Annotated in this window: 39 protein-coding genes; 20 read left to right on the forward strand and 19 right to left on the reverse strand. The window is 73.2% G+C overall.

The features are described 5' to 3' along the window. The 4 genes from sucB to lipB all read left to right on the forward strand — a co-directional run. Positions 1-1,014: 2-oxoglutarate dehydrogenase, E2 component, dihydrolipoamide succinyltransferase (sucB, locus tag E1266_RS10825; protein ID WP_132046187.1), on the forward strand; the 1,014-nt coding region annotated here is incomplete at its 5' end. 127 nt (positions 1,015-1,141) lie between these two features. Next, positions 1,142-2,050 (forward strand): TIGR01777 family oxidoreductase, encoded by a 909-nt coding sequence (locus E1266_RS10830; RefSeq protein ID WP_132046188.1) that lies wholly within the window; start codon positions 1,142-1,144, stop codon positions 2,048-2,050. Positions 2,051-2,184: 134 nt separating this feature from the next. Then, positions 2,185-2,922, forward strand: coding sequence for a peptidase E (locus tag E1266_RS10835; RefSeq protein ID WP_132046189.1), 738 nt, complete (start codon positions 2,185-2,187; stop codon positions 2,920-2,922). A gap of 33 nt (positions 2,923-2,955) precedes the next feature. Next, positions 2,956-3,648: a lipoyl(octanoyl) transferase LipB gene (lipB, locus tag E1266_RS10840; protein WP_243718356.1), complete on the forward strand. Its 693-nt coding sequence runs from the start codon at positions 2,956-2,958 to the stop codon at positions 3,646-3,648. Positions 3,649-3,661: 13 nt separating this feature from the next. Here lipB and E1266_RS10845 read toward each other — a convergent pair whose 3' ends face one another. After that, a complete protein-coding gene (locus E1266_RS10845) occupies positions 3,662-4,171 on the reverse strand; it encodes a YfbM family protein (protein ID WP_132046190.1) in 510 nt (169 codons plus the stop codon). Between the two features lie 195 nt (positions 4,172-4,366). On the opposite strand from E1266_RS10845, the gene lipA reads away from it, so the two are divergent. Both lipA and E1266_RS10855 read left to right on the forward strand, forming a co-directional pair. After that, entirely contained in the window at positions 4,367-5,296 is a 930-nt protein-coding gene (gene lipA / locus E1266_RS10850; protein ID WP_132046191.1) for a lipoyl synthase, read from the forward strand. A gap of 36 nt (positions 5,297-5,332) precedes the next feature. Beyond that, on the forward strand, positions 5,333-6,028 hold the full coding sequence (locus tag E1266_RS10855; protein WP_132046192.1) for a DUF4191 domain-containing protein: 696 nt from the start codon (positions 5,333-5,335) through the stop codon (positions 6,026-6,028). A gap of 72 nt (positions 6,029-6,100) precedes the next feature. Here the strand turns inward: E1266_RS10855 and E1266_RS10860 are convergent, their stop codons facing one another. Beyond that, the gene (locus tag E1266_RS10860; protein WP_132046193.1) at positions 6,101-6,583 is read right to left on the reverse strand and encodes an RDD family protein; all 483 of its coding nucleotides are present in this window, start codon (positions 6,581-6,583) and stop codon (positions 6,101-6,103) included. 151 nt (positions 6,584-6,734) lie between these two features. On the opposite strand from E1266_RS10860, the gene glnA reads away from it, so the two are divergent. Continuing rightward, positions 6,735-8,159, forward strand: a complete 1,425-nt coding sequence (glnA, locus tag E1266_RS10865; protein WP_132046194.1) for a type I glutamate--ammonia ligase — start codon at positions 6,735-6,737, stop codon at positions 8,157-8,159. Positions 8,160-8,231: 72 nt separating this feature from the next. On the opposite strand, the gene E1266_RS10870 is transcribed toward glnA, so the two are convergent. Further along, positions 8,232-9,260 carry a saccharopine dehydrogenase NADP-binding domain-containing protein gene (locus tag E1266_RS10870; protein WP_132046195.1) on the reverse strand — a complete coding sequence of 343 codons (1,029 nt, stop codon included), beginning with the start codon at positions 9,258-9,260 and terminating at the stop codon, positions 8,232-8,234. 102 nt (positions 9,261-9,362) lie between these two features. Here E1266_RS10870 and E1266_RS10875 point away from each other — a divergent pair, with 102 nt between their 5' ends. The 3 genes from E1266_RS10875 to E1266_RS10885 are packed head-to-tail and all read left to right on the forward strand — an operon-like array spanning position 9,363 to position 14,466. Further along, positions 9,363-10,343, forward strand: coding sequence for a helix-turn-helix domain-containing protein (locus tag E1266_RS10875; protein ID WP_132046196.1), 981 nt, complete (start codon positions 9,363-9,365; stop codon positions 10,341-10,343). A 38-nt stretch (positions 10,344-10,381) separates the two neighbouring features. Beyond that, positions 10,382-12,334, forward strand: a complete 1,953-nt coding sequence (locus E1266_RS10880) for a DEAD/DEAH box helicase (RefSeq protein ID WP_132046197.1) — start codon at positions 10,382-10,384, stop codon at positions 12,332-12,334. Continuing rightward, the gene (locus E1266_RS10885) at positions 12,331-14,466 is read left to right on the forward strand and encodes an SNF2-related protein (RefSeq protein ID WP_132046198.1); all 2,136 of its coding nucleotides are present in this window, start codon (positions 12,331-12,333) and stop codon (positions 14,464-14,466) included. Before E1266_RS10880 ends, E1266_RS10885 begins: the two co-directional genes overlap by 4 nt. Before the next feature lie 51 nt (positions 14,467-14,517). On the opposite strand, the gene E1266_RS10890 is transcribed toward E1266_RS10885, so the two are convergent. Both E1266_RS10890 and E1266_RS10895 read right to left on the reverse strand, forming a co-directional pair. Beyond that, positions 14,518-15,345: an alpha/beta hydrolase gene (locus tag E1266_RS10890; RefSeq protein ID WP_132046199.1), complete on the reverse strand. Its 828-nt coding sequence runs from the start codon at positions 15,343-15,345 to the stop codon at positions 14,518-14,520. Positions 15,346-15,463: 118 nt separating this feature from the next. Further along, positions 15,464-16,789 (reverse strand): alpha/beta hydrolase, encoded by a 1,326-nt coding sequence (locus tag E1266_RS10895; RefSeq protein WP_207945555.1) that lies wholly within the window; start codon positions 16,787-16,789, stop codon positions 15,464-15,466. Positions 16,790-16,856: 67 nt separating this feature from the next. Here E1266_RS10895 and E1266_RS38760 point away from each other — a divergent pair, with 67 nt between their 5' ends. Further along, complete coding sequence (locus tag E1266_RS38760; protein WP_207945557.1) at positions 16,857-17,057, forward strand: hypothetical protein; 201 nt, start codon at positions 16,857-16,859, stop codon at positions 17,055-17,057. A 241-nt stretch (positions 17,058-17,298) separates the two neighbouring features. Next, the gene (locus tag E1266_RS10900) at positions 17,299-18,198 is read left to right on the forward strand and encodes a phosphatase PAP2 family protein (RefSeq protein ID WP_243718357.1); all 900 of its coding nucleotides are present in this window, start codon (positions 17,299-17,301) and stop codon (positions 18,196-18,198) included. 67 nt (positions 18,199-18,265) lie between these two features. Here E1266_RS10900 and E1266_RS10905 read toward each other — a convergent pair whose 3' ends face one another. The 5 genes from E1266_RS10905 to E1266_RS10925 form a co-directional block, all read right to left on the reverse strand. Then, positions 18,266-21,301 carry a bifunctional [glutamine synthetase] adenylyltransferase/[glutamine synthetase]-adenylyl-L-tyrosine phosphorylase gene (locus E1266_RS10905; RefSeq protein WP_165966025.1) on the reverse strand — a complete coding sequence of 1,012 codons (3,036 nt, stop codon included), beginning with the start codon at positions 21,299-21,301 and terminating at the stop codon, positions 18,266-18,268. Positions 21,302-21,329: 28 nt separating this feature from the next. Continuing rightward, positions 21,330-22,691: a glutamine synthetase family protein gene (locus tag E1266_RS10910; RefSeq protein WP_132046202.1), complete on the reverse strand. Its 1,362-nt coding sequence runs from the start codon at positions 22,689-22,691 to the stop codon at positions 21,330-21,332. A gap of 123 nt (positions 22,692-22,814) precedes the next feature. Further along, entirely contained in the window at positions 22,815-23,657 is an 843-nt protein-coding gene (locus E1266_RS10915; RefSeq protein WP_132046203.1) for an amino acid ABC transporter ATP-binding protein, read from the reverse strand. After that, positions 23,654-24,508, reverse strand: a complete 855-nt coding sequence (locus E1266_RS10920; RefSeq protein WP_207945559.1) for an amino acid ABC transporter permease — start codon at positions 24,506-24,508, stop codon at positions 23,654-23,656. Before E1266_RS10920 ends, E1266_RS10915 begins: the two co-directional genes overlap by 4 nt. Then, positions 24,505-25,326, reverse strand: coding sequence for a transporter substrate-binding domain-containing protein (locus E1266_RS10925; protein WP_243718358.1), 822 nt, complete (start codon positions 25,324-25,326; stop codon positions 24,505-24,507). Before E1266_RS10925 ends, E1266_RS10920 begins: the two co-directional genes overlap by 4 nt. A gap of 194 nt (positions 25,327-25,520) precedes the next feature. Here E1266_RS10925 and E1266_RS10930 point away from each other — a divergent pair, with 194 nt between their 5' ends. Both E1266_RS10930 and E1266_RS10935 read left to right on the forward strand, forming a co-directional pair. Then, complete coding sequence (locus E1266_RS10930; protein ID WP_132046206.1) at positions 25,521-26,540, forward strand: terpene synthase family protein; 1,020 nt, start codon at positions 25,521-25,523, stop codon at positions 26,538-26,540. Positions 26,541-26,619: 79 nt separating this feature from the next. After that, on the forward strand, positions 26,620-28,401 hold the full coding sequence (locus tag E1266_RS10935; RefSeq protein WP_132046207.1) for an NAD+ synthase: 1,782 nt from the start codon (positions 26,620-26,622) through the stop codon (positions 28,399-28,401). A 350-nt stretch (positions 28,402-28,751) separates the two neighbouring features. Here the strand turns inward: E1266_RS10935 and E1266_RS10940 are convergent, their stop codons facing one another. From E1266_RS10940 to E1266_RS10950, 3 genes are all read right to left on the reverse strand, one after another. After that, positions 28,752-30,869, reverse strand: a complete 2,118-nt coding sequence (locus tag E1266_RS10940) for a SpoIIE family protein phosphatase (protein ID WP_132046208.1) — start codon at positions 30,867-30,869, stop codon at positions 28,752-28,754. Positions 30,870-31,003: 134 nt separating this feature from the next. Continuing rightward, positions 31,004-31,597, reverse strand: coding sequence for a TetR/AcrR family transcriptional regulator (locus E1266_RS10945; protein WP_132046209.1), 594 nt, complete (start codon positions 31,595-31,597; stop codon positions 31,004-31,006). A gap of 4 nt (positions 31,598-31,601) precedes the next feature. Further along, complete coding sequence (locus E1266_RS10950) at positions 31,602-33,176, reverse strand: MFS transporter (protein WP_132046210.1); 1,575 nt, start codon at positions 33,174-33,176, stop codon at positions 31,602-31,604. 141 nt (positions 33,177-33,317) lie between these two features. Here E1266_RS10950 and panB point away from each other — a divergent pair, with 141 nt between their 5' ends. Further along, positions 33,318-34,169 carry a 3-methyl-2-oxobutanoate hydroxymethyltransferase gene (gene panB / locus E1266_RS10955; RefSeq protein ID WP_132046211.1) on the forward strand — a complete coding sequence of 284 codons (852 nt, stop codon included), beginning with the start codon at positions 33,318-33,320 and terminating at the stop codon, positions 34,167-34,169. 67 nt (positions 34,170-34,236) lie between these two features. On the opposite strand, the gene E1266_RS10960 is transcribed toward panB, so the two are convergent. Together E1266_RS10960 and npdG are read right to left on the reverse strand one after the other, a co-directional pair. Beyond that, positions 34,237-35,292: a potassium channel family protein gene (locus E1266_RS10960; protein WP_207945560.1), complete on the reverse strand. Its 1,056-nt coding sequence runs from the start codon at positions 35,290-35,292 to the stop codon at positions 34,237-34,239. A 37-nt stretch (positions 35,293-35,329) separates the two neighbouring features. Beyond that, positions 35,330-36,022, reverse strand: coding sequence for an NADPH-dependent F420 reductase (gene npdG, locus E1266_RS10965; RefSeq protein ID WP_132046213.1), 693 nt, complete (start codon positions 36,020-36,022; stop codon positions 35,330-35,332). A 101-nt stretch (positions 36,023-36,123) separates the two neighbouring features. Here npdG and E1266_RS10970 point away from each other — a divergent pair, with 101 nt between their 5' ends. Continuing rightward, positions 36,124-36,711: a hypothetical protein gene (locus tag E1266_RS10970; protein WP_243718359.1), complete on the forward strand. Its 588-nt coding sequence runs from the start codon at positions 36,124-36,126 to the stop codon at positions 36,709-36,711. Between the two features lie 26 nt (positions 36,712-36,737). On the opposite strand, the gene E1266_RS10975 is transcribed toward E1266_RS10970, so the two are convergent. After that, positions 36,738-36,917: a hypothetical protein gene (locus tag E1266_RS10975; RefSeq protein WP_132046215.1), complete on the reverse strand. Its 180-nt coding sequence runs from the start codon at positions 36,915-36,917 to the stop codon at positions 36,738-36,740. Between the two features lie 71 nt (positions 36,918-36,988). On the opposite strand from E1266_RS10975, the gene map reads away from it, so the two are divergent. The 4 genes from map to E1266_RS10995 all read left to right on the forward strand — a co-directional run bounded on the left by map (position 36,989) and on the right by E1266_RS10995 (position 40,515). Next, complete coding sequence (gene map / locus E1266_RS10980) at positions 36,989-37,840, forward strand: type I methionyl aminopeptidase (RefSeq protein WP_132046216.1); 852 nt, start codon at positions 36,989-36,991, stop codon at positions 37,838-37,840. A 58-nt stretch (positions 37,841-37,898) separates the two neighbouring features. Then, positions 37,899-38,588: a helix-hairpin-helix domain-containing protein gene (locus E1266_RS10985; protein WP_132046217.1), complete on the forward strand. Its 690-nt coding sequence runs from the start codon at positions 37,899-37,901 to the stop codon at positions 38,586-38,588. Positions 38,589-38,607: 19 nt separating this feature from the next. Then, on the forward strand, positions 38,608-39,624 hold the full coding sequence (locus E1266_RS10990; RefSeq protein ID WP_132046218.1) for a DNA polymerase ligase N-terminal domain-containing protein: 1,017 nt from the start codon (positions 38,608-38,610) through the stop codon (positions 39,622-39,624). A 174-nt stretch (positions 39,625-39,798) separates the two neighbouring features. Continuing rightward, the gene (locus E1266_RS10995; RefSeq protein ID WP_207945562.1) at positions 39,799-40,515 is read left to right on the forward strand and encodes a metal-dependent hydrolase; all 717 of its coding nucleotides are present in this window, start codon (positions 39,799-39,801) and stop codon (positions 40,513-40,515) included. Between the two features lie 6 nt (positions 40,516-40,521). Here the strand turns inward: E1266_RS10995 and E1266_RS11000 are convergent, their stop codons facing one another. From E1266_RS11000 to E1266_RS11010, 3 genes are read right to left on the reverse strand one after another with little or no spacing between them, the layout of a single operon-like run. Continuing rightward, positions 40,522-41,085 (reverse strand): GerMN domain-containing protein, encoded by a 564-nt coding sequence (locus E1266_RS11000; RefSeq protein WP_132046219.1) that lies wholly within the window; start codon positions 41,083-41,085, stop codon positions 40,522-40,524. Continuing rightward, a complete protein-coding gene (locus tag E1266_RS11005) occupies positions 41,082-42,527 on the reverse strand; it encodes a HAMP domain-containing sensor histidine kinase (RefSeq protein WP_243718360.1) in 1,446 nt (481 codons plus the stop codon). Before E1266_RS11005 ends, E1266_RS11000 begins: the two co-directional genes overlap by 4 nt. Continuing rightward, a complete protein-coding gene (locus E1266_RS11010) occupies positions 42,524-43,213 on the reverse strand; it encodes a response regulator transcription factor (RefSeq protein ID WP_132046220.1) in 690 nt (229 codons plus the stop codon). Before E1266_RS11010 ends, E1266_RS11005 begins: the two co-directional genes overlap by 4 nt. Positions 43,214-43,363: the final 150 nt, after the last annotated feature.

The raw sequence follows: 43,363 nt of genomic DNA on the forward strand, positions 1-43,363 counted from the left end.
CAGCAGCCCGCCCCCGAGGCGCCGTCCGGCGACGGGCCCTACGTCACGCCGCTGGTGCGCAAGCTCGCCACCGAGCACAACGTCGACCTGTCCACGGTCAAGGGCACCGGCGTCGGCGGCCGCATCCGCAAGCAGGACGTCCTGGAGGCGGCCCGCGCCGCCCAGGAGGCCGCCCGGCAGCCGGCCGCGCCCGCCGCCCCCGCACCGGCTCCGGCGCCCGCCGCGGCACCCGCCGCGGGGCGGCGGCCGGCCCCGGCGCCCGCCGGCGCCCCCGCCGAGCAGCTCGCGCTGCGCGGCCGGACCGAGAAGATGTCGCGGATGCGGCAGACGATCGCCCGCCGCATGGTCGAGTCGCTGCAGGTCGCCGCGCAGCTCACCACGGTCGTCGAGGTGGACATCACCAAGATCGCGCGGCTCCGGGAGCAGGCCAAGGCCGACTTCCAGGCCCGCGAGGGCGTCAAGCTGTCGTTCCTGCCGTTCTTCGCCATGGCGACCGTCGAGGCGCTCAAGGCGCACCCGAAGCTGAACGCGGTCATCAACGGCGAGACCAACGAGGTCACCTACCACGACGTCGAGAACCTCAGCATCGCGGTGGACGTGCCGGAGCGGGGCCTCATGGTCCCGGTCGTGCACAACGCGGGCCAGCTCAACCTGGGCGGCCTCGCGCAGCGGATCGCCGACCTCGCCGAGCGCACCCGCGCCGGCAAGGTGAGCCCGGACGAGCTGGCGGGGGGCACGTTCACGCTGACCAACACCGGCAGCCGCGGCGCGCTGTTCGACACCCCGATCCTCAACCAGCCGCAGGTCGGCATGCTCGGCACCGGCGCGGTCGTCAAGCGCCCCGCCGTGATCGACGACCCCGACCTGGGCGAGGTCATCGCGGTGCGCTCGATGGTCTACCTGGCGCTGACCTACGACCACCGGCTGATCGACGGCGCGGACGCCGCCCGCTTCCTCGCCACGATCAAGCACCGCCTGGAGGAGGGCAACTTCGAGGCCGACCTCGGCCTCTGAGCCCTCGACGGCTCGCGACCCGGGCCCCCGCCGCAGGCCGGCGGGGGCCCGCGGTCCATTCCGGGGAAACCCGGGAGCCGCTGAGAATTTCAGCAGCCCGTGGCGCGGTCCACCTAGGGTGGGTTCCATGAGGGTCACCGTCACGGGCTCGTCGGGCCTCATCGGCTCGGCGCTGGTGAAGTCGCTGCGGGAGGACGGCCACGAGGTCGTCCGGCTGATACGGCGCGAACCGTCCGCACCCGACGAGGCGCGGTGGTCCCCCGCCGACGGCTGCGTCGAGGCCGCCGCCCTGGACGGCACGGACGCCGTGGTGCACCTGGCGGGCGCCGGGATCGGCGACCGGCCGTGGACGAAGGCGTACAAGCGCAAGGTCAGGGACAGCCGCGTCGTCGGCACCCGCACGATCGCGGAGGCGATCGCGGCGGCCGGGCGGCGCCCGGCCGTGCTGGTGTGCGGTTCGGCGATCGGCTACTACGGCGACACCGGCGGGCGCGAGGTCGACGAGGACGCCCCGGCCGGCGAGGGCTTCCTGGCGGACCTCGTCCGCGACTGGGAGGCCGCCGCCACGCCCGCGGCGGAGGCGGGCGTCCGGGTCGTCCACCCGCGCACCGGCGTCATCCTGACCCGGGAAGGCGGGATGCTGGGCCGGACGCTGCCGCTGTTCCGGCTCGGGCTGGGCGGCAGGCTCGGCGACGGCCGGCAGTGGATCAGCTGGATCTCGCTGGCCGACCAGGTCGCGGCGCTGCGGTTCCTCATCGACCGGGAGATCGCCGGGCCGGTCAACCTGACCGCGCCGAACCCGGTGACCAACGAGGCGTACACGCGGGCGCTCGGCGGCGTGCTGCACCGGCCGACGCGGCTGGCCGTCCCCGCGTTCGCGCTCCGCGCCGCGCTGCGCGAGTTCGCCGCGGAAGGGCCGCTGATCAGCCAGCGGGTCCTGCCGCGGCGGCTGGAGAAGGCCGGCTTCCGGTTCGCCCACGAGGACGTGGCGGACGCCCTCGCCGCCGCCCTGTCGGTCCCGAGCCCCGCACTGTGAGCCCGCGCGTGAGGCGCGCGCCGGCGAGTCCCGTCCCGGTGAGTCCTGTCAGTCCCAAGAATCGTCAAAGTCCCGGCCGCTCCCGTTCGGTAGCCATACGGTGACATTGAGAGAGCTTGGTCAGAGGAGGGTGAATGAGCACCGACGGACAGCCGCACATTCTCGCGATCGGCGGGGGCACGTTCGTGCCGGACGGCAGGGAGGGGCTCGCACCCAGCCCGCTGCTGCGCTACGCGTTCGACCTGACCGGCCAGGACCGGCCGAGGGTCTGCTTCCTCACCACGGCGGTCGGCGACGGCGCCGAGTACGTCGCGCGCTTCTACGCCGCGTTCTCGTCGATGGACGCCGAGGTCAGCCATCTGACCCTGTTCCCGATGCCGAACGTGCCCGACGTCCGGGCGCACCTGCTCACCCAGGACCTGGTGTACGTGTCGGGCGGCAGCGTGGCGAACCTGCTGGCGCTGTGGCGGCTGCACGGCCTGGACGAGATCATGCGCGAGGCGTGGCAGGAGGGCGTCGTCCTGTCCGGGCAGAGCGCGGGCGCGCTGTGCTGGCACGTCGGCGGCAACACCGACTCCTTCGGGCCGCAGCTCCGCCCGCTGACCGACGGCCTGGGCTTCCTGCCGTTCTCCTGCGGGGTGCACTACGACAGCGACCCGCAGCGGCGCCCGCTGCTGCAGCAGCTCGTGGGCGAGGGGTCGCTGCCGGGCGGGTACGCGGCCGACGAGGCCGTCGGGCTGCACTACGTCGGCACCGAATTCGTGCAGGCGGTCTCCTACCGGCGCGAGGCCGGCGCCTACCGCGTCGAGCCGGACGGGCCGGGGACGGCGAAGGAGCACCGGCTGCAGCCCCGCCTCCTCGCCGAACTCTGAAGCGGCGCGCCATTAGGGCATAAGCTGGCACCCGTGAGCGATGTGGACGTACGCGAGCTGGTGGTGGTGCACGCCGGGTTCGGCACGGCGGCCGTTCCCTACACGGACGGATGGGAACTGCAGAAGCGCACCCACGCGCTGCGGGTCGACGACGTGATCCCCGACACCGTCCTGCTGATGGAGCACGAGCCGGTCTACACGGCGGGCAAGCGCACCGGAGCCCTCGACCGCCCGCTCGGCGACCCCGGCGCCCCCGTCGTGGACGTGGACCGCGGCGGCAAGATCACCTGGCACGGCCCGGGGCAGCTCACCGGCTACCCGATCGTCCGGCTGGACGACCCGAAGGACGTGGTCGGCTACGTGCGGCTGCTCGAGCGGATGATGATGGACGTCTGCGCCGAGCTCGGCCTGGAGACCGTCACCGTGGAGGGGCACAGCGGCCTGTGGGTGCCCGGCACCCCGAACCGCAAGATCGGCTCCATCGGCATCCGGGTGGCGCGGGGCGTGGCGATGCACGGGTTCATGCTCAACTGCGACAACGACCTGGGCTGGTTCGACAAGATCGTCCCCTGCGGGATCCGCGACGTGGGCTCCACCAGCCTCAGCGCCGAACTGGGCCGCGACGTGCCGGTCGCCGAGGTCGTCCCGATGGTCGAGCGGCACCTGGCCGCCGCGTTCGGCGCGGTGGCCACACTCCACCGCACCAAGGCGCAACTGGGCGCCTGAGCGCCCGCCGGGCTCAGCCCTCGGGGAACATCACCTTGTACACGGCCTGCCCCTCGGCGGCGGCCGCCCCGAAGAACTTCGCCAGCCCGTCGTAGGCGGGCTTGAGCACCTTGTCGCGGGCGGCGCCGTCCAGCCTGCCCGCGTCCTGGACGCCCGCCCGGCCCATCGCCGCCGGGTCGTACCGCTCGGCGAGCTTCGCGAACGGCGTCGCGGCCAGGTGGTCGGCGGCCGGCTTGACCCGGTCCGGCGCCAGGTAGATGACGTCCATGCCCAGCTCGTCGGCGCCGTCCTCGGTGAGCAGCCGGCCCCCGCACACCAGGTCGGCCTCGGGCTGCCGCCCGTCCCACGGGTCGCCGGTGACGAGGTAGTGCACCGCCTGCCACGCCCAGCCGAGATCGAACAGTTCCGCCGCGCCGCGCCGGCGCCAGTCGGCGGTGCCGAAGACGTGGCGGGCGATCCGGCCGGGATCGGGCTCCCCCTCCAGTACCGGCGGCACCCTGAGGTACGACATTGCCAGACCCACGGCGGTCCTCCTGCTAACGCTGTTGCGTGACGACAGGGAGTCACCCTAGAGAGATCGGCTGTTGGACATGGCGGAAACACGCGAATCAGCGAGGTGAAGAGGGTACTGTCATGCGTTCGAGATCGCTCCGATACGCCTTTGAGCCCCGCGGCGGCCGATGTGCCGGACCGGAGATCCCGACGTACGCTGGGTGCCGTGACGACGGTGACACCTGAGGGACGCAAGCTCCTGCGCGTCGAGGCGCGCAACAGCCAGACCCCGATCGAGCGCAAGCCCGAGTGGATCAAGACCCGGCTGAAGATGGGCCCGCAGTACCGCGAGCTCAGCGGCCTGGTGAAGTCCGAGGGCCTGCACACCGTGTGCCAGGAGGCCGGCTGCCCCAACATCTACGAATGCTGGGAGGACCGGGAGGCCACGTTCCTGATCGGCGGCGACCAGTGCACCCGGCGCTGCGACTTCTGCCAGATCGACACGGGGAAGCCGGCGGAACTCGACCGGGACGAGCCGCGCCGCGTCGCCGAGTCCGTCGCCACGATGGGACTGAAGTACGCCACCGTCACCGGCGTCGCCCGCGACGACCTCGACGACGGCGGGGCCTGGCTGTACGCGGAGACCGTCCGGCAGATCCACGCGGCGATCCCCGGCTGCGGCGTCGAGCTGCTGATCCCCGACTTCAACGCGGTGCCCGAGCAGCTCGCCGAGGTGTTCTCCTCCCGGCCGGAGGTGCTCGCGCACAACGTTGAGACCGTCCCGCGGATCTTCAAGCGGATCCGGCCCGGTTTCCGCTACGAGCGCTCCCTCGACGTCCTCACGATGGCGCGCGCGGACGGCCTGGTCACCAAGTCCAACCTGATCCTCGGCATGGGCGAGACCCGCGAGGAGGTCTCGCAGGCCCTGCGCGACCTGCACGCGGCCGGCTGCGAACTCGTCACGATCACCCAGTACCTGCGGCCGAGCCCCCGCCACCACCCGGTCGAGCGGTGGGTGAAGCCCGAGGAGTTCGTGGAGCTGGCCGCCGAGGCCGAGGAGATCGGCTTCGCGGGCGTCATGTCGGGGCCGCTCGTCCGGTCCAGCTACCGCGCCGGCCGCCTGTACAAGCAGGCGATCGAGGCGCGGGAGGGCTGAGCGCGCGAACGCCGCGACACGACTATCCTTGGATTTATGTCGAAGAAGCCCACGGACGGGGCCCAGGAGCGTCCGGGCCGCCTCAAGCAGATCCGCATGGTCGCCCAGCTGCTCCGGCAGGCCGACCCGAAGGCCCTGCCGATCGTGTTCGCCTCGGCGATCGGCGCCCTGGTCGTCGTCATCCTCATCGGCCTGGTCTTCGGCCAGCTCTGGTTCTTCATCCCGATGGGGGTGCTGACCGCGCTGGCGGTCGGCATGATCGTGTTCGGCCAGCTGGCGCAGCGCGCGCAGTACAAGGCGATCGCCGGGCAGCCGGGCGCCGCCGTCGCGATCCTGAAGAACATGCGCGGCGACTGGACGGTCACCGAGGCCGTCAGCGGCAACCGCAACCTCGACATGGTGCACCGCGCGGTGGGCCGCCCCGGCGTGGTGCTGGTGTCGGAGGGCCCGCGCAGCCGCGTCGGCCCGCTGCTCGGCGCCGAGAAGAAGCGCCTGTCCCGCGCCGCGCAGCAGGTGCCGATCTACGACGTGCAGGTCGGGACCGACGAGGGCCAGATCCCGGTGGACAAGCTGCAGCGCCACCTGATGAAGCTGCCCCGCAACCTCAAGAAGCCGCAGGTCGCCGAGCTGAACGACCGGCTGCAGGCGCTCCCCCGGTCGATGCAGATGCCGAAGGGCCCGATCCCGAAGGGCGTCAAGATGCCCAAGGGCCCCAAGCCCAAGATGCGCTGAGTTGATCGCATGCCGGGGTCTCTTCGGAGAGATGCCCAACGGGCATCTCTTGAGTTCCTGTAGTGAGCGCGGTCAGATGTTGACGACGACCGTGTTGGCGGCGCGGTCGTGGAGGCCGCGGTAGTCCCGGTCCCAGATGAGCGCGGGGACGACCAGCACGAGCAGCAGCGTCCGGACCAGCGACCAGCCGAGGCCGACGGGCTTCCCGTCCAGCCGGGCGACGTGGATGCCGCACAGCCGCTTGCCGATCGTCGTGCCGAGCAGGGCGGTCAGCAGCCATGCCTGGATCGCGAAGACGACCAGCGTCCACATGCTGCGCTGCGACGGGTCCCAGCCGAGCGAGCGCGCCAGCAGGCTCGCGACCAGCAGGGACAGCCCCCAGTCGACGAAGAGCCCGACGAGCCGCCGGCCGTAGGACGCGACGGCGCCGCTGCCACTGGCCGGGAGGCCGAGCCGCTCGCCCGGGTCACCGAGGTCGGCGCCGGCCGAGCGCGCCCCGGTCAGCCACGTCTGCGTCCACCGCGGCCCGCCGGCCTTCGCCTTGCCACTGCTCATGCCCCTACGCTATCCGGTCTCCTCCGGGGCCCGGATCCGGGCTTCCGCAGCGGGCGCACAACCCGTAACACAGCGGAAACATATGAGACACGGCCGGGAAACGGCATCGCCATAGCCTGCGGGAAGCCAAGAAGCGCCCCAAGGAGGCTGGATGTTCAGCAGCGCCGAAGAGGTCCTGAGCTACATCAGGAACGAAGGTGTGCGATTCGTCGACTGCCGGTTCGTGGACCTGCCGGGCAAGATGCAGCACTTCACGTTCCCCGTCGAGAGCTTCGGCGAGAGCGTCTTCACCGAGGGGCTGATGTTCGACGGCTCGTCGGTCCGCGGTTTCCAGGAGATCCACGAGTCGGACATGCTCCTGCTCCCGGACCCGTCGACCGCCGTCATCGACCCGTTCCGCCAGCACAAGACCCTGAACCTGAACTTCTTCGTGCACGACCCGCTGACGGGCGAGCCGTACAGCCGCGACCCGCGCAACGTGGCGAAGAAGGCGCAGGACTACCTGCGCGGCACCGGCATCGCCGACACGTGCTACTTCGGCCCCGAGGCCGAGTTCTACATTTTCGACGACGTCCGGTTCGAGACCAAGGCGAACGCCGGCTACTACTACCTCGACTCGGTCGAGGGCGCGTGGAACACCGGCCGGGAGGAGCCCGGGGGCAACCTCGGCGCCAAGCCCCCCTACAAGGGCGGCTACTTCCCCGTCCCGCCGATGGACCACTACACGGACCTGCGCTCGGAGATGGTCACCCAGCTCCTCAAGGCCGGCATCCAGGTCGAGATGCAGCACCACGAGGTGGGCACCGCGGGCCAGGCCGAGATCGACTTCCGGTTCGACACCCTGCTGAACTCGGCCGACCAGCTCCTGCTCTACAAGTACATCGTCAAGAACGTCGCGCGCGCCGCCGGCAAGACCGTCACGTTCATGCCGAAGCCGATCTTCGGTGACAACGGCTCCGGCATGCACTGCCACCAGTCCCTGTGGAAGGACGGCGCGCCGCTGTTCTACGACGAGGTCGGCTACGCGGGCCTGTCCGACAACGCCCGCTACTACATCGGCGGGCTGCTCAAGCACGCGCCGTCCCTGCTGGCCTTCACCAACCCGACGGTGAACAGCTACCACCGGCTCGTCCCCGGGTACGAGGCGCCGGTCAACCTGGTCTACTCCCAGCGCAACCGCTCGGCGTGCATCCGCATCCCGATCACCGGCTCGAACCCGAAGGCCAAGCGCGTCGAGTTCCGCGTGCCGGACCCGTCCTGCAACCCCTACCTCGCCTTCTCGGCGATGCTGATGGCGGGCCTGGACGGCATCAAGAACAAGATCGAGCCCGCGGAGCCGATCGACAAGGACCTCTACGAGCTGCCGCCCGAGGAGGCCCGCGCCATCCCGCAGGTGCCCGGCTCCCTGCCGGAGGTCCTCGCGGCGCTGGAGAGCGACCACGACTACCTGCTGGAGGGCGGCGTCTTCACCCAGGACCTCATCGAGACCTGGATCACGATGAAGACCGAGTTCGAGATCGACCCGATCCGCCTCCGCCCGCACCCGCACGAGTTCGAGATGTACTACGACATTTGAGTTCGGAGGCCGAGGGGCCCGGCGGCCGTGCGCCGCCGGGCCCCTCGGCGTTCCGGCCCGCCCGGGTGCGCGCTACGGGCGGGGGTCCAGGGAGATGTGCGGGGACAGCGCGCGGAGGAAGTCCGGCGCGTCGAAGATCTCGCCGGCCGAGGCGACGCCGGCCGTCCTGGTCCGCCCGGTGAGGATGCGGTCGACGGCCTCCACCACGAGCGGCGCGGTGACCGCGTAGATGTCGCGTCCCGTCGCCGTGGCGCGCCGCTCGGCGCCGCCGCGGCGCACGACGACGTCCACGACGAACGTCTGGTCCGAGCGGCCCAGTTCGTCGGCCGGGGCCGGCTCCGGGGTATCCGGGGACGACAGGTCCCTGGCCGCCTCGACGGTCATGTAGGTGCGCACTTCGGGGATGTCGAGGTGGCTGGGGAGGGTGACGACGTCGGCCATCGTGAACTCCCCGATGACGGCCCGGCGGCCCATCGGGTCGGGGAAGGGCCACTCCAGCGTCGGCGGGTCGTCGTCGCGGTACTCCAGGCGGCCGCCGGTGTGGCGGACGCGGCGGCCGTCCCGCCGCTGCCGGGAGACCGCGCCCGCGGCGCGCGTCCCGGCGGTGGGGTGCCAGCCGCTCAGCCCGTAGGCGACGTGCGCCTCGTCGGCCGCCGTCCAGTCGCCCATCGCGGCGGTCGCCAGCAGGTCCCCGAGGCCGCCGTAGAAGGCCATCGCGGGGACGACCACCGCTCCGGCGGCACGGGCCCGGTCCGCGAAGTGCGCGAACGTGTCGGCGTTGGCCTCGATCTCGGCGGCGACGTCCACGTACGGGATGCCGGCGCGCAGGGCCGCCTCGATCACGGGGGCGGCGGTCACCGCGAAGGGGCCGGCGGCGTTGACGACGGCCGCCGCGCCGGCCAGTGCCGCGTCGAGCGAGGCCGGGTCGCCGACCGACGCGGGACGGACCTCCTCCCCCGATCCGGCCGCCAGGGCCTTCAGCTTCTCGGCGTCGCGCCCGGACAGGACCGGCACGAAGCCGCGCTCCCGCAGCCGTGCCACCACGAAGCGCCCGGTGTGCCCGTACGCGCCGTAGACCGCCACCATCCGCCCTGATCCCACGGGTTCTCCTTCTGCTCGAACGACCTCTGCCGGGACCATCCTGGCGAGCGCCCGTCGCATCCGGCGAGTGGCTGGAACGCCATGATCCGTACAATTCCGGACATGAGCACTGTCGCGCTGGCCGTCACCGACGGGATGCTGCAGTTCGAGCTGTCCCTGGCGTACGAGGTCTTCGGGTCCGGCCCCCCGCCCGGGACGGCCGGGCCCTGGTACGACCTCGCCGTCTGCGGGCCGGGGTCGGTGCGGGCCGGCCGGTTCCGGATGGAGCCCGACCACGGGCTCGACCACCTCCCGCGCGCCGGCACCGTGATCGTCCCGGGCTGGGCCGACACCGAGGCGGAGCCGCCCGCCGGCCTGGTCGACGCGGTGCGCGCGGCGCACGAGGCCGGGGCGCGCGTGGCCTCCCTCTGCACGGGCGCGTTCGTGCTCGCCGCCGCCGGCCTGCTCGACGGGAGGCGCGCGACGACGCACTGGGCGCACACCGAGGCCCTGGCCGCGCGCTACCCACGGGTCGAGGTCGACCCGGACGTGCTCTACGTGGACGGCGGGAGCGTGCTCACCTCCGCCGGCAAGGCCGCCGCGATGGACCTGTGCCTGCACCTCGTCCGCCTCGACCACGGGTCCTCGGCCGCCAACGCGCTGGCCCGCCGCCTGGTCGTGCCACCGCACCGCGACGGCGGCCAGGCGCAGTTCGTCGCGAACCCGGTGCCCGCCCGGGACGGCCACCCGCTGGCGGAGCTCCTCGGCTGGGCGGTCGAGCGCCTGGACCAGCCGCTGACCGTGGAAGACCTGGCCCGCCGCGCGCGGCTGAGCCCCCGCCACCTTGGCCGGCAGTTCAAGTCCGCGACCGGCACCACCCCGTTGCAGTGGCTGCTGGTCCAGCGGATCCGGCACGCCCAGGAACTGCTGGAGAGCACCGACGACGGCATCGACGCCATCGCGGCGGCCACCGGCATGGGCACCGCCGCGACGCTGCGCCGGCATTTCCGCCGCACGGTCGGCGTACCTCCGGACACCTACCGCCGCACCTTCCGCGCGGGCACCCGGCCGGCCGGAGCGTCTAGCCCAATTCGTCCGAATTGAGGCGTTGTGGCTGGCATCATGTCCGCGGAGGCGCGTGGATGAGGGAGCATGTCGGCCGCGTTCTGCGGGACGCCGGCACGCTGGAACTCGCCGCGACGAGACTGCTCGGCGACTATTGGCGGGCGCGTCACGACGTGGTGGCGGCGACCCGACCGCTGCGGACGGAGGCGGCGCTCGAACGGCTCAGGTCCGTTCCGGTCACGCGGCTGAAGGACACCGCCGGCGGGCCGGTCCGGTTCGGCGCGGTGCGGGGCGCGGAGCTCGTCAGCGTCGCGGAGATCCTCGAATCGGCGCCGGAGGGGCTCCGGCTGCTGCGGGGTGTGGGGCCGGTCACGGCGGGGCGGCTGCACGGGGCCGCGCAGCGGCTGGCGACCGCGGCCGAATGGACGGCGGGCCTGCGGATCGAGATCGTCCCGCGGGACGAGGCGGCGACCCCGCTGGTGGTCGCGCTGTACCGGCTGGTGAACGCCGCCCCGGACCTCCTGCGCGCCAGTGCGGTCGCCGAGATCGTGCGCCGGGACGTCCACGGGCTGCGGACCCGCGCCCGGTGCGTGACCTGGCGGCGACGGCTGCTCCGGACACGGTCGGAGCGGGAGGCGGGCTGGGAGGCGGTCGCCTGGCTGAAGGAGCTGCTGGAGGATCCGGAGACGGCGCTGCTGAGGTCGCCGGATCTCCTCGCCCCCCGCGTCCCGGCGGAGGAGGCGTGGCGCGACTACGAGCGGCGTCCGGTCGAATACCAGGCCGTGCTGCGAGAGTGGGCGGAGGAGCCGGAAGGGGACCCCGCCGAGGGTTTCCTGCCGGGCCGGCTGGCGGTCCGGGTCCGGGCGCAGTCCCTCGACGAGACCTTGCTGCGGGTCCCGCTCCGCGGCTACCAGGCGTTCGGCGCACGGTTCGCGCTCCTCCGGCGGCGGGTGATCCTGGGCGACGAGCCGGGGCTCGGGAAGACCCTCCAGGCGGTCGCCGCCATCGCGCACCGGCGGACCGAGGAGATCTCGAGCTTCCTGGTGGCATGCCCGCCGAACAAGCTGCACCGCTGGGTCCGCGACATCGAGGCGTACTGCTCGATCACCGTGCACCCGGTACTCGCCCACCATCCGGGGTACTGGCTGTCCCGAGGCGGCATCGCCGTCGCCCCCTTCGACGCGCTGCCCTACCTGAACGTCCCGCCCGGCTTGGGGATGCTCGTGGTGGACGAGGCGCACCAGACCACGAACCGCGACACGCTGCGCGCGACCACCGTCACCCGCCTCTGCCGCGAGACGGAGCACGTCATGCTGCTCACCGGGATCCCAATGGACGAAAGGGTCGGGGACTTCCGCGGTCTCCTCGGCCACCTGCCCGATGAGGCGGCGCACCAAGTCCGCCTGGAGCACGCGGCGTTGGGGTCGCGGGCCTTCCGGGCGGCGGCCGCGCACGTGTATCTGCGGCGCGACCAGCGGGACGTGCTCGCGGAGCTGCCCGATGTCGTGCATGTGGACGAGCTGGTGCCGTTCAGCCGGACGGGCCAGGCGGTGTACGAGGACGCGGAGGGCGACGTCATGGCGATGCGCCGCGCCGCGTACGCCGCCCCGAAAAGCTCGGCCAAGCTCAAGCGGCTGCGGGAGCTGGTCGGGGAGGCCGCGGCCAACGGCGCGAAGGTGGTCGTCTTCTCCTGCTTCGCCGACGTGCTGGCCACCGTCCATGACGCGCTCGGCGCGGGGACGCTCGGGCCCGTGACCCGCCGGACCCCGGCGACGCGCCGAGAGGACGCCGTGGCGGAGTTCACCGCCGCGCGCGGGCACGCCGTCCTGCTGTCAGAGGTGCAGGTGACACTGAACCTGCGCGGCGCGTCCGTGGTGATCTTCTGTGAGCCGCAGGCGGACCCGGGCCTGGAGGCGCGGGCGATGGGCCGCGTGCACGGAGCGGGGCGTCCCGGGACCGTGCGGGTGCACAGGCTGCTGACTCCTGGCACCGTGGACGAGCGGATCAGCGCGGGCGAGGGGGCGGGATGACGGACGACGCCAAGGGCGTGCTGCGGGGCGGGTACGCGCTGCTGGACGCCGCGCGCGACCTGATCGCCGACCACCGGCGGGCCGTGGCGGACGTGCACGCGGCGCTGGCGCCGATGCGGGCCGCGGCGGCGCGGGAGCAGCTCGGGTCGATACCGCCGGCCCGGTTGAAGGACGTCACGGACGGCCGGCTGCGGCTCGGCCCGCTGGAGGAGGCCGGGTTCACGAGCGTCGCCGACGTGCTGGACGCGCCGCCGTACCGGCTGCAGCTGCTGCCGGGCATCGGGCCGCAGACCGCGCAGCAGCTGCACGCGGCGGCGGCGAGCCTGGCGGAGGCGGCGGAGCGGTCGGCGAGCATCCGGATCGACGTCGACCGGCGGGACGAGGCGATGACGCCCGTGGTCGTGGCGCTGCACCGGCTGGTCAACGCGGGGCCGGAGCTGCCGCGCGCCCGGGCCGCCGCCGAGGATGTGGACGAGCGGTTCGCCCCCCTGGTGCACGACGCGCGGCCGGCGGGTTCGTGGTGGCGGCGGATCTTCACGCTGCCGGCGCGCCGGGAGCGGGCGCGGCAGGCGGTCGGCGAGCTGGCCGAGGCACTGACGGCCGAGGAGGCCCGGGGCTCCCGGCTGCTCATCTCGCAGGCGTCGGTGGACCTGCTGCGGCCGCATGTCTCGGCGGACGAGGCGTGGATCGACTTCGAGCTGCGCGCGTCCGACTACCAGACCCTGCTCGCGGACCTGGCGGCGCTGGACCCGGAGCGGGACGCCGCCCAGGGGTTCCTGCCCGGTGATCTGGCGGCGCGGGTCAAGGCGCAGCCGCTCGACGACACGTACCGGCGCGTCTCCCTGCGCGGCTACCAGTCGTTCGGGGCGCGGTTCGCGCTCGTCCAGCGGCGGGTGATCCTGGGCGACGAGATGGGCCTCGGGAAGACCATCCAGGCGATCGCCGCCATCGCGCACCTGCGGGAGCGGGGGGCGACGCACTTCCTCGTCGCGTGCCCGGCGAGCGTGCTGATCAACTGGGTCCGGGAGATCGAGTCGCGCAGCACGATCGCCGCGCACCCGCTGCACGGGTCCGGGCGCGCGGCGGCGCTGCGGAAGTGGGCCGGGGACGGCGGCATCGCCGTGACGACGCTGGCCACGCTGCATTCGCTGAACGTCCCGGACGAGGTCGGGCTCGGCATGTTCGTCGTGGACGAGGCCCACTACGCGAAGAACCACGAGACCCGGCGCGCGCAGGCCGTGGCCCACTGGTGCCGGCGGACCGAGAACGTGCTGTTCCTCACGGGGACGCCGATGGAGAACCGGGTCGAGGAGTTCCGGAGCCTCGTCGCGCACCTGCGGCCCGAGCTGGCCGGGCAGGTGCGGCCGAGCGACGCGGCCATGGGCGCGCGGGCGTTCCGGTCGGCGGTCGCGCCGGTCTACCTGCGGCGCAACCAGCGGGACGTGCTCGTCGAGCTGCCCGAGGTCGTGCACGTGGACGAGCTGGAGGAGTTCAGCCGGGCGGACGCGGCGGCCTACCGGCGGGCCGTGGCGGACGGCAACTTCATGGCGATGCGCCGCGCCGCGTACGCCGTCCCGAGGAAGTCCGCCAAGCTCGGCCGCCTGCTGGAGCTGGTGGAGGAGGCCGACGCCAACGACCTGAAGGTGGTGGTGTTCTCCTACTTCCGGGACGTGCTGGCCGCCGTGCACGACGCGCTCGGCCCGCGGGCCCGGGGGCCAATCTCGGGCGGGACGCCGCCTGCCCTGCGCCAGGAGATGGTGGACGCGTTCACCGAGGAGCCCGGGCACGCCGTCCTGCTGGCGCAGATCCAGGCGGGCGGGGTCGGGCTCAACCTGCAGGCCGCGTCCGTGGTGATCATCTGCGAGCCGCAGGTGAAGCCGACCATGGAGGCGCAGGCCGTCGCCCGCGCGCACCGGATGGGCCAGGTGCGGACCGTCCAGGTGCACCGGCTGCTGACGCCCGGCGGCGTGGACGAGCGGATGCTGGAGATCCTTCAGGTCAAGACCATGCTGTTCGACGAGTACGCGCGGCGCAGCGACCTCGCGGAGCGGACGCCCGACGCGGTCGACATCTCCGAGCAGGCCCTCGCCAGGCAGATCGTCGCGGAGGAGCAGGAGCGGCTCGGGACCTAGCGCGCGGTCCCGGCCGCCCCGGCTCCCGCTCCCCCGCCGGGCACGGGCCCGTCAGGCGCGGATGAAGTCCAGCAGGTCCCGTGTGAAGCGCTCCTTGTCCCCGGGGACGAGCGCGAGGCCGTGCGAGGCGCCCTCGTACACCTTCAGCGTGGCGCCGGGGATCATCTGGGCGGCCTTGCGGGCCGTCGCGTCGATCGGGACGATCTGGTCGTCGTCGCCGTGCACGATGAGCGTCGGGACGTCGAACCGGCGCAGGTCCTCGGTGAAGTCGGTCTCGGCGAAGGCCGTGACGCAGTCCACGCCCGCCTTGACGCTCTCCTGCATCGCCATGAACCAGAACGCGTCCCGGTTGCCCTGCGTGGCCTTGGTGCCGGGCCGGTTGGCGCCGAAGAAGCTCTCGGAGATGTCCATCCAGAACTGCGACCGCTCGGCCATGATGCCGTTCTTGATGTCCTCGAACACCTGGGCGGGCACCCCTTCGGGGTTGGCGCCGGTCTGGAGCATCAGCGGCGTGATCGCCGCGAGCAGCACCGTCTTCGAGACGAGGCCGGTGCCGTGGCGGCCGATGTAGCGGGCCAGCTCGCCGCCGCCCATCGAGTGCGCCACCAGGACGACGTCCCAGATCCCGAGCGCGTCGATCAGGTCGTTGAGGTCGTCGGCGAAGGTGTCGAAGTCGTAGCCCTCCCAGGGCTGGGAGGAGCGGCCGTGGCCGCGGCGGTCGTGCGCGATGGCGCGGTAGCCGGCGTCGGCGACCGCCTTCATCTGGTCCTCCCACGCGTCGCCGTTGAGCGGCCATCCGTGGATGAAGACGACCGGCTGCCCCCGTCCCCAGTCCTTGTAGTGGATCTCGGTGCCGTCGCGTGTCTTCACGAAGCCCATCGGTCCCCCCGAAGCAATGGTCTGGTATCTGGCGGCCCCGCATTCCGGGCCGCCCTTTTTTGCGGGCGTACCCGGCTTTCCCTGGTGAACGCCCCCGGGCCGCACCGGGCCGGGGCCGCTAGCCGCAGGTGGCGCCGCCCGCGGGGACCGTCCCCTGGAGGAGGTAGGCGTGCACCGTCTCGCGGACGCAGGGGTCGCCGGTGTCGTAGGCGCCGTGCCCGTCCCCCCGGAGCGTGAGGAGCGTCGCCCGCCCGCCCAGCTCCTTCGTCAGCGCGGGCGCCCACGCGTACGGGGTGGCCGGGTCGCCGGTGTTGCCGATCACGAGGATCGGCGCGGCGGACGGCGCCGACACCTCGCGGGCCGCGTCGTCGCCCGCCACCGGCCAGCCCGTGCACTCCAGCAGGCTCCAGGCCATCGTCGCCCCGAAGACCGGGGACGCGGCGCGGAACCTCGGCAGGAGCCGCCGGACGCCGGCCGGGGTGTGCCGGTCGGCGCCGTCCGCGCAGGTGACCGCGGTGTTGGCGGCCGCGAGGTTGGTGTAGGTCCCGTTGTCGCGGCGGCCGTTGTGCGTGTCGGCGAGCATGAGCAGCAGCGAGCCGTCGCGCCGCTTGACCGCGTCGACGAGGCCCTGCGCGAGGTAGGGCCAGGCGGCCCGGGAGTACAGTCCGGCGCCCACCCCGGTCGTCGCGAGGCTCTGGGTGAGCAGGCGGCCCGTGGACGTGGGCAGCGGCCGCCGGTCGAGCCCGTCCAGGATCCGCCCGATGGACGCGACGACGGACGGGCCGTCGGCCCCCATCGGGCAGTGCTTGCGGCCGAGCCGCGCGCAGGCCGCGCCGAAGTCGCCGAGCGCGCGCTGGAACGAGGCGGCCTGCTGGAGGGCGAGGTCCACGCTGCCGATCTTGGTGTCGACCGCGGCGTCGAGGACCGCGCGGCCGACCCTGGCGGGGAACTGGCGGGCGTAGGAGCCGCCGAGCCAGGTGCCGTAGGAGATCCCGAAGTAGTTCAGCTTCTCCTCGCCGAGGGCGGTGCGGATCACTTCCATGTCGCCGGCCGCGTTGCGGGTGCCGACATGCGGGAGGAGGTACCCGGCGCGGGCCGCGCACCCGGCCGCGTACGCGGTGCGGTCGCCGAGGTACGCCTTCTCCTCCGCGGCGGTGTCGGGGCTGTCGTCGCGGGCGACGATCTCGTCCATCCGCCGGTCGCCGGCGCAGGTCACGGGGGTGCTGCGCCCGACGCCGCGCGGGTCGAACGCGACCAGGTCGTAGCGCTTGCCGAGTTCCGCGTACTGGCCCGCGAACCGGGCGAGCGTGTCGACGCCGTCCCCGCCCGGCCCGCCGAAGTTGAACAGCAGCGAGCCGATGCGGCGGTCCGGCTCGGCGGCCGCCGTCCGGATCAGCGCGATGTCGATCTTCCGGCCGGACGGGGCGGCGTAGTCCAGGGGCACCTTCAGGGTCGCGCACCGGAACCCGGCCGGCGGCTTCGCCAGGCCCGGCGCCGGTTTCGGAAGCCCGGTGCAGCGCTTCCAGACCGGCGGGGATACCGCGGCAGGGGGAATAACCGATTCGGCACCGACCGATTCGGCACCGGCCGATTTGAAGGCGGCGGTCGTCGCCTCCGCCCCTTGTGCGGGCATCCCGCTCAGCGATGAGATCAGGCCGGAAACGGCCAGTGCGGCGGCACCGATCGGCACGGTGCCAGATATCGCCCTGTGACGGGCCATTCGTCCCCCCGTTCGTCTCGCGGGGGGTGATCAGGACGTACCCAGGTCCTCCTAAGCTGACTCCCGATCAGTGACGAGCTCCACGTGGGGAGGACACGCATTTGGGTACGGACCCCGAAAAACACTCCCCCGAAAGTCCGGATGCCGCGTCAGGGTCGTACTACTCAAGTCTGAGATGAAGACCATTCGCCGCGGTGATCACAGCAGGGGGCCGCCCCGCAAAGATAGGTACCATGGCTCAAACCGCCCCCCCAGCAGCCCGCGGACACGAGGCCCCCGAGGTTGAGCGCGGCGAGCGGCGAACGGCGGCCGCGGCGATGCGGCGCCGGGTGCTGACCGCGCCCCCGGTGTGGCGTGAGCTTCTTCTGGTCGTCCTCTTCTACACCGCCTATACGCTGACGCGCATCATTCTGGTTCAAGACGGTACCGGGCCCGCGTTCGAGCACGCCGACCAGATCCTCGCCGCGGAGCGCGCCCTGGGGCTGGACATCGAGCTCTACCTCAACGAGACGCTGCTGACCGTGCCCTGGCTGGCGCGCGCGGCGAACGTCTTCTACGCGACGATGCACTTCATCGTGACGCTCGGCGTCGTCGTCTGGCTGTACCGGTACCGTCCGGAGCACTACCGGTGGCTCCGCACGTCGATCATGGTCGCGACCGGGGTGGCGCTGCTCGGCTTCTGGCTGTACCCGCTGGCGCCGCCGAGGTTCCTGCACCACGAGGGCTTCGTCGACCCGGTGACCGCGCTGCACTCGCTCGGCCTGTACGCGAGCGACGCGTCCGGGACGCTCACCAACCAGTACGCGGCGATGCCGTCGATGCACGCCGGATGGGCGCTGTGGTGCGGGGTCGTCGTGGCCAAGCTGGCCACGCAGAAGTGGGCCAAGGCCCTCGGCGCGGTGTATCCCGCCACGACCGTCGTGGTCATCCTCTCCACCGCCAACCACTACGTGCTGGACGCGGTGGCCGGGATCGCGCTGGTCAGCGGGGCGCTGTGGCTGTCGTGGGCGCTGTACGCGCGGTGCCCGAGACCGCTCCTCGTCGCGCGGGCGCGCGTCTCGCACCGGCTCGCGCAGCGCACCGGCCGCGGCACGGCCGGCTCCCCCGCCACCCGGTGCGCCGGACGCACCTGACCCCGCATCCCCGGAGAACCCGCGCGCCGATGACCGCCGTGTACCGCGCCGGTAGTACACCGGCCCGTCACTCGGCACCGTAGAAGACGCGGTCCACGACGGCGCGGGCGCGGCGGGCGTTGCGGCGGTGGTCCTCCAGGAGGTCCCCCGTCCCCGGGTAGCCGAGGACGCGGGACACGGCGCTGCGCTCCCGGTGGTGGTCGGTGGGCAGCAGGTCGGACGCGCGGCCCCGCACCAGCATGAGCGCGCCGCGGATGCGGGTCGCCAGGCACCACGCCTCTTCGAGGACGGCGGCGTCCTCGGCGTCGAGGAGGCGGGCCTGGACCGCCGCGTCCAGCGCGTCCAGCGTGCGGGTGGTGCGCAGCGCGGGGACCTCGTGCGCGTGCTGGAGCTGCAGCAGCTGCGCGACCCACTCGACGTCGGCGAGGCCGCCGGGGCCGAGCTTGGTGTGCAGCCGGCGGTCGACGCCGCGCGGCAGCCGCTCGGCCTCCATCCGCGCCTTCAGCCGCCGGATCTGCCGGACGGCGTCGTCGTCGATGCCGCCCTCCGGCCAGCGGACCGGGTCGATCAGCGCGCGGAACCGGTCGCGCAGCCCCGCGTCGCCGATCAGCGGGTCGGCGCGCAGCAGCGCCTGCGCCTCCCACGGCTCCGACCAGCGGGCGTAGTAGGCGGCGTAGGACGCCAGCGTGCGGACCAGCGGCCCCTGCCGGCCCTCGGGGCGCAGGTCCGGGTCGATCTCCAGCGGCGGGTCGGGGGCGGGCAGCGCGAGCAGGCGGCGCAGCTCCTCGGCGACGGCGTGGGCGGCGCGCCCGGCGGCCCGCTCGTCCGCGCCGGGCAGCGGCTCGTGGACGAACATCACGTCGGCGTCGCTGCCGTAGCCGAGCTCGTGCCCGCCGTACCGGCCCATCGCGACGACGGCCATCCGGGTCGGCAGCGGCTCCCGCGACTCCATCTCGATCTTGTGGACCGCGGCGCGGAGCGCGGCCTCGACGGTGACGGTGGCGATGCCGGTGAGGGCGTCCCCCACCGTCCGGACGTCGGTCATGCCGAGCAGGTCGCCGACCGCGACGCGGAACAGCTCCCGGCGCCGCAGTCCCCGCACGACCCCGACGGCCTCCTCCGCCGACGACGCGTCCTCCGCGTGCCGGCGGGCGGCGGCGAGCGCCTCGGAGCGGAGGGATTCGAAGGGACGCGGGGTCAGGTCGGCGTCGCTGCCGAGGATCGCGACCGCCTCGGGGGCGCGCAGCAGCAGGTCGGTGGCGTAGCGGCTGCACCCGAGCACCCAGGCCATCCGCTCGGCGACGGTCACCTCGTCCCGCAGCAGCCGCAGGTACCAGGGGGTGGTGCCGAGCGCGTCGCTGACCTGCCGGAAGCCGAGCAGGCCCGCGTCGGGGTCGGGCGCGTCGGCGAACCAGCCGAGCATCACCGGCAGCAGCGTCCGCTGGATCGCGGCGCGCCGCGACACCCCGGACGTCAGCGCCTCGATGTGGCGGAGCGCCCCCGCCGGGTCGCCGTAGCCGAGGGCCTCCAGCCGGGTGCGGGCCGCCTCGGGGGTGAGCCTGGCCTCCTCCCCGGGGAGCCGCGCCACCGCCCGCAGCAGCGGCCGGTAGAACAGCTTCTCGTGGATGCGGCGGACCTCGCGGGCGTGCCGCCGCCACAGCGCGGTGAACTCCCCGACGGGGTCGGTGCGCAGCCCGAGGGCCCGGCCGAGGCGGCGCAGGCCGTCCTCGTCGTCGGGGACGAGGTGGGTGCGGCGCAGCCGGTGCAGCTGGACGAGGTGCTCCACCCGCCGCAGGAACCGGTACGCCGACGCCAGTGCCGCGGCGTCGTCGCGCCCGACGTAGCCGCCCTGGGACAGGTCGGCGAGGGCGTCCAGCGTCGTGGGGCTGCGGAGCGTCCCGTCGGCGCGGCCGTGCACGAGCTGGAGCAGCTGCACGGCGAACTCCACGTCCCGCAGCCCGCCCGGGCCGAGCTTGAGCTGGCGTTCGGAGTCGGCGGTGCGGCGGCCGAGGTCGGCCTCGACGCGGCGCCGCATGGCCTGGACGTCCTCGACGAAGCTCTCCCCTTCGGCGGCCTTCCACACGATCGGGGTGATGGTGTCCATGTAGCGGGCGCCGAGCTCCGCGTCGCCCGCGACGGGGCGGGCCTTCAGCAGGGCCTGGAACTCCCACGTCTTGGCCCAGCGCTCGTAGTAGGCGCGGTGGCTGGCGAGGGTGCGCACAAGCGGGCCGGCCTTGCCCTCGGGGCGCAGCGCCGCATCCACCTCCCAGAGCGCGCCCTCCTCGGTGCTGGCCGAGCAGGACCGCATCATCGCCGACGCCAGCCGGGTCGCGGTGCGCAGCGCGGCGTCCTCGGGCTCGTCGCCGCCGTCGCCGCGGGCCTCGGCGACGAAGATCACGTCGACGTCGCTGACGTAGTTCAGCTCGCGCCCGCCGGTCTTGCCCATGCCGATGACGGCGAGCCGGCACGCCCCGTGCCCGGGGACCTCGGCGCGGGCGACCGCGAGGCCGGCCTCCAGCGCGGCGGCGGCGAGGTCGGCCAGCTCCGCGGCGACCTCGGGGACGTCGGCCGCGCCGATCAGGTCGCGTCCCGCCAGCGCGAGGAGCCGCCTGCGGTACGCGACGCGCAGCGCGACGAGGGTCTCGGGACCGGATCCGGACGCCACCGGCTCCGCCGCGGCCGGGTCGGCGCCGACCGCGGCCAGGAGGTCGTCGCGGGGCGTCCCGGCCGGCGGCGGGCCGCCGTCGCGCAGGACCCGCCAGTGGCCGGGGTGCCGGGCCAGGTGGTCGCCGAGCGCGGCGCTCACCCCGAGGACGGTGGTGAGCCGCTCCCGCGTGCCGGGCTCCTTCGCGAGGGCGTCCCGCAGCTCGCCGGCGGCGCCCTGCTCGCCGGCGGCGGCGAGCAGCCGCAGCAGCCCGGCCAGTGCCAGGTCGGGGTCGGCGGTGCCGCCGAGGGCGTCCAGCAGGTCGTCGCCGACCGGGCCGGCGCCGTCGCGCTCCGCCTCGTGCAGCAGCCGCTCGGCGTGCGCCGCGCCGGTGAAGCCGAGCCTCGCCAGGCGGCCGGCGAGGGAGGGACGGCGGTCGGAGGTCCAGGACTCGGTCACAGGGTCCACCGTAATCCGGCGGACCCCCTCATAGGACCGCCAGCAGCCGCTTCCGCTCGAACTCGGTCACCTGGCGCCGGTAGTCCTCCCACTCCTGGCGCTTGTTGCGCAGGAAGAAGTCGAACACGTGCTCGCCGAGGACGTCGGCGACCAGCTCGCTGCGCTCCATCGCGTGGATCGCGTCGTCCAGGTCCTGCGGGAGCGGCTCTATGCCGAGGGCGCGCCGCTCGGCGACGGTGAGCGCCCACACGTCGTCCTCCGCGCCCGGCGGAAGCTCGTAGCCCTCCTCGATGCCCTTCAGCCCGGCGCCGAGGATCGCCGCGAACGCCAGGTACGGGTTCGCGGCCGTGTCCAGCGACCGGAACTCGATGCGGGTCGAGTGGCCCTTGTGCGGCTTGTACATCGGGACGCGGACGAGCGCCGACCGGTTGTTGTGGCCCCAGCAGATGTAGGACGGGGCCTCTCCCCCGGCGCCGGCGGCGGAGCCGACGTTGCCCCACAGCCGCTTGTAGGAGTTGACCCACTGGTTGCAGACCGCGGTGATCTCCGCGGAGTGGCGCAGCAGCCCCGCGATGAACGCCCGCCCGACCTTGGACAGCTTGAACTCCGCGCCCGGCTCGTAGAAGGCGTTGCGGTCGCCCTCGAACAGCGACATGTGGGTGTGCATGCCGGAGCCCGGGTGCTCGGTGAACGGCTTCGGCATGAACGAGGCGTACACGCCCTGCTCCAGCGCGACCTCCTTCATCACCAGCCGGAACGTCATGATGTTGTCGGCGGTGGTGAGCGCGTCGGCGTACCTGAGGTCGATCTCCTGCTGGCCCGGGGCGCCCTCGTGGTGGCTGTACTCCACCGAGATGCCCATCGACTCCAGCATCATGATCGCGTTGCGGCGGAAGTCGTGCGCGGCGCTGTGCGGGGTGTGGTCGAAGTAGCCGCCCGCGTCGGCCGGCTCGGGCTCGCGGCCGTCCTCCGGCTTGTCGTTGAGGAGGAAGAACTCGATCTCGGGATGGGTGTAGAAGGTGAAGCCGAGGTCGGCGGCCCGCGCGAGCGCCCGCTTGAGGACGTAGCGGGGGTCGGCGAAGCTCGGCGTCCCGTCCGGCATGAGGATGTCGCAGAACATGCGGCCGACGCCGGGCGACTCCGACCGCCACGGCAGCACCTGGAACGTGGACGGGTCCGGCTTGGCGATCATGTCGGCCTCGTACACCCGCGCGAAGCCCTCGATCGCCGACCCGTCGAACCCGATGCCCTCGGCGAAGGCGCCCTCCAGCTCGGCGGGGGCGACGGCCACCGACTTCAGGAACCCGAGCACGTCGGTGAACCACAGCCGGATGAAACGGATGTCGCGCTCCTCCAGGGTGCGGAGCACGAACTCCTGCTGACGGTCCAAAGCCTTCTCCCTCGGTACTGCCTGCCGTACTGTCCTGCCGATGGACGCGAGGCAGGGTGCGCGTGCCGGCCGACCGACGGTCCGGCCACATTCGCAGTATGCCCCGCGGCTGTTACCGCGACGTTACGCGTCCCGGTCCGCTGCACGGAACATATCCGACTCCGCCGCGTCCCCGATCCGCGCGGCCGCCGGATCGAGGACGCGCGACAGGAACGCGCGGGTCCGCTCGTGCGCGGGGTCGTCGATGACCCGCGACGGCGGGCCCTCCTCCACGATCACGCCGCCGTCCATGAACACCACCCGGTCGGCGACCTCGCGGGCGAAGCTCATCTCGTGGGTGACCACGAGCATCGTCATCCCCGCCTCCGCGAGACCCCGCATGACGCCGAGGACGTCGCCGACGAGCTCGGGGTCGAGCGCGGACGTCGGCTCGTCGAACAGCATCACCTCGGGCCCCATCGCCAGCGCCCGGGCGATCGCCACCCGCTGCTGCTGCCCGCCGGACAGCTGCGCCGGATAGGAGCCGACCTTGTCGGCGAGCCCCACCCGCTCCAGCAGTGCCCGCGCGATCCGCTCGGCCTCCGGCCGCGCCCGCCGCAGCACCTTGCGCTGGGCGATCACGACGTTGCCGAGGGCGGTCAGGTGCGGGAAGAGGTTGAACGACTGGAACACCATGCCGATCCGGCGGCGGGCTGCGTCGATGTCGACCTCGGGGCCGGTGAGGTCCACGCCGGCGACGCGGACCGTCCCCGCCGTCGGCTCCTCCAGGAGGTTGACGCAGCGCAGCAGCGTCGACTTGCCCGACCCGGACGGGCCGATGACGCACACCACCTCCCCCGGCGCGACGTGGAAGTCGACGCCGCGCAGCACCTCGTTCGTCCCGAACGACTTGCGCAGCCCGCGGATCTCGACGGCGCTCCCGCCGGTCCGCCCCGCATCGGCCGCCGGCTCGCCGGTCCCCTTCATCGCTGCCCCCTGCGCTGCCGCGCCTCAAGCCGCCTGGCCAGCAGGCTCAGCGGAATCGTGATGATCAGATAGCAGATCCCGGCCACGATGATCGGGGTCGTGTTGCCCTGCTCGCCGGCGAGGTCGCGGCCGAACTTGGTCAGCTCCCGCTGCTCCAGCGTGATGCCGAGGAACAGCACGAGCGAGGAGTCCTTGCAGAGCAGCACCAGCTCGTTCGTCAGCGGCGGGATGATGATCCGGAACGCCTGCGGGATGACGATCGAGCGCATCGCCCGGGAGTGCGGCATGCCGAGCGAGCGCGCCGCCTCCAGCTGCCCCTTGGGCACGGCCTCGATCCCGGCCCGGATCGTCTCCGCCATGTAGGCGGCGGCGGCGAGGCCGAGGGCGAGCCCGGCCTGCCCCGCAGCGCCGCCGGGGATGTTCGTGCCCGGGAAGGCCAGCGGCACCCCCACGCCCACGAAGATGAAGATCAGCAGCAGCGGGAGGCCGCGGAAGACCTCGATGTAGGCGGTGGCGAACCAGCGGTACGGGGGCACCGACGACAGCCGCATCAGCGCGACGAGGAGGCCGCCGCCGAGGCCGAGGCCGAACCCGACCGCGGTGTAGACGGCGGTGTTGCGGAGTCCGACCGTGATGACCTCGGGGAACAGGCTCCGGGCGACCTCCCAGTTGGCGAAGTTCAGCCGCAGCGTCTCCCAGTCGGCGAGCACGGCGACCAGCACGACGGCGGCGGCGAACAGGCCGTACTGGCCGCCGAGGGAGAGCTGCCGGCGGCGCCGGCGGGTCAGCCCGCCCGGCGCCGCCCCGACAGGCTCGGCGACCTCGGCGGCCCCGGCGGACCTCGCCGTCACGACCCGCCGCCGGCGGCCGGCATCGGCCCGATCCACTTCTCGTAGATCTTCCGGTAGGTGCCGTCCGCCTTCGCCTGCGCGATCACCTCATTGGTGATCTCGACGAGCTCGGGGTTGTGGCCCTTGCGCATCCACATCCCGTACTGCTCGCCGGTGTTCAGGTTCGCGACGATCTCGAACTCCGCGTTCGCCGGGTCCTTCAGCCAGCCCTTGACGACCGGGTCGTCCTGGACGATCACGTCCACCTGGCCGGTGCGCAGCCCGTTCAGCTCGGCGTTGGAGTTGTCGAACGAGCGGGGGTCGAAGCCCTTGTCCTTGACGAAGTCCTCGCCGGTGGTGCCCGCCTGCGAGCCGAGATCGAGCTTCTTGGCCCTGACGTCGTCCAGCGACGCGACGCCGCTGCCCTTCTTCGCCATCAGCGACTGGGTGGCGTCGAAGTAGGGGTCGGAGACGTCCATGAACTTCACGCGTTCGGGCTTGATCGTCATGCCGCCCATCTGGATGTCGCACTTGCCGGCGTTCAGCGCCGACCCCGTGCGCATCGTCTCGAACGGCGTGTCGACGACCTTCTGGGCGACGCCGAGCCGCTCGGCGACGAGATCGATGATGTCGACGTCGAAACCGACGACCTTGCCGGTCTCCTTGTCCTCGGACTGGAACGGCGGGTACGGGAGGTGCGTGCACGAGGTCAGCGCGCCCTCCTCGATGAGCTTCACACCCTGCACGGTGGCGCCCTTCTCGCCGCCGCACGCCGGCGCGGCCAGCGCCAGGGCGGCGAGTCCCGCGGCCAGTGCCCAACGCTTCTGCGGTCTGGACACGATTCCTCCTGGGGGGAGCAGGTTCCTGATCATCGAACTATTCCACTTTTCCGATCTGCCAACTATTCCTCTCCAGCCCCCGCGGGCGGCGGCGCGGCGATCCCGCCCGTGATCATGCCCACCGCGCGGTTTCCCGAAAATTGACGTGGCGATCATGCAGCCCGTACCAAGTGATCATTAACGTGAGGAGGGTCGTGGACATCTCTCTTCTCTTCTCGATGAGCGACCGGGTGCCCGCGCTGGCGACACCGTCGGCCATGCACCCGGAGTCGTGGCAGCTGCGCGCGCAGGTGGAGGCCTGGGCACGCGGCCGGGGACTGGTGCTCGGAGATCCGGACACCTCGCCGCTCGGCCGGGCCCGCTGCGAGCGGCTCGCCGCGCGGGTCTTCGCCGCCGCCGACGCGGACTCGGTGGACCTGTTCGCACGCTGGCTCACCTGGACGCTCGCGCTGGACGACACGATGGACCACCCGCCGCTCTCCGACAGCGGCAGCGCCGTCCACGCCCTGTACGACGACCTGCTGCGCGCGATGCGGCGCGGCCACGCCAGGCCGGGGGCCCGGCCGCTGGAGGGCGCGCTGGTCGAGCTGTGGCACACGACGTCCAGGAGCATGAGCCGCGACTGGCGCCGCCGGTTCATGCTGCACCTGGAGGCGCACCGGGACGGGTGCGCGAAGGAGTCGGTCAACCGCCGCATCAGGCACGTCCCCACCGAGGCGGAGTACGCGCCGCTGCGCCGCCGGGCGTGCGGGCCGTTCCTCTACGACCTCATCGAGCCCGTGCTCGGCGTCGAACTGCCGGCGCGGCTGCTGCGGACGCCCCGCTGGAGCACGCTCGCGGACGGCGTCGCGGACGTCGTGGCGTGGTCCAACGACCTCGCCTCGCACGACCTGGAGGCGGCCCGCGGGGACGCGCACGACATGCCCGCCGTCCTCGCCCGGGCGCGGGGGCTGGACGCCGAGCAGGCGGCCGCCGCGGTCGCGGACCGGATCGCGGACCGGCTGGAGGAGGCGTGGACGGCGGCGCGCAGGCTGCCCGAGATGCTCGACCGGCTGGAGCTGACCGTCGCGCAGCGCTCCGCCGCGGCCCAGGTCGTGAAGGCCCTGCTGGCCACGCCGCGCGCCCACCTGGACTGGCTGGCCGAGTCGGGCCGCTACGCGCCGGCGGCGGACCCCGCCCCGCTGCGCCTGGACGCCCTCGCCTCGCTCCGGTGATCATCCAACCGCCGCACCCGCCCGGAATGCACTTTTCGTCACAATGACGAAACAAGATCAGGAGATTTATCCTGGGGGCGTGGCTCAACTCCGGATCGCGCTCGCGCAGGTGAACTCGGCCGTCGGTGACCTCGACGGCAACGCCGACAAGATCGTCGACTGGGTCCGGCGCGCCGCCGACGCGGACGCCCACCTGGTCGCCTTCCCCGAGATGATGCTGACCGGCTACCCGGTGGAGGACCTCGCGCTGCGCGCGTCCTTCGTCGAGGCGTCCCGGCGCGCCCTCGTGCGCCTCGCCCGCAGGCTCGCCGACGAGGGCCTCGGCGACATCCCCGTCGTCACCGGCTACCTCGACCGGCGGCCGGTGGAGCTCGTCCGGCCCGGGCAGCCCGCCGGGGCGCCGCTCGACGGGGCCGCGTGGCTGCACGGCGGCGAGGTCCTGGTGCGGTCGGCGAAGCACCACCTGCCCAACTACGGCGTGTTCGACGAGTACCGGATCTTCGTGCGGGGCGACCGGCTGCCCGTCGTCCGCGTGCACGGCGTCGACGTCGCGACCGTCGTCTGCGAGGACCTCTGGCAGGACGGCGGACCCGTCAGCGTCACCGGCGTGTCAGGGGCGGGGCTGCTCCTCGCCGTGAACGCCTCCCCGTACGAGCGCGACAAGGACGACGTCCGCCTCGACCTGTGCGCCCGCCGCGCCCGCGAGGCCGGCTGCGCCCTCGCCTACGTCAACCTGGTCGGCGGCCAGGACGAACTGGTCTTCGACGGCGACTCCGTCGTCGTCGGCGCCGACGGCACGCTCCTCGCCCGCGCCCCCCGCTTCGTCGAGCACCTCCTCATCACCGACCTCGCGCTCCCCGCCGCCGGCGCGGAACCGCCGCGCGGCCCCGTGGACGCGCTGGACGGCACCACGATCACCATCGACCGGCACGTCGTGTCGCCCGACCCCCTGCCCGCCTACCCGGTCGTGCCGCAGACCGTCGCCGAGCCGCTGGACGACCTCGCCGAGGTGTACGCGGCGCTCGTCCTCGGCACCCGCGACTACGTCCGCAAGAACGGGTTCCGCTCGGTCGTCCTCGGCCTGTCCGGCGGCATCGACTCGGCCCTCGTCGCCACCATCGCGTCCGACGCCATCGGCCCCGAGAACGTGCACGCGGTCCTGCTGCCGAGCCGCCACTCCTCCGAGGGCTCCGTCGTCGACGCCGAGGACCTCGTCAAGCGGCAGGGCGTCAACTCCCGCATCGTCCCCATCGCGGGCATGGTCGAGGCGTTCGAGGAGCAGCTCGAACTCACCGGCCTCGCCGCCGAGAACCTCCAGGCCCGCATCCGCGCCAACGTCTGGATGGGCCTGTCGAACGAGCACGGCCACCTCGTCCTCACCGGCGGCAACAAGAGCGAGCTCGCCACGGGCTACTCCACCCTCTACGGCGACTCCGCGGGCGGCTTCGCCCCCATCAAGGACGTCTTCAAGCTCACCGTGTGGGAGCTCGCCCGCTGGCGCAACGCGCAGATCGGCTCCGACCTCCCGTTCCTGCACCCCTTCGCCGAGGAGCCCATCCCCGAGGCGATCATCGAGAAGGAGCCGTCCGCCGAACTGCGCCCCGGCCAGCGCGACAGCGACAGCCTGCCGCCGTACGGCGAGCTGGACCCCCTGCTGACCGACTACGTCGAACGCGACATGGGCCGGGAGTCCCTGATCACCGCCGGCCACGCCCCGGCCCTGGTCGACCGCGTGATCCGCCTGGTCGACATAGCCGAGTACAAGCGCCGCCAGTATCCCCCCGGCCCCAAGATCACCCCCAAGAACTTCGGCCGAGACCGCCGCCTCCCGATCACCAACCTCTGGCGAGAGAAGAGCTAGCCCAGGGGGGCGACCCCCTGGAACCCCCGTTGCGCACGGCGCACCGTTTCCCGATCCGCTGGCGCGTCTCGTGAAACGGCCCCCCGTGCGGCGGGTCGTGCGACCTCCGGTCGCAGCACGACCTCCGGCCACACGACCCGTGGGGTGATCATGCACGTGGGCCCGAGGCACCGGGCACGGGTCGTGCGGCCGGAGCGAGTGCGGCGAGCGCAGGTCGCACGACCCGCCGAGCCGGGCGACCGCAGCGACACCGCGCGTCCCGCGCGGTCACGACGGACCGCAACGGTGGCGTGAGGATCGACCGGCTCGCGACGGGGGTTCCAGGGGGCCGCCCCCCTGGGCCGGCACAGTCACTCCCTGTGGTGGTTCTCGCCGGGCCAGGTTTCGCCGGGCCAGCCGGAGACCTGCTCGGAGGCGTCGGGGTCGATGCCGGGGACGATCTGCTCGCACCAGACGACCTTGCCGGCGGCGGTGCGGCGGGTGCCCCAGCGGTGGGCGAGCTGGCTGACGACGAGGAGGCCGCGGCCGTTCTCGTCGTCGTCCTCGGCGCGGCGCAGGCGGGGCAGGGCGGCGGACCGGTCCAGGACCTCGCAGACGAGGGTGCGTTCCAGGAGCAGGCGCAGCTCGATCGGGCCGGGCGCGTAGCGGAGCGCGTTGGTGATCAGCTCGGAGGCGAGCAGCTCGGTGGTGTAGTCGAGCTCCGCCAGGCCCCATTCCTCCAGCCGGGTGCGGACGAGGCCGCGGGCGCGGCGGACGGCGGCCGGGTCGGCGGGCAGCGTCCAGGAGGCGTAGCGGTCCTCGGGGAGGCGGCGCAGGCGCGCGATCAGCACGGCGATGTCGTCGCGGTGCTGGTCGGCGTACACGCCGGCGAGGGTGGCCTTGGCGAGGTCCTCCATCGGGCGGTCGGCGGAGTCGGGGCCGAAGATCCGCTGCAGGCGGGCGAGGCCGTCGTCGATGTCGCGGCCGCGGTTCTCGACGAGGCCGTCGGTGTAGATGACGAAGAGGCTGCCGTCCTCGACGGTGAACTCGCGGCTCTCGATGGCGGCGCCGCCGGCGACGCCGAGCGGCGGGGCCGGCGGGACCCGCAGGTACTCGCCGGCGCCGCCCGGGGCTGACAGCAGCGGCGGCAGGTGCCCCGCGGACGCTATCTCGATGGTGCCGGTCGTCGCGTCGTACACGGCGTACACGCAGGTGGCGAAGTGCGGTTCCTGCTCGCCCAGCTCGATCATCAGCTCGTGCATGACGTGCAGCGCGTCGGCGGGCGGCAGTTCGAGGTTGGCGAGCGTGTGCAGCGCGGTGCGGAGCCGTCCCATCGTGACGGCGGCGCGCACCCCGTGCCCGGCGACGTCGCCGACGATGAGGGCGACGCGGGCGCCGGGCAGCGCGATCGACTCGTACCAGTCGCCGCCGACCTCGACGAGCTTGCTGCCGGGCAGGTAGCGGTGCCGGACCTCGACGGAGGAGGGCGCCGACAGCCGGTTCGGCAGCAGGCTGCGCTGGAGGGCGAGCGCGGTGGCGCGCTCGCGGCTGAACAGCCGGGCGTTGTCGATGACGATCGCGGCGCGGGCGGCGAACTCCATGCCGATCTCGACGTCGTAGGCGTCGAACTTGCGGAAGCCCGGGACGCGGGTGCAGGCGATGAATCCGAGGAGGGTGTCGCGGGCGATCATCGGCAGCAGCACCATCGACACGTCCGACAGCAGCTCGCCCGCGGGGCCGCGCCGCCACAGCCGGGCGATCTCGGACGCGGCGTCCACGCTGACGTGCGCCAGGTGGACGGGCCGGGCCGTCTCCATGACCTGCCGGTACGGGGTGCCCTCGGGGAACACGAGGACTTCGCCGACGGGGAAGGTGGCCGGCCACGCGGGGTTGCCGTCGTCGGAGGTGACGGCGATGCGGCGGAGCACGGCCGAGCCGGACTCGCTGTGCACCTCGTCGGCGGCGACCAGGCTCTCCAGCACCAGCACCGAGGCGGCGTTGCAGTAGTGCGGCACGACGACCTCGACGAGGCCGCGGGCGGACTGGTCGAGGTCGAGGGACGCGCCGAACCGGGTGACCTGGTCGTCCATCAGCGCGCGGCGCATGAGGGCCGGGTCCTGGTAGCGCTCGCTGGGCGGCAGCGCGACCCGCACGTACAGCAGGACCGCGGGCGCCGCGCCCGTGTCGCCGCCGACCATCGGCTGGGCGGTCACGACGGCGTCGGCGGACGTGCCGTCGCCGCGCAGCACCGTCATCACGCCGTTGCGCTCGTGCCCGACGTCGTTGGTCTCGAGCAGGGTCTCGAGGTCGGCTTTGGCCTCCTCCCCCACCAGGTCGGTGGCGGGGCGGCCGATGAGCTCCTCCGGGGCGCGCCCGAGGACGGCCCGCGCGTTGGGCCCGCACTGCACGATCCGCCGGGAACCGTCGATGCCCAGGACAAGGGTCCGGGACGCGGAATCGGTGGCGGGCGCATCGCCACGCGGCGCCATCACTGATCTCACCTGACGCGCTCCAGACAGCCGGTCGTCTACGCAACTACCCAGCGACAGTATGGGGCATGACAGCGTTTCGATGGGAGAAGATCACGCTTACCAGGCCGAAAACCATTCTGAATTTCCCGGAATCAGTCCCGCGCGCTCCCGATTCCCTTCACGAGCGCGTCGACGACGGCCTCCGCGTAGCCCTCCGGGAACGTCTCCCGCGGCCTCCGCGGCGTGAGCGAGCCGACCAGCATCGACATCGCCACCTCGACGTCGAGGTCGGCCCGCAGCTCCCCGGTCGCGACGCCGCGCCGCAGCACGTCGCGGACGATCGCGCGCCGCGGCTCGATGATGTCCTTCTTGTAGCGGGCGTACAGCTCGGGGTACCGCTCCGCACTGCCGAGGACGTTCCAGAAGCACTGCAGGTGCCGGCGTCCCCGCTCGGCGGCCAGGGCGCGGGCGATCTCGGTGAGGTCCTCCCGGGCCGACGCGCCGGACGGCTCGGGCAGCGGGGCCTTCGCCGCGCCGAGCGCGTCCACGATCAGCGCCTCCTTGCTGGGCCAGCGGCGGTAGATGGTGCTCTTGCCGACGCCGGCGCGGGCGGCGACCGCCTCCATGGACACGCCCGCCACGCCGGACTCCCGGGCGAGGAGGTCGAGCGTCGCGTCGAGGATCGCCTTGTCGGCCCGCTCGCTGCGCGGCCGTCCCGGCGCCCTGCCGGTCGTCGTCTCGCTCATGGCGTCAGACCCCCGCCTCCTCCCGCCGGCGCGGCGGCTCCTCCGCCGCCCCCGCGGGCTCGGGGACGGCCGCGGCGCGCCCCGGCATCCACTTGAGGACGACCATGGCCGCGGCGAACGCGATGACGGCGGCGGTCCCGGACGCGACGTGCATGGCGTGCACGAACGCGGCGTTGGCGGGTTCGAGGAGGTTCTGCCCGGCGGCGCCCATCTGGGCCGCTACGCCGTGCGCCCCCTCGATGGACTCACCGGCGGTCTCCCGCGCGCCGGGGGGCAGCGCGCCGAGGTCGCCGCCGAGGTCGCGGCGGTAGACGGAGGCGACGATCGAGCCGAGCACGGCGACGCCCATCGCGACCGCGACCTGGCGGGCGACGTTGTTGAGGGCCGAGCCGGCGCCCGCCTTCTCGCGGGGCAGCGCGGACATGACCGACTCGGTGGCGGCCGGCATCACGTGGGCCATCCCGACGCCCTGCACGAAGAAGATCGCGCACAGGATCCACATCGGGGTGCCGGTGCCGAGCAGCTGGTAGCCCGCGAGCCCGCCGGCGACCAGCAGCAGCCCGCCGGTGCAGACGGCCTTGGCGCCGAAGCGGCGGACCATGCCGGCGCTGCGCGGGGAGAAGACGAGCTGGGCGACCGCGAACGGGACGACCATCGCGCCGGCCTCCATCGGGGACAGCCCGCGCACCGACTGCATGTAGAAGTTGGAGAAGAACAGCACGCCGGACGCGGCGAAGAAGCACAGCGCGATGGCGGCGACGGCGGCCGAGAGGCGCGGGTCCCGGAACAGCCGGACGTCGAAGGCCGGGGAGTCGCTGCGGGCCTCGTGCCAGACGAACAGCGCGAGCACGGCGACGCCCGCGAAGATCGGGCCGAGCACCGAGGAGGCCGCCCAGTCCCCCGTCTCGCCGCCGCGGATGATGCCGTACGACAGGGAGACCAGGCCGATGACCGACAGTACGACGCCGACCGGGTCGAGCCGCCCGGGATCGGGGTTGCGCGACTCGGGGACGAGGAAGACCATCAGCGCGATGGCGGCCGTGATGACCGGCACGTTGATCAGGAAGACCGAGCCCCACCAGAAGTGCGCGAGCAGCAGGCCGCCGGTGAGCGGGCCGATGGCGACGGCGAGGCCGACCGCGCCCGCCCAGATGCCGATGGCGCGGCCGCGCTCGTGCGGCTCGAAGACGTTGGTGATGATCGACAGCGTCTGCGGCATGACCGCGGCGCCGCCGAGGCCCATCAGGGCGCGCGCGTAGATGAGCTGGTCCGGGGACTGCGCGTAGGCCGACAGCAGCGAGGCGAGCGCGAACACCGCGAGGCCGCCGACCAGCACCCGCTTGCGGCCGATCCGGTCGCCGACGACGCCGAAGGTGAACAGCAGGCCGGCGAAGACCAGCGTGTAGGAGTTGATCGACCACTCGAGCTCGCTTTGCGTCGCGCCGAGGCCCTGGTGCGGGTCCGCGATGGTCTTCAGCGCGACGTTGAGAATGGTGTTGTCGAGCACGACCACGAGCAGGCTCATGGTCAGCACGCCGAGGATGGCCCACCTGCGGCGCTGGATCGTGGGGGAGTCCATGTCGATACGCAACGGTACCGTTTCGGAATTCATTCCCGGAACTTCAGGGAATGCCGGGGACTACCCGAATCGTTTTCGAAGTGGCACGATCGGTTCCGTCTGGGTACGCCACCGTGGCGCCTCAAGACCGGAGGTTCTCGCATGTCTTCTTCTGCCGCACCCTCAGCGCAGCCGGCCGCACTCTACGGCGGTACGGGCGGGCGGAGGGTCACCGTACGCGACATCGCCGCCGCCAAGGAGCGGCACGAGAAGTGGCCGATGCTCACGGCCTACGACGCGCTCACCGCGCGGATCTTCGACGAGGCCGGCATCCCCGTGCTGCTCGTCGGCGACTCCGCCGCGATGGTCGTGTACGGCTACGACTCGACCATCCCGGTGACCGTGGACGACCTGATCCCGCTGACGGCGGCCGTCGTCCGCGGCTCCAAGCGCGCCATGGTCGTCGCCGACCTGCCGTTCGGCTCCTACCAGACGGGCGTGCCCGAGGCGCTGACGGCCGCCACCCGGTTCCTCAAGGAGACCGGCGCGCACGCCGTCAAGCTGGAGGGCGGCCGCCGGATCCTTCCGCAGGTCGAGGCGATGGTCGCCGCCGGCATCCCGGTGATGGGCCACCTCGGCCTCACCCCCCAGTCGGTGAACGTCTTCGGCGGGTACCGGGTGCAGGGTCGCGGGCAGGACGGCGACGAGCTGATGGCCGACGCAAAGGCCCTCGAAGCGGCCGGGGCGTTCTCGGTCGTCCTCGAATGCGTCCCCGAGGACCTCGCGGCCCGCGTCACCTCGTCCCTGTCCATCCCGACGATCGGCATCGGCGGCGGCAACCAGACCGACGCGCAGGTCCTCGTCTGGCAGGACATGGCCGGGCTCACCCCGCGCACCGCGAAGTTCGTCAAGAAGTTCGCCGACATGAACGGCCTGCTCGGCGACGCCGCGCGCAGTTACGCGGAGGAGGTCGTGAACGGCACCTACCCGGCGCCGGAGCACTCCTACCACTAGACCCCCGACTGGGGTCGCGGAGGGCCGGTCCCGCTCGGGGCCGGCCCTTTCCCCTGCCCGCAGGCCGCTACGCGGTCGCGGGATCGGCGGCGGACGCCCCGGCCCCCCGCTTCGAGCGGACGATGATCAGCCGGTCGCCGGCCGCGAGGGACGCGCACGCGGGGTTGTCGAACGGCAGCAGCCGGCCGTCCCGCACCACCGCGAGCACCGGCTCCCGCACCGCCCCGAGCGGGCCGCCGACCTCGTCCGGGGCCACCTCGCGCTCCGCGAGGTCCAGGCCGCTGCCCTGGTCGAGGAGGTCCTCGATGACCTGCCCGACGTTCGGCTGGCTGGTGGTCACCCCGAGCAGCCGCCCGGCCGCCTCCGAGGACGTGACCACGTGGTCGGCGCCGGACTGCCGCAGCAGCGGGACGTTCTCCGACTCGCGCACCGACGCCTGGATCCCGGCGTGCGGGTTGAGCTGCCGCGCCGTGAGCGTGACCAGGACCGCCGTGTCGTCGCGGGCACTGGCCACCACGACCTCGCGCGCCCGGTGGACGGCCGCCTGCCGCAGCACCGAGCTGCGGGTGGCGTCCCCGACGACGCCGACGAACCCGGCCTCCGCCGCCTCGGCGACGACGCGCGGGTCGGGGTCCACGACGACGATCGACTCGCGGCTCACGCCGGTGCTGAGCAGGGTCTTGATGGCGCTGCGGCCCTTGGTGCCGTAGCCGGCCACCACGATGTGGTCGCGCACGCGTGTCCTCCAGCGGGCCTGGCGCCAGTCGTCCCGGGTCCGTTCCGCCAGCACCTCGAGGGTGGTGCCGACGAGGACGATGAGGAACAGTACCCGCACTGGCGTGATGAAGAGGATGTTGACCAGCCGGGCCCCGTCGGTGACCGGCGCGATGTCACCGTAGCCGGTGGTCGACATGGTCACGGTGGCGTAGTAGAAGGCGTCGAGCAGCGACACCGTCCCGTCGACCCCGTCGCTGTACCCGTCGCGGTCGGCGTACACGACGGCCACCGCGACGAAGAGCAGCACCAGGGCGAAGCCGACCCGCTTGGCCACGGCGCGCAGCGGCCCCGTCCTGACCGCGGGCAGCAGGACTGGCGGGCGCCGCACCGCTTCCGGATCGTTCACGTTCGGCACCGTACCGGCCCGGGCGGCCGGCCGGAGATCAAACGTCGGTGATCCGGAGCCCGGCGTGCGCCTTGTAGCGGCGGTTCATCGAGATGAGGTTGGCGGTGAACGCCTCGATCTGCCGGGCGTTGTGCAGCCGGCCGCCGTAGACGCCGCGCATCCCGGGGATCCGGCCGGCGAGGGCCTGGACGAGGTCGGTCGCCTCGCGGTCGTTGCCGAGGACGAGCACGTCCAGTTCCATCTCGCCGACCTCGGGGTCGAGCAGCAGCTTCGCCGACACGTGGTGGAAGGCGGCGACGACGCGGCTGCCGGTCAGGACGGCGGCGGCCTGCTCGGCGGCGCTGCCCTCCTCGACGGGCAGCGCGAAGGCGCCCTTGCCCTTCTCGAAGCCGAGCGGGTTCACGCAGTCGACGACGATCTTGCCGTCCAGCTCGGCGCGCAGCGACTCGAGGGTGGCCTTGTGGCCCTCCCACGGCACCGCGATGATCACGACGTCGGACTCCCCCGCGGCGACCGCGTTCTCCGCACCGGACACCGAGAGGTCCGCGCCGAGGTCCTCGGCGGCCTCCTGGGCGCGCTCGGCCTTCCGCGACCCGATCGTCACCCGGTGCCCGGCGAGCGCGAACCGGCGCGCGAGCCCCTTGCCCTGGTCCCCGGTGCCGCCGAGGATGCCGATCGACAGGCCGCCGGCGTCCGGAAGGTCATAGGGCGTCTTCTGCTGCTCAGTCATGCGGCCGAGTCTGCCAGGCGGCGTCGCGGCCGCCGCCTCCCGGGTTCCCACATCGCGGAACCGCCCTGTCCAGCGCGTTCCGTTGCGGCACCATGGTCCCCGTGGACGCCGAGCAGATCAGCATGTTGCGCGAGGTCCTGTCGGCCACGGGCTGGCTGGAGCGGACGCAGGAGTTCGGCCGCGCGCTGCGGGTCACGTCCCGGACCCCGGGAGGGCTGCTGCTCGTCGGCACGCCCGGCGACGACCCGTGGCACCTGGCCGCCCACCTCGACGACGAGAGCCGCCTCGGCGACGTCCCCGGCCTGGCCCCGACGCTGGTCCGGTGGCGGCCGCCGGCGGACGCGCCGCCCCATCTGCGGGTCGGGCTGGAGCGGCTCGAAGCGGCCCGGCGCGGCGAGACGCTGTTCGTGGTCGCCGAGGACGACGCGCCCGCCCCGCTCCTGGAGCGGGTGGACGACGCGCGCCGCACCGGCGCGACCGTCCTCGCCTTGGAGGGCGGAGACCGAGAACTGCGGGGCCTCGCCCACGAGTCGCTGACCGTCCCGCCGCGGGAGGCCCTCCTGTCGTTCGACGGCGCCCAGCACCTGGTCAGCGCGGCGGCCGGCCAGGAGCCCGCGAGGAGTCCCCGCGGGCTCCGGCGCCGCCTCGCCAGGCTCCTCGACACGGTCGCGGGGCCCGTGGTCGATTAGCCCGTGGTCGATTAGCCCGGGGCCGGTTAGTCGTCGCCGTTGTCGCGGCGCCACGCCTCGTTGCGCTCGCGCGCCAGGGCGAGCGCGCCCGCCGCGGCGCTCTCGGACTCGTAGGGGCCCATCCGGTCCTTGTCGGGGCATCCCGGACCGTGCTCGACCTTCATGTGCTTCAGGCAGAACCACCAGTCACCGCCGTCACCGGCCATCGGCGCTCCTTTCGATCGTGCGCTCGGCACGGGATTCGTTGCCGCGATCCCGCTGACTACACTCCATCACTATGACGACCCAGCTACTCCGGCCCGGACGCGTTTCGCCCATGCGCAAGGTTCCGTCGAGCATTCCGCGTCCGGAGTACGTGGGGAAGAAGCGCCCGAAGACCGGTGAGCCCGACGTCAAGTCACCCGAGATCATCGAGAAGATGCGGGTGGCGGGGAAGATCGCCGCGCAGGCGCTGCAGGAGGTCGGAGCGAACGTCCGGCCCGGCATCACGACCGACGAGCTGGACGCCATCGGGCACGAGTTCCTGCTCGACCACGGCGCCTACCCGTCCACGCTCGGCTACCGCGGCTTCCCCAAGTCGCTGTGCACCTCGATCAACGAGGTGATCTGCCACGGCATCCCGGACGACACCGTCCTGCGCGACGGCGACATCATCAACATCGACATCACCGCGTTCATCGACGGCGTCCACGGCGACACCGACGCGACGTTCCTCTGCGGCGACGTCGACGAGGAGTCGCGGCTGCTGGTGGAGCGCACCCGGGAGGCGGCCATGCGGGGCATCCGCGCGGTCAAGCCGGGCCGGGCGCTGAACGTGATCGGGCGGGTCATCGAGTCCTACGCCAAGCGGTTCGGGTACGGGGTCGTGCGCGACTTCACCGGCCACGGGATCGGCACGACGTTCCACTCCGGGCTGGTCGTCCCGCACTACGACGACCCGTCCGCCACCACGATCATCGAGCCGGGGATGACGTTCACGGTCGAGCCGATGCTGACGCTCGGCACCCACGACTACGACATCTGGAAGGACGGCTGGACCGTCGTCACCAAGGACCGCAGGCGCACGGCCCAGTTCGAGCACACGCTGCTGGTGACCGAAGACGGCCACGAAATCCTCACCCTCCCGTGACAGAGCCCTTGATCTAGAGTCCGATTCGCCCCAGATCCGGCCGGGAGACTCTCTAGAGATGAACGCCCCAGCGCCGTACGAGCCGCGGGTTCCGTCCGACAGCATGCCCCCCGGGCGCGCGGCGCTGAGCGTCACGTGGGCGGCCCTGCCGTTCCTGACCCTCGGCTTCGCCACGCCGTTCACCTTCGCGGCGGCGGCGCTGTGGCGGCGCAGCCTGCACCTGATGGTGTCGACGGCCGCCTACGTCGGTGTCTTCGCGCTGATGCTGTACCTGCTGCCCGGTCCCGGTGAGGACGAGGGGACCCAGCGCACGGTCGGCATGCTCCTGTCCGTCCTCGCGGTGGTGGGCTGCGCGCACGCGTTCATCATCCGCCGCCGCGTGTTCGACCCGCACGGGCTGTCGGCGGTCGACAACGAGGCCGTCGTGGAGCGCGTGAAGCGGCAGCGGCTGCTGCGCGACAAGGCGCGGGAGCTGGCCGCGGCGGACCCCGGTCTCGCCAAGGAGCTGCGGATCGGCCGTCCCGACCTGCCGCGCCAGTACAACGACGGCGGGCTGGTCGACGTCAACCACGCCCCGGTGGAGGCGCTGAGCCTGCTGCCCGGCATCACGCCGGAGCTGGCGCGGACGATCGAGCGGGTGCGGGCCGAGGCGGGCGGCTTCATGTCGGCCGAGGAGCTGTCCGCGGTCGCGGGGCTGCCGCCGTCCCTCACGGGCGACGTCGCCGACTACGCCGTCTTCATCCGGTGATCTCGGGTACGAACCGGGCGTGACTCCGAAAAAGCGGAAGAAGGACGCCGACCCCCTGGCGGAGTACCGCGGGAAGCGCGACGCGGAGCGGACTCCGGAGCCCGTGCCCGACGACGAGGCGCTGCCGCACGGGGACGACGACACGTTCGTCGTCCAGGAGCACCACGCGAGGAGCCTGCACTGGGACCTGCGGCTCGAACGCGACGGGGTGCTCGTGTCGTGGGCCGTCCCGAAGGGCCTGCCGTGGAGCCCGGAGACCAACCACCTCGCGGTGCACACCGAGGACCACCCGCTGGAGTACGCGACGTTCGAGGGCGAGATCCCGCGCGGCGAGTACGGCGCGGGAAAGATGATCATCTGGGACCGCGGGACGTACGAGACGGAGAAGTGGTCCGAGCGCGAGGTGAAGGTCGTCATCCACGGCTCGCGGGTGTCCGGCCGGTACGTGCTGTTCCGGACCCGCGGCCGGAACTGGATGATCCACCGGATGGACCCGCCGGCGGACCCGGACGCCGAGCCGCTGCCGGAGTCGCTGCTCCCCATGCGCCCGGAGCGGCGGGCCCGGCTGCCCCGCGACCAGGCCGCGTGGGGCTTCGAGTTCGCGTGGGGCGGCCGGCGCATGCCCGCCCACGTCGAGGGTGGCCGGACGCGGTTCACCGACGACCGGGGCCGCGACGTGGACGGCCCCGGCGGCCTGGGCTCCCGGCTCGGCGCCGCGCTGGGCGCCCGGCCCGCCCTGCTGGACGGTGAGCTCGCCGTCGTCGGCGGGCGCGAGATCTACATGGTCTACGACGTCCTGCATCTGGACGGCCGCCCGCTGCTGGACACCCCTTACCGGGAGCGGCGCGAGGCGCTCGACGGCCTCGGGCTGTCGGGCCCGCGGTGGCAGACCGCCCCCTGGTTCCCCGGCGACGGCGACGCCGTCCGCGAGGCCGCGGGCGAGCAGGGGCTGCCCGGCGTCGTCGCCAAGCGCCTCGACTCCCCGTACGAGCCGGGCGAGGAGTCCGGCGCCTGGCGATTCGTCCCGTCCCGTTAGCCCGCCCGCCTACCCGCCCAGCCCCGCGCCCGCAAGGGAACCGGGGCGCCCTCTCCCGCATCTGAACGGACGTAGCACCCGGTTCGGCGCGCCGCCACTGAAAACGATCAGTAGCGGATTAGAGTCCCGCTGACTCCGGGCTGCGGGAGCGCGGGAAGGCGGGGGTAACGGCACATGATGGGCAAGACGCACGCCCTGAGCGGCGCGCTGGCATGGCTGGCCGCGGTCCCGGTGATCGCGCAGGAGCGGCTGCTCGGCGAGTTCGCGGTGTCCCTGTCGCCGGAGCAGGTCGCGGCGGGCGCCGTGGTGTGCGCGGGCGCGGCGATCCTGCCCGACATCGACCACCACAACGGGCGGATCGCCAACACGTTCGGGCCCATCACCAACTACATGTGCAAGTGGGTCGGGAAGCTGTCGGGCGGGCACCGGCAGGCGACCCACTCGATCCTGTTCGCCGTCGCGATGGGCTTCGCGATGGACTTCCTCGCCACCCACCACGTCTACGCCTGGTGGGCCTGCCTCTTCATGATCGTCGGCTTGGGGCTGCGCGGGATCGGCCTCGACTTCGAGGGCAAGGAGCCGCAGTCGGCCCTGGCCGACTGCGCGCTCGCCCTCATCGCCGTCTGGCTCATGCACAAGATCGATATGAGCTTCGTGGGCTTCGCGGTCGCGCTCGGCTGCCTCGCGCACGTGGCCGGCGACTGCCTGACACCACGCGGATGCCCCGTGCTGTGGCCGCTCCCCTGGCGGACCGTCATCCCGGTCGTCCCGAAGACCGACGGCAAGGTCGAGCGCTTTGTGATCATGCCCGTCCTCACCCTCGGCATCGCCGTCCTCGCCATCCGCTCCGTCCTCGGCGACGTCACCGCCCAATGGCTCACCCGCGGCTGACCCGGGTCAGCGGAGCATGTCCCGGAACTGATCGCACGTCACCAGGCCCCATCCGAACTCGTCCGGATCCGGGGCGCTCCACAGCTTGACCTGCGCCACGCCGGGGATGGCCTCGCCGGTGCACGCGATCTGGGCCAGTGCCTCCCGCGACCAGCGCACCCGCCGGCGCGGAACCTCGGGCGACAGGTCGACGACCAGGTTCAGGCCGTCGCGGTACGGCCAGGACTCGCTCGCGATGAACCGCGCCTTCAGCGGGCGGCGGACCGCCGTGCGCAGTCCTTCGGCGCGTTCCGGCGCCGTCGGCCGCACGGCCAGCTGCTCGACGGCCAGCGAGTCCGGCGGCGCGTACAGCGGACGGCCGGACAGGCCGGGGCGCAGGACCGGCCGCAGCCCGTCCCTGTCGAGCAGGTAGACCGTGATGGTGGAGGTGCTCCCGTCGGCGCGCGGCGGGTCCCCCGCTTCGACGATCCCGGTCGGCCGGACGCCGCAGCCGGCCGTGGCCGGCACGGCCAGCAGCACGGCCAGCAGCGCGGACACGGCCGGGCGCGCCGTTCGGTGCCGGAGGCTCATGAGGGGCCGGCCCCTTCCCCTCGCGGCAGCCACAGCGTGAACACCGCGCCGCCGCCCGGTCCGTTGGCGGCCTCCAGGGTCCCGCCGTGCAGCGCGGCGTTCTCCCTGGCGATCGACAGGCCGAGGCCGCTGCCGTCGCTGCGCGAGCGCGCCGCCTCAGCCTTGACGAACCGGTCGAACACCACGGGGAGCAGGTCGCCGGGCAGGCCGGGGCCCTCGTCGGCGACCACGATCTCCACCCCGGCGGCACCGGCCCGTTCCGCGGGCCCGAACCGCACCGAGACCGGTGGTCGCCCGTGCTCCAGGGCGTTGCCGACCAGGTTGGCGAGGACGACGTCGAGCCGCCGCGGGTCCAGCCGGGCGGTCAGGCCGGCGGGGCCGTCGACCGTCACGCGGTCCGTCCAGCCCCGCGCGTCCAGCGTGCCGCCGGCGGCGTCGGCCACGTTCACCTCGTCGAGGACGAGCGCGGCGGCGCCGGAGTCGAACCGGCTGACCTCGATGAGGTGCTCGACCAGGCGGCCGAGCCGCCGCGTCTCGGTCGCGACGAGCCGGGCCGCGTCGTCCCCGTCCTCCGCCAGCACGTCGCTCATGGCGAGCATGGACGTGAGCGGCGTCCGCAACTCGTGGGACACGTCGGCGACGAACCTGCGGGACGCGGCCTCCATCGCCCGCAGATCCGTCACCATCCGCTCCAGCGCCTCGGCCGTGCCGTTGAAGGTGCGGGCGAGGTCGGCCAGTTCGTCGTCGCCCTTCACCTGCACGCGCGTCTCCAGGTCGCCGGCGCCGAGAGCCCGTGCGGCGGCGCCCAGGCGGCGCACCGGGCGCAGGACGCCCCGGGCGGCCAGCAGGGCGAACCCGGCCGCGGCCGCCACCGCCAGGGCGTCGGCGATGAGCAGCGTGCGGGTGAACAGGCGCAGGTCCGCGGCCTCCCGGCTGAGGTCCGCCGAGACGAACACCATCGGCGGCGTCATGCGCCACGGCTCGTCCGCCGTGGTCGCGTAGCCGGTGACCCGGGCTCCGACGAGCAGGTACGGCGTACCGCCGCGGACGATCCGCTGGAAGACCGTCCTCCGCAGCGCGCGGCGGGCGAACTCGCGGGTGACGGGCACGTCCAGCGCCCCCCGCGGCGGAAGGCTGACGCCGCCGTCCAGCGGCACCGGCACCGCCGCCGCCCTGCGTCCGGGCACCGAGCCCAGTATCTCCGCGAGATGCTTGCCGAACAGCCCCGTGACGTCGGGCGGCAGTTCCGCCGGGACCTGCCGCGCCAGCGTGCCGGTCACGTCGGTCACCACCGCCTCCTGGGAGCGCTGCAGCATCACCCGCCTGAACAAGACGTAGGAGAGGCCCGACGCCAGCACCGCGGCCAGCAGCGCGACCGCGGTGAACGCGGCCGCCATCCGCATCCGCAGGCCGGTGAACCACCGGCCGCCCGGCTCGCTCACGGCGCGGCGAACCGGTAGCCGAAGCCCCGGACGGTCTCGATCAGCCGCGGCTCCGCGGGATCGTCCTCGATCTTGGCCCGGACGCGCTGGACGCAGGCGTCCACGAGCCGGGAGTCGCCGGGGTAGTCGTGCTCCCAGACCTCCGCGAGCAGGTGCCGGCGGGTGCGGGCCTGGCGGGGCCTGCGGGTCAGCTCCAGCAGCAGGCGCAACTCGGTCGGGGTGAGGCGCACGTCCTTCCCGGCCTTGGTGACCTTGAGCGAGGACCGGTCGACGATGAGGTCGCCGTACACGGACCGGTCGGCGCGGGTGTGCTCGGCGCGGCGCAGCACGGCGCGGATGCGCGCGTCCAGGACGCGGGGCTCGACGGGCTTGACCACGTAGTCGTCGGCGCCCGCCTCCAGCCCGAGGACGATGTCGAGGTCGTCGCCGCGGGCGGTCAGCAGGATCACCGGCAGGGACCCGCCGCCGCGGACGTCGTCGCGGCGGATGCGGCGGCACACCTCGATCCCGTCGATGCCGGGCAGCATCACGTCGAGGAGCGCGATCTCGGGGGGCCGGGACCGCAGCGCCTCCAGTCCCTCCTCACCGGTGGCGCGGGACGTCACGCCGTGCCCCTGCCGGGTCAGCGCCAGCTCCAGGGCGGTCCGTGCGGAGGGGTCGTCCTCGATGAACAGAATGCTCGCCACCCGGCCATTATCGGCCACGAACGATCTTGCACCGCGTTATGTCACAAGATCCGGACATGACGCGGACGAGCTCATGACGGGCCGCCGGAACCGTGGGCGCCATGACACTCTCGATCGTCCCGGGGTCCTGCGGCTCCGCGCGGCCCGTCC

Source organism: Actinomadura sp. 7K534 (assembly GCF_004348575.1).
Classification (GTDB): Bacteria; Actinomycetota; Actinomycetes; order Streptosporangiales; family Streptosporangiaceae; genus Spirillospora; species Spirillospora livida.

What these genes read in the sequence shown, in the direction of transcription:
- E1266_RS10830 (WP_132046188.1), top strand. Translation starts at nt 1,142, where the DNA reads ATGAGGGTCACCGTCACGGGCTCGTCGGGCCTCATCGGCTCGGCGCTG.
- E1266_RS10835 (WP_132046189.1), top strand. Translation starts at nt 2,185, where the DNA reads ATGAGCACCGACGGACAGCCGCACATTCTCGCGATCGGCGGGGGCACG.
- E1266_RS10855 (WP_132046192.1), top strand. Translation starts at nt 5,333, where the DNA reads ATGTCGAAGAAGCCCACGGACGGGGCCCAGGAGCGTCCGGGCCGCCTC.
- E1266_RS10860 (WP_132046193.1), bottom strand. Translation starts at nt 6,583, where the DNA reads ATGAGCAGTGGCAAGGCGAAGGCCGGCGGGCCGCGGTGGACGCAGACG.
- glnA (WP_132046194.1), top strand. Translation starts at nt 6,735, where the DNA reads ATGTTCAGCAGCGCCGAAGAGGTCCTGAGCTACATCAGGAACGAAGGT.
- E1266_RS10875 (WP_132046196.1), top strand. Translation starts at nt 9,363, where the DNA reads ATGAGCACTGTCGCGCTGGCCGTCACCGACGGGATGCTGCAGTTCGAG.
- E1266_RS10880 (WP_132046197.1), top strand. Translation starts at nt 10,382, where the DNA reads ATGAGGGAGCATGTCGGCCGCGTTCTGCGGGACGCCGGCACGCTGGAA.
- E1266_RS10885 (WP_132046198.1), top strand. Translation starts at nt 12,331, where the DNA reads ATGACGGACGACGCCAAGGGCGTGCTGCGGGGCGGGTACGCGCTGCTG.
- E1266_RS10890 (WP_132046199.1), bottom strand. Translation starts at nt 15,345, where the DNA reads ATGGGCTTCGTGAAGACACGCGACGGCACCGAGATCCACTACAAGGAC.
- E1266_RS10900 (WP_243718357.1), top strand. Translation starts at nt 17,299, where the DNA reads ATGGCTCAAACCGCCCCCCCAGCAGCCCGCGGACACGAGGCCCCCGAG.
- E1266_RS10915 (WP_132046203.1), bottom strand. Translation starts at nt 23,657, where the DNA reads ATGAAGGGGACCGGCGAGCCGGCGGCCGATGCGGGGCGGACCGGCGGG.
- E1266_RS10940 (WP_132046208.1), bottom strand. Translation starts at nt 30,869, where the DNA reads ATGGCGCCGCGTGGCGATGCGCCCGCCACCGATTCCGCGTCCCGGACC.
- E1266_RS10945 (WP_132046209.1), bottom strand. Translation starts at nt 31,597, where the DNA reads ATGAGCGAGACGACGACCGGCAGGGCGCCGGGACGGCCGCGCAGCGAG.
- E1266_RS10950 (WP_132046210.1), bottom strand. Translation starts at nt 33,176, where the DNA reads ATGGACTCCCCCACGATCCAGCGCCGCAGGTGGGCCATCCTCGGCGTG.
- panB (WP_132046211.1), top strand. Translation starts at nt 33,318, where the DNA reads ATGTCTTCTTCTGCCGCACCCTCAGCGCAGCCGGCCGCACTCTACGGC.
- npdG (WP_132046213.1), bottom strand. Translation starts at nt 36,022, where the DNA reads ATGACTGAGCAGCAGAAGACGCCCTATGACCTTCCGGACGCCGGCGGC.
- E1266_RS10975 (WP_132046215.1), bottom strand. Translation starts at nt 36,917, where the DNA reads ATGGCCGGTGACGGCGGTGACTGGTGGTTCTGCCTGAAGCACATGAAG.
- map (WP_132046216.1), top strand. Translation starts at nt 36,989, where the DNA reads ATGACGACCCAGCTACTCCGGCCCGGACGCGTTTCGCCCATGCGCAAG.
- E1266_RS10985 (WP_132046217.1), top strand. Translation starts at nt 37,899, where the DNA reads ATGAACGCCCCAGCGCCGTACGAGCCGCGGGTTCCGTCCGACAGCATG.
- E1266_RS10995 (WP_207945562.1), top strand. Translation starts at nt 39,799, where the DNA reads ATGATGGGCAAGACGCACGCCCTGAGCGGCGCGCTGGCATGGCTGGCC.
- E1266_RS11000 (WP_132046219.1), bottom strand. Translation starts at nt 41,085, where the DNA reads ATGAGCCTCCGGCACCGAACGGCGCGCCCGGCCGTGTCCGCGCTGCTG.